At 58.3% G+C, this 56,922-nt stretch carries 54 protein-coding genes (1 of these 54 only partly in view); 9 read left to right on the top strand and 45 right to left on the bottom strand.

Annotated elements, in window-relative coordinates; genetic code table 11:
* On the bottom strand, positions 1-821 hold the 5' portion of the coding sequence (locus tag HMPREF2625_RS03840) for an RNase H family protein (RefSeq protein ID WP_070521970.1). The gene continues 502 nt to the left of window position 1, outside the view; 821 of the gene's 1,323 nt are visible here — the first part of the coding sequence; the start codon lies at positions 819-821; the stop codon falls past the left edge of the window.
* A 114-nt stretch (positions 822-935) separates the two neighbouring features.
* Between HMPREF2625_RS03840 and HMPREF2625_RS03835 the strand changes: the two genes are divergently transcribed.
* Positions 936-1,994, top strand: coding sequence for a 4'-phosphopantetheinyl transferase family protein (locus HMPREF2625_RS03835; RefSeq protein WP_070521967.1), 1,059 nt, complete (start codon positions 936-938; stop codon positions 1,992-1,994).
* Here HMPREF2625_RS03835 and HMPREF2625_RS03830 read toward each other — a convergent pair.
* The 5 genes from HMPREF2625_RS03830 to HMPREF2625_RS03810 form a co-directional block, all read right to left on the bottom strand.
* Positions 1,957-3,087, bottom strand: a complete 1,131-nt coding sequence (locus HMPREF2625_RS03830; RefSeq protein WP_070521965.1) for an isochorismate synthase — start codon at positions 3,085-3,087, stop codon at positions 1,957-1,959. The genes HMPREF2625_RS03835 and HMPREF2625_RS03830 overlap by 38 nt on opposite strands.
* Positions 3,088-3,108: 21 nt before the next feature.
* A complete protein-coding gene (locus HMPREF2625_RS03825; RefSeq protein ID WP_070521962.1) occupies positions 3,109-3,876 on the bottom strand; it encodes an SDR family oxidoreductase in 768 nt (255 codons plus the stop codon).
* A complete protein-coding gene (locus tag HMPREF2625_RS03820) occupies positions 3,873-4,571 on the bottom strand; it encodes an isochorismatase family protein (RefSeq protein WP_070521959.1) in 699 nt (232 codons plus the stop codon). Before HMPREF2625_RS03820 ends, HMPREF2625_RS03825 begins: the two co-directional genes overlap by 4 nt.
* A gap of 211 nt (positions 4,572-4,782) precedes the next feature.
* Entirely contained in the window at positions 4,783-6,189 is a 1,407-nt protein-coding gene (locus HMPREF2625_RS03815; RefSeq protein WP_070521956.1) for an FAD-dependent oxidoreductase, read from the bottom strand.
* 246 nt (positions 6,190-6,435) lie between these two features.
* Complete coding sequence (locus HMPREF2625_RS03810; RefSeq protein ID WP_070521953.1) at positions 6,436-7,065, bottom strand: NAD(P)-dependent oxidoreductase; 630 nt, start codon at positions 7,063-7,065, stop codon at positions 6,436-6,438.
* Between the two features lie 112 nt (positions 7,066-7,177).
* On the opposite strand from HMPREF2625_RS03810, the gene HMPREF2625_RS03805 reads away from it, so the two are divergent.
* Positions 7,178-7,525 (top strand): winged helix-turn-helix transcriptional regulator, encoded by a 348-nt coding sequence (locus HMPREF2625_RS03805; RefSeq protein ID WP_006887022.1) that lies wholly within the window; start codon positions 7,178-7,180, stop codon positions 7,523-7,525.
* Between the two features lie 85 nt (positions 7,526-7,610).
* On the opposite strand, the gene HMPREF2625_RS03800 is transcribed toward HMPREF2625_RS03805, so the two are convergent.
* Positions 7,611-7,913, bottom strand: a complete 303-nt coding sequence (locus HMPREF2625_RS03800) for a HigA family addiction module antitoxin (protein ID WP_070521950.1) — start codon at positions 7,911-7,913, stop codon at positions 7,611-7,613.
* Positions 7,914-8,141: 228 nt separating this feature from the next.
* Between HMPREF2625_RS03800 and HMPREF2625_RS03795 the strand changes: the two genes are divergently transcribed.
* The gene (locus tag HMPREF2625_RS03795) at positions 8,142-8,657 is read left to right on the top strand and encodes a mycothiol transferase (protein ID WP_070521947.1); all 516 of its coding nucleotides are present in this window, start codon (positions 8,142-8,144) and stop codon (positions 8,655-8,657) included.
* Between the two features lie 202 nt (positions 8,658-8,859).
* Here the strand turns inward: HMPREF2625_RS03795 and HMPREF2625_RS03790 are convergent, their stop codons facing one another.
* Together HMPREF2625_RS03790 and HMPREF2625_RS03785 are read right to left on the bottom strand one after the other, a co-directional pair.
* Positions 8,860-9,753, bottom strand: coding sequence for a hypothetical protein (locus HMPREF2625_RS03790; RefSeq protein ID WP_070521944.1), 894 nt, complete (start codon positions 9,751-9,753; stop codon positions 8,860-8,862).
* A gap of 184 nt (positions 9,754-9,937) precedes the next feature.
* A complete protein-coding gene (locus HMPREF2625_RS03785) occupies positions 9,938-11,428 on the bottom strand; it encodes a hypothetical protein (RefSeq protein WP_070521941.1) in 1,491 nt (496 codons plus the stop codon).
* A 470-nt stretch (positions 11,429-11,898) separates the two neighbouring features.
* Here HMPREF2625_RS03785 and HMPREF2625_RS03780 point away from each other — a divergent pair, with 470 nt between their 5' ends.
* Complete coding sequence (locus HMPREF2625_RS03780; RefSeq protein ID WP_246826633.1) at positions 11,899-13,281, top strand: MFS transporter; 1,383 nt, start codon at positions 11,899-11,901, stop codon at positions 13,279-13,281.
* A gap of 171 nt (positions 13,282-13,452) precedes the next feature.
* On the opposite strand, the gene rlmC is transcribed toward HMPREF2625_RS03780, so the two are convergent.
* The 5 genes from rlmC to HMPREF2625_RS03755 all read right to left on the bottom strand — a co-directional run bounded on the left by rlmC (position 13,453) and on the right by HMPREF2625_RS03755 (position 18,362).
* Positions 13,453-14,583 carry a 23S rRNA (uracil(747)-C(5))-methyltransferase RlmC gene (rlmC, locus tag HMPREF2625_RS03775; RefSeq protein ID WP_070521935.1) on the bottom strand — a complete coding sequence of 377 codons (1,131 nt, stop codon included), beginning with the start codon at positions 14,581-14,583 and terminating at the stop codon, positions 13,453-13,455.
* Between the two features lie 107 nt (positions 14,584-14,690).
* Complete coding sequence (locus HMPREF2625_RS10910; protein ID WP_168162327.1) at positions 14,691-15,023, bottom strand: hypothetical protein; 333 nt, start codon at positions 15,021-15,023, stop codon at positions 14,691-14,693.
* Positions 15,024-15,282: 259 nt separating this feature from the next.
* Positions 15,283-16,905, bottom strand: coding sequence for a chaperonin GroEL (gene groL / locus HMPREF2625_RS03765; protein ID WP_070521932.1), 1,623 nt, complete (start codon positions 16,903-16,905; stop codon positions 15,283-15,285).
* A 371-nt stretch (positions 16,906-17,276) separates the two neighbouring features.
* Complete coding sequence (locus tag HMPREF2625_RS03760; protein ID WP_070521929.1) at positions 17,277-17,828, bottom strand: LytR C-terminal domain-containing protein; 552 nt, start codon at positions 17,826-17,828, stop codon at positions 17,277-17,279.
* Positions 17,829-17,969: 141 nt separating this feature from the next.
* A complete protein-coding gene (locus tag HMPREF2625_RS03755) occupies positions 17,970-18,362 on the bottom strand; it encodes a DUF3263 domain-containing protein (protein WP_048751753.1) in 393 nt (130 codons plus the stop codon).
* Between the two features lie 101 nt (positions 18,363-18,463).
* On the opposite strand from HMPREF2625_RS03755, the gene HMPREF2625_RS03750 reads away from it, so the two are divergent.
* Positions 18,464-19,138: a uracil-DNA glycosylase gene (locus HMPREF2625_RS03750; RefSeq protein ID WP_004005592.1), complete on the top strand. Its 675-nt coding sequence runs from the start codon at positions 18,464-18,466 to the stop codon at positions 19,136-19,138.
* A 106-nt stretch (positions 19,139-19,244) separates the two neighbouring features.
* Here HMPREF2625_RS03750 and HMPREF2625_RS03745 read toward each other — a convergent pair whose 3' ends face one another.
* The 9 genes from HMPREF2625_RS03745 to HMPREF2625_RS03705 form a co-directional block, all read right to left on the bottom strand.
* On the bottom strand, positions 19,245-21,329 hold the full coding sequence (locus HMPREF2625_RS03745) for a threonine/serine exporter family protein (protein WP_070521926.1): 2,085 nt from the start codon (positions 21,327-21,329) through the stop codon (positions 19,245-19,247).
* 71 nt (positions 21,330-21,400) lie between these two features.
* A complete protein-coding gene (locus tag HMPREF2625_RS03740) occupies positions 21,401-22,501 on the bottom strand; it encodes a lipid II:glycine glycyltransferase FemX (protein WP_070448847.1) in 1,101 nt (366 codons plus the stop codon).
* A gap of 357 nt (positions 22,502-22,858) precedes the next feature.
* The gene (locus tag HMPREF2625_RS03735) at positions 22,859-23,137 is read right to left on the bottom strand and encodes an HPr family phosphocarrier protein (RefSeq protein WP_013397859.1); all 279 of its coding nucleotides are present in this window, start codon (positions 23,135-23,137) and stop codon (positions 22,859-22,861) included.
* Positions 23,138-23,326: 189 nt separating this feature from the next.
* Positions 23,327-25,021 carry a phosphoenolpyruvate--protein phosphotransferase gene (gene ptsP / locus HMPREF2625_RS03730; protein WP_004005598.1) on the bottom strand — a complete coding sequence of 565 codons (1,695 nt, stop codon included), beginning with the start codon at positions 25,019-25,021 and terminating at the stop codon, positions 23,327-23,329.
* Positions 25,022-25,062: 41 nt separating this feature from the next.
* Positions 25,063-27,141 (bottom strand): PTS fructose transporter subunit IIABC, encoded by a 2,079-nt coding sequence (locus tag HMPREF2625_RS03725; RefSeq protein WP_070521923.1) that lies wholly within the window; start codon positions 27,139-27,141, stop codon positions 25,063-25,065.
* 139 nt (positions 27,142-27,280) lie between these two features.
* Complete coding sequence (locus HMPREF2625_RS03720) at positions 27,281-28,231, bottom strand: 1-phosphofructokinase family hexose kinase (RefSeq protein ID WP_070521921.1); 951 nt, start codon at positions 28,229-28,231, stop codon at positions 27,281-27,283.
* Positions 28,228-29,019: a DeoR/GlpR family DNA-binding transcription regulator gene (locus HMPREF2625_RS03715; protein ID WP_013397862.1), complete on the bottom strand. Its 792-nt coding sequence runs from the start codon at positions 29,017-29,019 to the stop codon at positions 28,228-28,230. The genes HMPREF2625_RS03720 and HMPREF2625_RS03715 overlap by 4 nt, the downstream gene beginning before the upstream one ends.
* A gap of 434 nt (positions 29,020-29,453) precedes the next feature.
* A complete protein-coding gene (locus HMPREF2625_RS03710) occupies positions 29,454-29,915 on the bottom strand; it encodes a VanZ family protein (RefSeq protein WP_371440641.1) in 462 nt (153 codons plus the stop codon).
* Positions 29,905-31,170 carry a histidine phosphatase family protein gene (locus HMPREF2625_RS03705; RefSeq protein ID WP_070522618.1) on the bottom strand — a complete coding sequence of 422 codons (1,266 nt, stop codon included), beginning with the start codon at positions 31,168-31,170 and terminating at the stop codon, positions 29,905-29,907. The genes HMPREF2625_RS03710 and HMPREF2625_RS03705 overlap by 11 nt, the downstream gene beginning before the upstream one ends.
* Before the next feature lie 163 nt (positions 31,171-31,333).
* Between HMPREF2625_RS03705 and HMPREF2625_RS03700 the strand changes: the two genes are divergently transcribed.
* Both HMPREF2625_RS03700 and HMPREF2625_RS03695 read left to right on the top strand, forming a co-directional pair.
* Entirely contained in the window at positions 31,334-32,380 is a 1,047-nt protein-coding gene (locus HMPREF2625_RS03700) for an ABC transporter ATP-binding protein (RefSeq protein WP_246826632.1), read from the top strand.
* 2 nt (positions 32,381-32,382) lie between these two features.
* The gene (locus HMPREF2625_RS03695) at positions 32,383-33,810 is read left to right on the top strand and encodes an FtsX-like permease family protein (RefSeq protein WP_070521912.1); all 1,428 of its coding nucleotides are present in this window, start codon (positions 32,383-32,385) and stop codon (positions 33,808-33,810) included.
* A 65-nt stretch (positions 33,811-33,875) separates the two neighbouring features.
* On the opposite strand, the gene HMPREF2625_RS03690 is transcribed toward HMPREF2625_RS03695, so the two are convergent.
* Entirely contained in the window at positions 33,876-34,295 is a 420-nt protein-coding gene (locus HMPREF2625_RS03690) for a type II toxin-antitoxin system VapC family toxin (protein ID WP_070521909.1), read from the bottom strand.
* Positions 34,296-34,298: 3 nt separating this feature from the next.
* Positions 34,299-34,604 carry a type II toxin-antitoxin system Phd/YefM family antitoxin gene (locus HMPREF2625_RS03685; RefSeq protein ID WP_070521906.1) on the bottom strand — a complete coding sequence of 102 codons (306 nt, stop codon included), beginning with the start codon at positions 34,602-34,604 and terminating at the stop codon, positions 34,299-34,301.
* A 168-nt stretch (positions 34,605-34,772) separates the two neighbouring features.
* On the opposite strand from HMPREF2625_RS03685, the gene HMPREF2625_RS03680 reads away from it, so the two are divergent.
* Complete coding sequence (locus HMPREF2625_RS03680) at positions 34,773-35,531, top strand: HAD family hydrolase (RefSeq protein WP_070521903.1); 759 nt, start codon at positions 34,773-34,775, stop codon at positions 35,529-35,531.
* A gap of 1 nt (position 35,532) precedes the next feature.
* Positions 35,533-36,360, top strand: a complete 828-nt coding sequence (locus HMPREF2625_RS03675; protein ID WP_070521900.1) for a DUF1109 domain-containing protein — start codon at positions 35,533-35,535, stop codon at positions 36,358-36,360.
* A gap of 391 nt (positions 36,361-36,751) precedes the next feature.
* Here HMPREF2625_RS03675 and HMPREF2625_RS03670 read toward each other — a convergent pair whose 3' ends face one another.
* From HMPREF2625_RS03670 to HMPREF2625_RS03575, 20 genes are all read right to left on the bottom strand, one after another.
* Positions 36,752-37,459, bottom strand: a complete 708-nt coding sequence (locus tag HMPREF2625_RS03670) for a methionine ABC transporter permease (protein WP_013397874.1) — start codon at positions 37,457-37,459, stop codon at positions 36,752-36,754.
* Positions 37,459-38,583, bottom strand: a complete 1,125-nt coding sequence (locus tag HMPREF2625_RS03665) for a methionine ABC transporter ATP-binding protein (RefSeq protein WP_070521897.1) — start codon at positions 38,581-38,583, stop codon at positions 37,459-37,461. Before HMPREF2625_RS03665 ends, HMPREF2625_RS03670 begins: the two co-directional genes overlap by 1 nt.
* A gap of 189 nt (positions 38,584-38,772) precedes the next feature.
* Positions 38,773-39,636 carry a MetQ/NlpA family ABC transporter substrate-binding protein gene (locus tag HMPREF2625_RS03660; protein WP_004005611.1) on the bottom strand — a complete coding sequence of 288 codons (864 nt, stop codon included), beginning with the start codon at positions 39,634-39,636 and terminating at the stop codon, positions 38,773-38,775.
* A gap of 313 nt (positions 39,637-39,949) precedes the next feature.
* On the bottom strand, positions 39,950-40,741 hold the full coding sequence (locus HMPREF2625_RS03655) for a 4'-phosphopantetheinyl transferase family protein (protein ID WP_141745410.1): 792 nt from the start codon (positions 40,739-40,741) through the stop codon (positions 39,950-39,952).
* 45 nt (positions 40,742-40,786) lie between these two features.
* The gene (locus HMPREF2625_RS03650; protein WP_070521894.1) at positions 40,787-41,596 is read right to left on the bottom strand and encodes an enoyl-CoA hydratase/isomerase family protein; all 810 of its coding nucleotides are present in this window, start codon (positions 41,594-41,596) and stop codon (positions 40,787-40,789) included.
* Entirely contained in the window at positions 41,589-42,038 is a 450-nt protein-coding gene (locus HMPREF2625_RS03645; RefSeq protein WP_070521891.1) for a MaoC/PaaZ C-terminal domain-containing protein, read from the bottom strand. The genes HMPREF2625_RS03650 and HMPREF2625_RS03645 overlap by 8 nt, the downstream gene beginning before the upstream one ends.
* Positions 42,035-42,688 carry a biotin/lipoyl-containing protein gene (locus HMPREF2625_RS03640; RefSeq protein WP_070521887.1) on the bottom strand — a complete coding sequence of 218 codons (654 nt, stop codon included), beginning with the start codon at positions 42,686-42,688 and terminating at the stop codon, positions 42,035-42,037. The genes HMPREF2625_RS03645 and HMPREF2625_RS03640 overlap by 4 nt, the downstream gene beginning before the upstream one ends.
* A gap of 11 nt (positions 42,689-42,699) precedes the next feature.
* On the bottom strand, positions 42,700-43,779 hold the full coding sequence (locus HMPREF2625_RS03635; protein ID WP_083295604.1) for an alpha-ketoacid dehydrogenase subunit beta: 1,080 nt from the start codon (positions 43,777-43,779) through the stop codon (positions 42,700-42,702).
* On the bottom strand, positions 43,776-44,825 hold the full coding sequence (locus HMPREF2625_RS03630) for a thiamine pyrophosphate-dependent enzyme (RefSeq protein WP_070521884.1): 1,050 nt from the start codon (positions 44,823-44,825) through the stop codon (positions 43,776-43,778). The genes HMPREF2625_RS03635 and HMPREF2625_RS03630 overlap by 4 nt, the downstream gene beginning before the upstream one ends.
* Positions 44,826-44,950: 125 nt before the next feature.
* Positions 44,951-45,904, bottom strand: coding sequence for a 3-oxoacyl-ACP synthase III family protein (locus HMPREF2625_RS03625; RefSeq protein WP_070521881.1), 954 nt, complete (start codon positions 45,902-45,904; stop codon positions 44,951-44,953).
* A gap of 18 nt (positions 45,905-45,922) precedes the next feature.
* Positions 45,923-47,104 (bottom strand): AfsA-related hotdog domain-containing protein, encoded by a 1,182-nt coding sequence (locus tag HMPREF2625_RS03620; RefSeq protein WP_070521878.1) that lies wholly within the window; start codon positions 47,102-47,104, stop codon positions 45,923-45,925.
* On the bottom strand, positions 47,101-48,342 hold the full coding sequence (locus tag HMPREF2625_RS03615) for a beta-ketoacyl-[acyl-carrier-protein] synthase family protein (protein WP_070521875.1): 1,242 nt from the start codon (positions 48,340-48,342) through the stop codon (positions 47,101-47,103). The genes HMPREF2625_RS03620 and HMPREF2625_RS03615 overlap by 4 nt, the downstream gene beginning before the upstream one ends.
* On the bottom strand, positions 48,339-48,596 hold the full coding sequence (locus HMPREF2625_RS03610; RefSeq protein WP_048754942.1) for an acyl carrier protein: 258 nt from the start codon (positions 48,594-48,596) through the stop codon (positions 48,339-48,341). The genes HMPREF2625_RS03615 and HMPREF2625_RS03610 overlap by 4 nt, the downstream gene beginning before the upstream one ends.
* Positions 48,597-48,710: 114 nt before the next feature.
* Positions 48,711-49,475, bottom strand: a complete 765-nt coding sequence (locus HMPREF2625_RS03605; protein WP_070521872.1) for an SDR family oxidoreductase — start codon at positions 49,473-49,475, stop codon at positions 48,711-48,713.
* Between the two features lie 124 nt (positions 49,476-49,599).
* Positions 49,600-50,100, bottom strand: coding sequence for an ester cyclase (locus tag HMPREF2625_RS03600; protein ID WP_048751785.1), 501 nt, complete (start codon positions 50,098-50,100; stop codon positions 49,600-49,602).
* Between the two features lie 39 nt (positions 50,101-50,139).
* The gene (locus HMPREF2625_RS03595; protein WP_246826630.1) at positions 50,140-50,793 is read right to left on the bottom strand and encodes an HAD family hydrolase; all 654 of its coding nucleotides are present in this window, start codon (positions 50,791-50,793) and stop codon (positions 50,140-50,142) included.
* A gap of 15 nt (positions 50,794-50,808) precedes the next feature.
* Entirely contained in the window at positions 50,809-51,783 is a 975-nt protein-coding gene (locus tag HMPREF2625_RS03590; protein ID WP_070521866.1) for an AfsA-related hotdog domain-containing protein, read from the bottom strand.
* A gap of 541 nt (positions 51,784-52,324) precedes the next feature.
* Positions 52,325-53,740, bottom strand: coding sequence for an MFS transporter (locus HMPREF2625_RS03585; protein WP_070521863.1), 1,416 nt, complete (start codon positions 53,738-53,740; stop codon positions 52,325-52,327).
* 637 nt (positions 53,741-54,377) lie between these two features.
* Positions 54,378-54,845 (bottom strand): lysozyme, encoded by a 468-nt coding sequence (locus HMPREF2625_RS03580; RefSeq protein WP_070521860.1) that lies wholly within the window; start codon positions 54,843-54,845, stop codon positions 54,378-54,380.
* Between the two features lie 146 nt (positions 54,846-54,991).
* Positions 54,992-56,788 (bottom strand): long-chain-fatty-acid--CoA ligase, encoded by a 1,797-nt coding sequence (locus HMPREF2625_RS03575; protein WP_083295603.1) that lies wholly within the window; start codon positions 56,786-56,788, stop codon positions 54,992-54,994.
* Between the last annotated feature and the right edge of the window lie 134 nt (positions 56,789-56,922).

Here is a 56,922-nt window from a genome sequence, read left to right as displayed (position 1 = left end):
TCTTCGGCTTCTGATTCGGCAAGTTCCTGCTCGGCGAACGCCCGTTGCTGCGCCTGCGCCTCACGCTCTGCGGCACGTGCAGAGGCTTCGGCAAGTTTCGTTTTCCGCTCCTGCACCGCCTGCGGATCGGGTGCGGCAACGGCGGATGCGGGCTTGAGAATCCCGTTGAGTTTCAGGGAGTCGAACCCCTGGCGTGCGCGTTCCACCTCGGTTTCAGTGAAATCTTCGAGGCTCAGGTGCGCATCCGCAGCGAGAGTATCGGGGTCTTGGGCGTGGGCGTGGTTCTCGGTTTCACGATTTTGGTCGGCTTGGGTGCTCGGGTCGGTCTGTTCACCTGCTGTATGCGGCGAACCGGGAAATCCCGGGCCGGTTTCGGGTTCTCGCCCTTCTTTGAAGGCCTGCGCGGCTGCGTTCGCGCGGGAGTCTGCGGCCTCGTTCAGCTCGTGCCCGGCATGCCCTTTAACCCAGACCATCTCGTAGTCCCTGCCGGTGCTTGCGGCATCGAGCGCTTCGAGCAGGTCACGGTTCTGCACGGGTTTACCGTCGGCCTTTTTCCAGCCGCGTTTCTTCCACCCGGGCATCCACTGGGTGAGGGAGTTAATCACGTACTGGCTGTCGCAGTAGATCAGAAGTTTACTCTCGGCGCGGTGAGCGGTCGCCTCAAACAGGTCGAGAACCGCCTTGATCTCGCCCATATTGTTGGTGCCGTGCTCCCAGCCCCCTGCCGCCCAGTGGTTCTCGTCAATGTACCATGCCCATCCGGCAGGTCCGGGATTACCAAGCGCGGAGCCGTCAGCCGCCGCAATAATCTGATTCTGCATGCTCTCGACTTTACCTTACACACTCGTAAAGCGCAGAGTGTGGCGCCAGTTCATGAAGCTAGAGGTTTCGTCACGTCACGCAGGTTCCAGGCGGCAGGCAGGTAGACTTAGGGTATGACCATCCACTCTATATCTTCCGGGGATGCGGATGTTTCACGCACGCACATCAGTGTATTTACCCTGCCCACCCGTACCTTTACCGGCGGGTTAAGGTTCACGTGGCTTGACTATGTGGGCGAGGAAGCTCGGCGCAAGGCGGCGTCAATACACAGCCCGTCGGCCTCGGTGAGTTACCTGGCGACTGAAGCCCTCATGCGGGCGTTGGCTGCGCCTCGGCTGGGTATTTCGGGGCGGAGCGCACGCACGATCACGGTGGATCGGTCATGTCGGCTCTGCACGAGCGGTAAACCACACGGTAAGCCGCGCATTGCGGGCGTAAATTTCAATATGTCACAGGTTCCCTCGCTGGCGGCGGGTGGTTTTTGTGCGCAGCAGCAGGTGGTTCTCGGTATTGATCTTGAGGCGGTTCAGGCCTCACTTTTCCCGGGTTTCGCACGGGTTGCGCTCACCATCGACGAACGTACCGCCTATGAGTCCCTACCGCCGGGCCAGCAGCAGGCGGCGGGAGTTGCCATCTGGACCGCGAAGGAGGCGGTACTCAAGGCAACCGGGCACGGGCTAAGCGTTTCACCGCAGACGGTGCAGATTGAATGCGACGATGCGACCTTAGCGATGGTCAGCGCCCTGTGCGAACCGGCAAACCCGCTGGATGCGCCGGGTAGACAGGATCGCCCCTGCGAGCATGAGCTTTCGGTAAGTCCGCGAGTGAGTGTGCGTGCCACGCTCACTCTGCCCGAAGACTCAGATACGTCAACAGAGGAAACGTCGGCGGACGGTGAGAACACCGGCAAGCATCAACCCCCGAAAAACCGCGATATATCGGACGAAAACGCCTCTACAAATAGCGAGCGCTCGTTCTTTATTACCTGGTCGGTGCTGACGCTCAGCCCGGTAGCGCATCCAACGGCGGATACGGCGGGGCGGGCGGCGCATCCCGAACGGTTCCTGCTGGCGGTGGCAACCGAAGACACCGTTCCCGTGGTGGATGTGCACTCGGTCGCCACACCGCTGGATGTTAAGCGTCTGCTGGAACCGCCTGCGGCAGCGTATTAATGCCCAGCGCACGCCCGAAACTGCCCAGTTTCGTGCCGGTTTCGGTGTGTTCCAGCACCGGGTCTGACTCAGCCACAATGCCCGCGCCCGCGTAGAGGATGGCGGTTTGCGCATCAACCTCAGCACAGCGCAGCACGAGCGCCCACTGACCGCTTCCGTCCGCGTTCATATAGCCGATGAGCCCGCCGAAATAATCTCGGCTAAACGGCTCAAGTTCGGCGATCATACGCCGTGCAGCCTCGGTGGGGGCACCGCAAATCGCAGGGGTCGGGTGAATAGCGCGCGCACCATCCAAGCAGGTCATGCCCTGCTTGAGCACACCCGAGATGGGGGTACCCAGGTGCCACAGCTGCGGGGTCTGCAGAAGCGAAGGAGCCTCAGGAATAGTGAGCTGGCGGGTCATAGGTTCCAGCTGCGCCCGAATATCGGCGATAACGGTCGCATGCTCGCCACGGTCCTTACGCGAAGCCATAAGCCGCTGCCCAAGAGCCTCATCCTCGGCGCTTCCATGCTCGGCGATGCGCGGCGCACTGCCCGCCAACGGGTGCGTTTTGAAAGCACTGCCCTCCCCGGTGTCGGGTTCCGTACTGAAAATCAGTTCCGGCGAGGCACCCATCAGATACGGATGCTCCAACCCGCGGTGGCCCTGCGGCAGCTTAACGCTAAAAACAAAGGTGTTAGGCTGCTGAGCACGCAGATTGTTATACACCCCCGCGAGGTCGAGGGCACCCGGCGCATAATCGGCGCGCAACAGACGGGAAAGCACAACCTTATCCAGCTGATGCGCCTTCATACGCTCAACGGCGGTCGCCACCGCCTGCCGGTACCCGGGGTTTTCGCGGCCCTCAATCTGCGTTGGCTCGGCGAGCTTAACCTCGTGCTCGGGCACCGGAATGTCGTCGATCTGCAAGCGTTCGGGCACAAAAAGATGCGCGGGGGCGTTCGGGTCGAAAGGAATCAGACCGACCACGGCGGTACCGGCGGCTTCGGCGGCGGCGCGCGCATCCTCAAGGGTAACCTGGCGCAGGGAACCGGCGGTACGCATCACGCGGGTGCCGGTGGCAAACATAAAATCAGGAAGATTATTGCTCACTGATAACGCCTTTCGGGTCTGTTAGAAGGTTGCGCCGCCATCGGCAACAATATTTTGCATGGTGATATGCCGTGAGGCATCGCTGATGAGGAAGGCATTCACCGCCGCAATATCGGCGGGGTCGGCGATGCGCCCGAGCGGAATTCCCAGGCGGAAGGTCTCAGGGCTGCCTGCCACGGGTAGGGCGCTGAGGTCTTCGCCGTTCCAGGCGTCGGTCACCATGGGGGTGCGGGTGGTGCCGGGGCAAACCGTGTTCACGCGAATGCCGTGGCGCGCCAGCTGCAGCCCAAAGCTTGACGATACGCGCACCGCCGAGGCTTTCGAGGCCCCGTAAGCACCAAACTCGGCGCGGGGCACGCGGGCGGCGTTGGAGGCGACCGTTACCAGCGAACGCGTGTTCTCAGGCGATGTCTGTACCTGCTCAATCATAACGCGCGCAAACTCACGCAGGCACAGGAAAACACCGTCAGCATTGACCGCATGCAGCCGTTTCCAGTCTTCAAAAGAGGTGTCTAAGAGCGGTTTGCTGTGCACGATTCCCGCCACCAAGACGGCGCCTTGGATAGGTTCACCCACCTCAGCGGCGGCATGTGCGAGCGCCCGCACCGATTCTTCGTCGCTCACGTTGACAAAGCGGTAGCGGAAGATGGCGTCGCCGTAGGCGGCGAATGATTCGTGCGGTTTGTCTGCCAGATCGGCGGCATACACCGAATAGTTATTCTTGATGAGTTCGTGCACGGTTGCCGTGCCGATTCCGCCATTTGCGCCGGTCACGATAACCCAGCTCATGCGCATACCTTCCGGAGTTCCGGCTCGTCTGCCGTGACGAGGGCACCGGCGTTGAGGTGCTCCAGCACCTCGGTGGTGTTGAGTACGCGGGCGCATCGTCCTGAGGCGTATTCGCAGGCCATGCGGTGCTCTTCCGCGGTGAAGTCGGCGAGCGCATCCGCCACCATGAAGGGCTGAATATCGCGCATGAACGCTTCAAGGGCGGTGGTCAGGCAGCCGATATGTGCGTATATGCCGCCGATGATGAGCTGATCGCGCCCGAGGTCTTTGAGCTGCTCTTCGAGCGGGGAACGCGCGAAGGCAGAGTAGCGCCATTTGGTGAGCACGGTATCGGATTCGGTGGGGGCGAGTTCGTCGAGGATCCGGGCGTTTTCGTCGTCTTGCAGTCCGTCGCCCCAGAAATCAGTCAGCAAGCGCCTGTCGGCGGGGTGCTGGCGGGGTGGTTGGGCGGTGTAGTAGACCGGTATGTTCACCGCGCGTGCCGCATCCACTAGGCTGCGAATATTGGCAATGGCAATGTTGATTTGGGCGTCTGGGAGGTGTTGTCCGTCGCGTTCCAGCTCAAATGCGCGCACGAAATAGCCCTGCATATCGTGCACGAGAAGCGCGGCACGCGCGGGATCGACCCGCCAGTTTACACGGTTTTGATGCTCCTGTTCGCGGTACGAATAGGGGGCAATCTTGGGTAGCGCCATATGATCTCCTCCTGCCATTGAGTTACAACAGCTTAGGGGGTTCTTAATAGAACGTTTGTCTGTCTGCAAGTACTATATTAGGTCACCCTTAGCTAATAGATATAGACACCCCGTAACTAAACGAGCTTCCCAACCCGCCGCCGCATCACGACAGCACGGGTTGGGAAGCTCGCAGGCACCCCAAAGTCTCCTGTTATTTCAAGGATAAAGGTTAATTCACAGGCACCGCATTCGCCAAAACCTCATTCAGTCCTTCAGTAATCGAAGGGTGGGTGTAAATTTCATCACGTAGCTGCGATGCCGTAATATTGTGGCGCATTGCCAACGCCACAAGGTTGATAACCTCCATAGACTCAACCACCAACAACTGAGCACCAAGAATCTGGTCAGTCTCGGCATCAATCACAAATTTCATGATGCCGCGCGGGTTTTCCAGGGTCTTCGCACGCGGCATGGCGGCGATAGCGGCAACAGGTTTGGCGGCAACCTTGATGGTGTGACCGGCGGCGAGCGCATCACGCTCAGTCAGGCCGACGGACGAGAGCGGCGGGTTCATGTAGATGGTTGCGGCAACCGCCTGGCGGTCCTTCGTGGAGCGGGAACCGTCACCGAGCAGCTGCGAGAGCACCACGCGGTAGTCGTCCAGGGAAATGTAGGTGAACTGCGGACCGCCGTTAACGTCACCAAGCGCAAAAATATTCGGTGCCGTGGTGCGCAGATGCTCGTCGACAGCGATTGCGCCGTGCTCGGTGGTTTCGATGCTCGTGTTCTCAAGCCCCAGCCCCTCGGTGGCGGGTTTGCGCCCGGTTGCGACCATCACGTAATCCACCTCAAGGTGCTTGGACGCACCCTCGGAGTCCAGGTAGTTCACGGTCACGGAGTCGGCGTTATCGGTAACGGTCTCTACGCGAACGCCCGCGTGAGCGGTAATGCCTTGGTCGGCGATAATCTCGCGTGCCGCCTGGGCGACGTCGTCATCGTAACGCCCGAAAAGCGCGGGAGCGCCTTCAAGCAGGGTTACTTCGGTGCCGTAGGAGGAGAAAATACCGGCGAACTCGACACCAATAGGACCGCCGCCGATAATGCCCAGGCGCTTCGGGCGCGGGGTGATCTTCTGCAGTTCGGTAGAGGTGAGCACGCGCTTCGATTCGCGGGCGCCCGGGATGGGCGGGATAGTCGCCACGGCACCGGTGTTGATGATAAAGCAGTCGGCGGTGACGACCAGTTTGTCCTCGCCCGCGGTGACCTCGACCTCGGTGTCTGAGAGGAACCGTGCGTGACCGTCAATGAGTTTGGCGGTGGCGTTCGATTCGAGGATTTCGCGGTTCTTCGCGCGCATGGCACCGGTGAGTTTGTCGCGGAAAATCACGGCGCTCTCGTAGGCGGCGTTCGCAGCGTCGGCGTTGTGTTCGCCGCTGGCACGGAATTCGTCAGCCCGGTGCACAAGCGCCTTGGTGGGCACGCACCCGATATTGATGCAGGTGCCGCCGTACATGTTTGAGGACTGCTCGATTAGGGCGACGTTCTTGCCGGTTTTCGCGTAGGCGCCAGCAAGGGTTTTGCCGCCCTTGCCAAAGCCGATAACGACCATATCGAAGTGAAGGCGCGCGGTAGTCATAGTGTTCTCCCGGTGAAGTTTGAGGTGTTTATAATTCGCGTCTGGTGTTCCGTTGAACTTTAACGGGCGGCGTGTGGCATTTATTCCTGGTTTTTGCAAGAAAACATTAAGTTTTTTGACGCTGCGCTGACGGGCCGTCTACCTTATCTTATGCAGCCTAAAAAGAGCCTTTATGTGAATAAAGCGTTGAAAATCCCGCTTTATTCACATAAAGGCTCTTTTTACACCCAGCAGCGGGGGTGCAAGCTACCGCGACACCACACTCACGCGCTCGCGCTGATGCTCCCCTGACTCAATAAGGTCAAGCACGGCGACCGCGAAATCCGCATAGCTGATTTCGCTCTGCCCGGCGGCATTCATCGTCAGCACATCGCCTGCCAGCTGGTATTCACCCGTGCGCTCACCCTCGGGGTTAAACACCAGGGCCGGGCTCAGGTACGTCCAGGCAACATCGTCGCGAATGCGCAGCGCATCATACGCCTGCGCCATCGCGGTAGCCAGCGGTTTGAATTCTTCGGGCATGGCGGGCGAGTCTACAAGCCGCTGATTCGTGGTCGAGTCGGGGTATAGGCTGCCAGCGCTGCCGATAACGAGCAGGCGGGTTTGGGTGCCGCTGAGCGCATCCGCAAGATGGACTAGGTGATCCTTGTGCAGGTGCAGGCTCTCGGGAGTCCACGCGCCGAAGGCGTCTACCACCGTATCAAACCCAGACAGGTCGCTGCGAGTGAGCGCGAAAACGTCCTTGATGAGCGTGTGCTGCGCCTGGGTGGGGTGTTCGGACCGCATGATAGCGGTAACTTCATGCCCGCGTTCGACGGCCTCTCGCATGACGAGAGTACCGGATTTACCGTTTGCACCGATGACTGCGATTTTCATGTTTCCTCCGCGATAAACGTTGTATTCTTAGGACGTATTCAACGCTACCGACGCGATAAACACCTGTGAAGACGGCACTTTAACGTGCCCCAGTTACCCCAAGGAAACCATTGTGACGGACCAGTACCTTTACCAAAATGCCGAATTGCCGCAGTGCCCCGTCGAAACCACTCTGGAGGTTATTTCAACGCGCTGGGGCGCTCTGATTGTGCGTGATCTGCTCAACGGACCCCTGCGGTATAAGGAGCTTCAGCGCTCGCTTGGCGATATTTCGCAGAAGGTACTCACCGAGAACCTGCGCCAGCTTGAGGCTCGCGGAATCCTCACCCGCACCGTCTACGAGCAGGTGCCGCCGCGTGTGGAGTATAAGCTGACCGAGCTGGGGCAGAGCATGCGCACCCTGTTCGATGCACTGTGGGCGTGGGGCGAGCACTACCAGGAGGCCGTCGCGCAGAGTTAGTTGTGGAAGAACGGCGGCGACGGTGAGCGTTATTGCGCCGGTTGACCTTGGTGTGCCTCAAAATAGACAAGGGCAATACTGGCTGTTACGCTACCTCAAGCGGTTGGATTGCCGCTATCTGCTCGCCCTTGAGGTCTTCCACCATATCGAGCTCATACGTGGCTTGCAGGTTCAGCCAAAACTGCGGTGTCGTGCCGAAGTAGCGGGCAAGGCGCGCAGCTGTATCGGCTGTGATTCCTCGTTTACCGTGCACGATCTCATTGATGCGCCGGGGCGGCACACCGATTGCCACCGCCACCTTATTCTGGGTAATCCCGAGCCCTTCAATGAAGTCTTCTAACAGGACTTCTCCGGGGTGAATTGGTGCAATTTTGTCAGTGATAGTCAACGATCTCTACCTCCTCAGGTCCTAAATCGGTCCACCTAAAACATATTCTCCACTGATTATATTGTCTGCATATGACGTGTGGGGCGGCGCGGTAACTGGCAGAAGTACATCCCATCCTGCGGGTTGCTTTGCGTTTCGCAGCTTAAATAGCCTCAAAATAGATGTGTCTCTGCCCCTTTGAAATCTAGACTGGTGGTAGACGCTTTTACCCCGAATGAAGGAGCCGCAATGGATGCCCGCGATATTCTGCGTGAAGCCGCAAGCCGACCCGCAACTGAGGCGAAAGCCCTTGTAAACACCCTGCCCACAGGGGCATTGAACGCGCACGCGGGTGGGCATACGAATTCGATCGCCTGGCTGCTGTGGCATGCGGGGCGGCAGATGGATGCGCAGCTCGCGCAGCTGAATGGCGAGCCGCAGGTGTGGCATAGTCAGGGGTTCGATTCCCGCTTCAACTTGGGTAAGCTGGGCGACACGGTGGGCTACGGACATACCGCTGAGCAGGCGCGTGCCGTCGTGGTGGAGGATGCCGCGCTGCTGGTCGAATATTTGGGTGCGACCACCGCGGCGTTGAGCGAGTATATTGCGGGTTTGAGCGAGGCTGATTTGGATGACGTGATTGATACGTCGTGGACTCCGCATGTGACGCGCGGGGTGCGGCTGGTGAGTATGATCGATGATGCCGCCCAGCACGTGGGGCAGGCGGCGTATGCGGTGGGTATTCTCGCGGGCGGGGCGGCGTAGCGGCAGTTAGTGCGGGCGGAGCCGATTGGCGTGACGGCGCGAGTGTCGAGCGGGTCGCGGCGCTTAGGCGTCAAGAAAAAGGCTGAACTGATGGGTTTTACTCGGGATCACCCCCGCTCAGCTTAAGGATGCAGTTCCCGTGCGTTCCTATAAGCTCACTCCGCAGGGCGGGCGTTACTTGACGCCCACCCCGAGGTGGTGGCTAAGCACCCGAAGAAGGATTAGAGTTCTCGCCTCTTAGGGCTTTCCGGAGAAAGTTTTGAAATAGACTCTTACACCACAGGAATATAGACCGAATTTTAGAAGTCTTAATATCACAAGAAACCTCAGGCTTATTGTTACAACCAATATCTAACCCGTAGTTCCATGAGGTCCACTCGGGATACTCTTCTTTAATTTCCCAGTCCTTATAAATCCTAGTCTTTTCAAACCCTTCCCGCTCTTTAATCTCTCTAGGAGTCTCGACAAGGCTAATAGATTCCCTCGCTAAATAAACATCCCGAAGTGCATGATATCCATTACGGAAAATAATATTTTTCTGTGTTTTATTAAACTTCTCTGCACGAAAAGTCATGACCCCTGCAAATATAAAACTTGCAAAAAATATAATAAATAACCAGAAAGGCGTACGTCCTGTAGCGACACCAAATCCTAGAGTTATAAAGTTGATCAGAAAACCAATAATTAAAGTTATACTTATAGCCCAATTCTTTAATACCATTTTCTCCCATGAAGGTCTTGGATAATATCTTCCCCCTGAACTTAGTTTAATTGAAGTTAAATTTTCCCTAATTTCAGCTGATAAAATACCAAGTTTAATAACCTTATTTTCTAGAGTGGCTCGCTTAATAATATCATTATAGGTAGACTGAATAGCATTTATATCCAATTCATGTTTAATATTCTCAGGGTAATCGCTAGAATCCTTCAGAATCGTCGACCATTTCTCCAGACGTAACAGCTCTGGCGGAGTTGCCTCTTTCCTATTCTCAAACTCTTCCCTAGCGACCTTCGTACCACGACGAGAACCAAAATATGACATGAGCGCCGCAGCGAGAGGAACTATAATGCTGATAACAATATCTTTAATTTCCACAATTATTCTCCTAAACAATATTACATTCAATAAGTACTTCGATTTTTGTAGACTTCGTTACCACCTTCCAAAATTTCACTATTTGACGTGAATGCACAATCTCTCTCCCTCCTCAAAAAACGCAGTAAGAAATAATTTCTGGGAGGGGATGATATGGGATAAAATTATTAATAGAAACCTGCAATCATTTTATATTTTTCTTTGTAAGTTTATATGCTTTCTTTAGATCTTTATCTAGATTTTCAATATTTTTTCCCGAAGAACGCATATATTTCTTATAAGATTTACGAGATTTTAATTGAAGATGAACGGAAAGTGCGATTTTAAAAGTATTCAAACCACTGTCATTATCATCCAATTTCCTCACCCCTTTAATCTTTTTGACTCTACTAGTGTCCTTAATAAAAGCCTCAACACAACAGTTGATCATCTTAATCATACAATTATTTATGTCTAAAAATACTTTACTTAATGTCCTCACATAAAACCAAATTTCTACCAAAGGAGTAACAATTAGTAAAAATATTACAGCACTATCAAATAACCAATTAGCATGATAATCATTACGACTAAAAGTAAAAGAATTTATGAGAGCCAGAATTGTTAGAAAATGCTCATATAATAATAAAATATACAAAATGATGAATGACCAGAAGTAGGTTATTATTTTAAAACCACGTGGATATATCTTAGAAATAATACACCAATCAATGATACTATTATGTAATGCTAGAAAATAGTAAGCTAAAAATACTACTCCGTAAAGAATCATTACCGCCCAGTTGATAAATGATCTAACACTTAGGCTCAATTCAACACCATATATAAAGCCTCCGAGGCTCCAGAGAATGAGAGACTGAAAAATTCCGCCTACTATAACGATAATAATCATCGCAGCTGGATTCATAATCACTTTATTATTTTCTTCATTAATACTTGTTCCCCATGAACTATAATCTACTAGAGACGTTAACCTATCATCTTTTTTTGTTCCAGGTATTATATTTTTTAATATATAATCATACCATTTTAGATTTTTCTTATTTTTTAAGTGTAACCTATAAATATAATTAGAAACTTTATGTAGGTTTTTACTTCCTCCTTCTATCTTAATTACATCACGATACGATGACATAATCCGATCATGTAGTGAAAAATCATCAGCCTTTATATGATTTATGATAGACAGAACAAACCATGACAAAAATAAAAATATCCATGATGGTATTTCAGAATCTATTTCAAAATCTTTTTGTATAAAATTACCTTTTATATTTAAAACCTTACATAAAAATAGAATAAACCAAATGACCCCTAAAAAATGTATAATAACTACTACATATTTTTTGTAAGAAAATTTTCTGATAAATTCATCTGGAGATTTCCAACTACTCTCATTCTCATTTTTAAAATTCAAGAAAAGAGCCAGTATTAATGCAGCAAATGATGTAATTATAGACATTTTAAAATTAAATAAAAATGATATAATTGATATAATATTTTTAAATACTTCTGGATAATTATCAATCGTTGAATTTTCTGGATATGTAACAATCATATAAGAAACACCAGTCACAATAAGTACGGTTATAAGCCATATCCATATTGGATATATGATAGAATTACAAAATTTTTTCCAACCTTCTTTCTGGTCTTCTTTGCTTATCCAGTTCATGGCTCCCTTTCCTTTTAATTTCTATTATAGTATTAAAGTAATTTTTATATTTTAATTAGCAATCACATTTTTAATTCCTTCTCACAACAGGCTTAAAACATCGTACTGTGTTGGTGTAAATGTCTGCTGCTTTTTTGGTAATGTTTAATGCTTAGTAAACTATACCTCCGTTCTGTATTCAAACTTTATTTATGTATTAGTTTACTGTTATGGTTCTCTCAAGTGCTGGATTTTCGGAGAGAAACACCCAAAAATTTTGTTTGTGGCGCTTTATGACGCGAAACCCACAGCGACACACCAGCACGCCGCTACCGCCTCATCCATCTCCGCCAGGTTGCGGGCAACCCCGATAACACCGCGAACAGATAATATTTCGGCGAGAAGATAACGGACTGTTATCTGCTCGCGCGTCTTGTGTCTTGTTTCGCCTCGGTTACAGCGTTCTTACCCGTGATAGAATCCACAGTATTATGAGACGCACCACAGACCCTTCGCCTGAGCCCCCTGAACCATCTGAGCTGAGTACCCCAACAAACACACCAGACTCGCCCGCAAACCCCACATCCACAGCATCAAAACCCACATCAGCAACGCCGCTGAACGCACGCGGGCAGCTCACGCTCCTGACCGCGCAGGTTTCTGATGCTCTGGCCTCCAGCATCCAAGCTATCGCCATGCCCCTGCTAACCTACGGCACCACCGGCGACCTCGCCCACTCCGCTATCGTCATGGTCGTCGAAGCAATCCCCGTCATCCTCTTCGCACCCTTCGCAGGCACAATCGCCGACAAATTCAACCGCAAAACCCTCACCGTCAGCTTCAGACTCGCTAGCTCTGCCCTACTCATCGCGTCCCCAGCCCTCTACGCCGCCGCAGGACTACCCGCCTTCCTCACCATCGCATTCCTCGTCTCAACCTTCGGCACCTTCTCATCCCCCGCAGCCTCAGCCGCCATGCCCTCCCTACTCGGCGACGACTACCAAAAATACATGGCACGCCGCGGCAGCCTCATCTTCCTCGCCCAAACCCTCGGGCCCACCATCGCAGCTGCCGTCGCCTCCTTCACCACACCAGCCCTCGCCGTCGGATTCGCAGGAACCCTCAACCTGCTCGCCGCCCTCACCGTCGCTACCATACGCAACTACGACCTCACCCACGCCGAACGCACCGCCACCGTACAGGAGCACCACACCGGCAGACTCCTGCGCGAAGGCGCCGCCTACACCGCACACAACCCGGTCGTGCGCGGCATGCTCACCTTCTGGTTCCTCTCCATCGCCGCCGTACCCATCACCACCCTGCCCATGCTCGAATACCTCACCCGCGGCCTCGGGCACGACTACACCGCCTTCGGAATCGCAACTTCCGTCTACGCCGCCGGATGCGTGATCAGCTCCTGGCTCTCAGCCAAACTCGGCGTCGGCACAGGCACCGGGCGGGTACGCATAACCAAACGCGGATGGATGTGCATCTCCGGACTCGGCTACGGTGCCCTCTGCCTGAGTATGGGACTGCACCCGGCACTGTGGGCGGTACTCGTGCTCTGGTTCATCTGGGGCATGTTCTACGGACCCGAAGAAGTGCTCGGGCAAGTCCTCTTCGCAGACGCTATCGACGAGCACATGCGCGGGCGCGTCTACAGCTTCATGGGCGTAGTTTTCTCCCTAGCAGGTATGATCGGGTACCTCATCACAGGATGGGCGGTACCAGCATTCGGCGCGATCAACACCATCGTTGCCGGAGGGTCACTCTTCGTTATCGCCACCGTATTCACGTTCATTCTCGGCCCGACCGCGCGAGCTATTCGGGCGCAAGAGGCTCGGAATGAGGCAAAGGGCCGTGCGGGTGCATGATTTGCTCCGAGTATTGCCTCGGGGCATCATCGCCTCGCACCCACTACGCTGCGGACTGCCCCGACAGCCCCGCGAGCAGATAGGATTTCGACGAAAAGATAACGGATTGCTATCTGCTCGGCGAAATCCTATCTGCTCGCGGAATTGGGAATGAGCGCTCGACCGATAAGCTTACCCGCGCTTCAGCAACGTTATAACCTCGTAGTGGTTCGTGTGAGGGAACATATCGAGCACACGCGCGGCGACCGGCTTGTAGGAAGGCATACGCGCCAGGTCAGCGGCAAGGGTTTTCGCGTTGCAGCTCGAATAAATCACATGCTCAATTCCAGAGCCCTCAACCCAGGCGCACAGCCTCTCACCAATACCTCGCCGGGGCGGGTTCACCACCAGCATCTCGGGGGTTTCGCGGGCGTTCATGGCGAACTCAGTCGCATCCCCCGCCGCAAATTTCACGCCCTTAAGCCTCTGCTCGGCAACAGTACGCTGGGCGCTGCGAATCGCCTCCGCACTGATCTCGATCCCGGTGACCTCACCGTGCATCACCTGCGCCGCGTGCAGGGCAAAACCGCCCACGCCGCAATACAAATCCCAGAGCGTGCGCGGCTGAACCTGCCCCACCCACTCACGGCCCTGCGCGTACATCGCCTGCGCAATCTGCGTGTTCGTCTGAAAGAAACTCTGCGGGCGCAGGTGCAGGCTCATGCCGTTCACGCGCATCGGCAGGGTTTGCCGCTCGGTCAGAATAATCTCTTGATCGCCCTCAATCAGCGCCACATGCTCGCGCAGCAGATTCACCGACAGCACCGCCAACTTCGGCAGACGCTCCTGCAGCCACCCCAGCTGGCGGCGAATAGGCACCAGCAGCTTCTTCGAGCGGAGCACAAACCGCACCATCAGCTCACCCGTCTCGGATGCGGTCACCAGAATATTCTTGAGCTCACCACGCCGGGCCGGAATGTCATACGGGGTCAAATCGGCACGCTGAATAAGCTCGTGCAGCACCGGAATAGCGCGCTCAATCGGCTCAATATAGAGCGGGCATTCGCTTAAATCGGTGGCGTTCCCCGAACGATAATCAACGATGCCCAGGGACGGGTTCTGCGCCGAACCGCCCACCACCAGCTTCGCCTTATTCCGAAAATGCGCCTCGTCGCTGGCGACAGGTTCCAGCCAGGTCAGGTGAGGATAGGCCGCAAGAAGCCTGCGCGCATCGGCCTGTTTCGCCGCGAGCTGGGCGGGGTACGGGGTTTCGATGTTGGTGCAGGAGCGGCAAAGACTCTCACGGTAATAGGCGCATTCCATAGCCCCACCATTCTACCCTGTGGATGCGCAGGCGCGGGTAACCCGCCGGATGGCACTACCGCTATGCTGTTCTCCCCTGCACCATCGCAGGCAAGGCGGCGGAAAGGCTACGGTTTCTTTGCCTTCTTCTGCTGGCCCGCCTTAAGCACCGACCTGTATGACCGTGCCGAGAGCACAGATGATTCCGATAAAACCGATAACACGCTCATGTAGCTCAGGCACGAGGCAATGGACAGCGAAGAAAAAGCCGAGCCGATAGATCCGAACGAGAAAACCGAGCCGATCGAAAACGCCGAATTGACGGAGCCAATGCTGCACACCGAGTTCACCGACCCGATGCTCAGAAATGAATTTTGCGAGCCGATGCTCTTTGTGTTTTGGTCGGAACGGGCGGGGGCATCGGGGGCGTTTTCGGAAGATTTGGAGGTGGTGTTAGACATCATAAATCCAGCATACCGCGCGGCTCGCCCATACCGAACGAATCACGGCGCACGTCGCGAGCAATCGTGCATACGCACGAGCAGGCAGTATTGTGCCGAAAAGGTAGGATTTTCCTACCTGCTCGGGCCAAAAACCACCTGCTCGCGGTTCTGAAGAGCATAGACAAAAAGCTCCCCGGGGGTGGGTCCCGTACCCGGCATTGTGCCGGTCAGGAACCCACCCCGGAGAGCTTCAACATACTCCCTCAGTCGGGAAACGTTACATCATGCCGCCCATCGGGTCAGCAGCCGGTGCCGCAGCGGATGCGGGCTCAGGCTTGTTCGCCACCACAGCCTCGGTGGTCAGGAACAGACCGGCGATCGATGCTGCGTTCTGCAGAGCGGAACGGGTCACCTTCACGGGGTCGTTAATACCCGCAGCCATAAGGTCTTCGTACTCGCCGGTTGCAGCGTTCAGACCGGTGCCCTCGGGCAGAGAACGAACCTTATCGACCACCACGCCGGGCTCAAGGCCAGCGTTCGTTGCGATCTGCTTCAGCGGCGCATCAATAGCCACACGCACGATGTTCGCGCCGGTTGCCTCATCACCCTTCAGGTCGAGCTTGTCGAAGACCTTCGTACCCGCCTGAATCAGTGCCACGCCACCGCCGGGGACGATGCCCTCTTCAACGGCTGCCTTCGCGTTGCGCACAGCATCCTCGATGCGGTGCTTGCGTTCCTTCAGCTCAACCTCGGTTGCCGCACCAGCCTTGAGCACAGCCACACCACCGGCGAGCTTTGCCAGGCGCTCCTGCAGCTTCTCGCGGTCGTAGTCGGAATCGGAGTTTGCGATCTCGGCGCGAATCTGTGCCACGCGGCCCTCAAGTGCGGCGGCGTCGCCAGCGCCCTCAATAATGGTGGTCTCGTCCTTGGTGACAACAACCTTGCGTGCCTTACCCAGCATCTCAAGGGTTGCGGTATCCAGGGACAGGCCAACCTCTTCGGTAATAACCTGACCGCCGGTGAGGATCGCAATATCAGCCATCATAGCCTTGCGACGGTCACCGAAACCGGGTGCCTTCACGGCAACGGACTTGATGGAGCCGCGCATCTTGTTCAGCACGAGCAGCGCCAGAGCCTCGCCCTCAACATCCTCAGCAATAATCAGCAGCGGCTTGCCGGACTGCATGACCTTCTCAAGAACGGGAACCAGATCCTTCACGTTCGAGATCTTCTGGTTGACCACCAGGATGTAGGGGTCTTCCAGCACAGCTTCCTGACGCTCAGGGTCGGTCACGAAGTAGCCGGAGAGGAAGCCCTTATCGAAGCGCATACCCTCGGTGAGTTCCAGATGCAGGCCGAAGGTGTTGGATTCCTCAACGGTAATCACGCCTTCCTTGCCGACCTTCTCCATAGCCTGAGCGATCAGCTTACCGATCTCTTTATCGCCCGCAGAGATGGATGCGGTTGCCGCGATCTCTTCCTCAGTCTCAACCTCTTTCGCGGAGTCGAGCAGGGTCTTGGTGACCTCCTCAACAGCCTTCTCAATACCGCGCTTGAGGCTCAGCGGGTCAGCACCAGCAGCCACGTTGCGCAGGCCCTCACGCACGAGCGCTTGAGCGAGCACGGTTGCGGTGGTGGTACCGTCACCTGCGATATCGTCGGTCTTCTTGGCTACCTCTTTGACGAGTTCAGCGCCAATCTTTTCATAGGGGTCTTCAAGCTCGATCTCTTTGGCGATGGAAACACCGTCGTTGGTGATCGTGGGTGCGCCCCACGACTTCTCAAGCACGACGTTGCGGCCACGGGGGCCAAGAGTTACCTTAACGGCATCGGCTAGAGTGTTCAGTCCGCGCTCTAGACCGCGGCGAGCTTCTTCATCAAAAGCAATAAGTTTTGCCATGTGGCTATATCCCTCCTGGACGTTTCGAATGGAGCGCTCAGGTTTTCCGGTCTGCCGAAGCAGATTTTGATACCGGTTTTAGCACCTGAAGGCGCCGAGTGCTAAAAACAATTTTGGCACTTGGTGCGCCCGAGGGCAAACATTTTGAGCACCGAATTTAGCTTAATCGCCCTCAGCGCATTCTTGAGGCACGCGGAAAGCCGCAATGGGGTGAACGGGTACGGCTTCGAGGCGAATGCACGGAGCGGAAACACCAGTTTCGAGCGCCGGGTAATGTTATGTGCGAGCGCATAAGGCTCATAGAACGTTCCCGAAACTAGCGGGGATGATAAACGGTACCGCACACCGCGGTATCAAGCCGATTGATACCGTTAGCTGTAGTCGGTGGCGAGCACCACCACAATATCGTTCTCGCCCAGAATCGAGGTGTCTGAGCTCTCCTGAACCGTCGTAATGTTCAGGGTTTTCGCAATAGCTTCGGCCTGTGCCTTCTTGGCCTCGTCCTTGTAGTAGACCGTGCTGGACTGCGGCGGGGTGCCCGACCAGTTTGCGGTTTCGGTAATCGTGTAGCCCTCAAGCGCGGCGCTTGCCTTGGCCGCAGACCCGCCGGGCGCGGATGCGTTATAGACCGCCACGTTCGCATCCTTAGCCTGCTCGGATGCTGAGGCAGAGGGCGACGATGACTCCGAGGGCGAGGCGGGGGCGCTGTAGCTCTTGGCGCGCGCGGCGGCCTCGGGCGAGCTGCTGCGCGGGTGGTTAATGTACATAGCGCCGCCGATCACGAGCGATAAAATACCGGCGACGACAACGGGAATAATGCCTTTGGGGCTCTTGGAAGGGTCGTCAATCACACCGCGGTATGTTCCACGGCGGGCGGTATTCTCGTCGATGTCGTCGAATTCATCATGCGGGTATTGGCTCATGACTTCCCTAGGTTGAGTAATAGACGTACCGCTCTGCGCGGTGGAGCCCTGCCAAAGCTCTCTCTTACAGGGTACCGTATGGGGCTTTATCCGTCCTGTTCAGAACGGCGTGCGCTCATGCACACATCGGTGCGGCTGCCTCTAACTGCGGTCGCGAACCTCGCGCAGGCGGTGCATCAGGATAGGTTCGGCGGCGATCACACGCTGGCTATCGATCATCGTGTTAAGTTTCTGGTAGTAGGCGATCGGGGTGAGCCCGAGCGCGGTAATCGCTTTCTCTTTGGTGCCCTGGTACTTCCAGTGTCGTTTTTCCAGGGCGATCATGGCACGCTCTAAATCGGTGAGGGCGGATTTTCGCGTGTTCTCAGTTTCTCCGCCGGTTTCGCGGGTCTCGGAAGTGTCGGGGGCAGAAGAGGCAGGCTGTGTTGTAGGGCCGGGTTCAGAGTTATCGGCGGGGACTGCCGCTGCGGGTTCGGCGGCATCGGAGCCGCCAGCAGGCGAAGGTTCGGGGGTTTCCGAAGAAGGTATCGGCATCTGGATTCCTGACGAACATAGGTGGTCTACATGAACACTTTAGAGTATGTTGGTTGAAGTCACCGTGTTATTAGAGTCAAATTTTCTCAGGGAGTATTTTCATGACGAACCCGCCGCTGACCGACATTATGAGCGAAGACTGGGCGCAGGCCCTCGCGCCCGTCGAAGATAAAATCCACGCCATGGGCGAGTTTTTACGCACCGAACACGCGGCGGGACACCGAACTTTTCCCACAGGTCAGAATATTTTCCGCGCATTCTCACGCCCCATGAACGAGGTCAAGGTGCTGATCGTGGGGCAAGACCCCTACCCCACCCCCGGAAACGCGATGGGGCTTTCGTTCTCGGTGCAGCGGGATATGCCCCTACCGAAATCGCTCATCAATATTTACCGGGAATTGTCCGACGATTTGGGGATTGAGCCCGCGCAGCACGGCGATCTGAGTTCGTGGTCCGATGAGGGCATCATGCTCATGAACCGCGTGCTCAGTGTGCGTGAAGGGGCGCCGGGGTCGCATCGCAATAAAGGGTGGGAAGAGGTGACCGAGTGCGCTATTCGGGCGCTGGCGGCACGCAATAAACCCCTGGTCGGGCTACTGTGGGGTGCGGATGCGCGGCGCACCGCCCCGATGCTGGAACCGTATCCGTGTGTGGAGTCGGCGCATCCCTCGCCGCTGTCGGCGCATCGCGGGTTCTTCGGTTCGCGCCCGTTCTCGCGGGTGAATACGCTGCTGGTAGAGCAGGGTGCGGAGCCGGTGGACTGGACGGTCAAGTAGCGCGCATCCGCCCCCTCATACCTACATACAAAGGCTCTTTATTCCACTGTGGAATAAAGAGCCTTTGTAGCGTCTCACATCAGGGGAACGTGAGAACCGCGATGCGCTACTCGGCAGCCTCCGCGGGCACATTGCGCGGAACCGCGAAACGCTGCAGCAGGTACTGCATCAGGTAGTTGCCCAGCGTTACGCCCGCCGCCATCGCGATCACGATCGAAACCGCCGAAATCATGCTCTGAATGCCCCAAACCACGTTCGTCTCAACCGTCAGCAGGTACATGCCGCGGAAGAACGACAGACCAGGCAGCAGGAAGGTCAGCGCGGGAATCGAAAAAACCGCCTGCGGGGCATGCAGTCGGTATGCCACGTAGGTGCTCAGCATGCCAATTACGAGGGCGGCAAGCGCCGTATTCGCACGCCCCGAATCTACCCCCACCAGGTAGGTATACAGGTGATAGGTCACCAGGGCGCTACAGGTAATGAGCACCAGCCACCCCAGCTTCACAAGCTTCGTATGCAGGGTAATCGCAAACGTAACCGTCGCCGCCAGCATGAAAACCGAGAACGTGAGCGGCGAAGGAAGCTCAAACCGGCTCTGCTCAATATCCAGAATCGGACCGCCAAACAGGCTAATCGCATTCACCGCCGAGGCAATGCCGATCACCAGACCCAAAAAGCTCATGCCCGTCGAAACGAATCTTCCCGCCGCGGTCACCGGGAAACCGTTAATCGCATCCTGAACAGCGCCTACCAGACGCGAGGTCGGCAGGAACATGATCAGCCCGGCGGCAACCACCAGAGGCGCTGAAATCGACTCCCCCGGACGGCGAATCATGGAATGATCCCCGCCCAGCCAAATCGCCAGGAAGGTCAGCAGACCCGCGCTCGCCGCCATGCGGAAGAACGTGGGCATGCCAATCTTATTGAGCCACTGAATCAGCAAGTACACGGGAATGAACACGATCGCCGCAGCGGTTGCGGTAGACCAGCTCGCCCCCAGCGCCGCCGTCAGCGTGGTTGCGCAGCCAATATTCGCCAGCCAGGTAATCAGCGGAGGATACGGTTTAGGGTGGTTCGTAATCTCGCTCAGGCGAAGGTCGGCATCCTCCAGGGTCATGCCGCCCTCGGTAATATCGTGAATCAGTCCATAGGTAGAAGCGAGCGCCTCATAATTCTCGGTAGAGGTGCGCACCACGCGCACGAGCGTGTGGGTAAACCGGGAATCGGCACTCATGCTGCGCGAGCTGATGCGCGACTCCATGTAAATATCGGGATCGGAGGTGTAGTTGATGGTCACCGACTGGTTGGTGATATTAACATCCACCGAATCAAGCCCATACGCCGAAGACACCGCAATAATCGCCGAGTCTACGTCCATCGCATCCGCGCCATAGTAGAACATGGCTTCCGCCAGGCGCAGCGTGAAATTGAGGGTGTCGCGGGCGTATTCTTTCTCGCGGTACAGAGCCTCACGCCGGGCGCGTTCTTCGCGTTTGGCGCGCGGGGTGAACTGCCGTTGGGCGATGCGCGCAACACCGCGCGGCGCCGCGTGCGCCGCCGCCTGACTGCCTGCACGCACGAAGGACCGCAGGGTGGTTCGCACGCCCCACCGTCCGCCCGTGCCACGCCCGGCGGGCACGGTCGTAGTGGGTACGGATACCGGGGGTGCGCTCGCCGTGGGCTCTACACCGCCGAACCGCTGCGCCGCATGCGAATTGGGCACCTGCGGGATCATGCCCGTCATGGGGACGGGCTGGGACTGACGATATTTAGCGACCTCCGTGACGATATTGCTGGAAGTCTGCGCGGGCGGCTCCTGCGGATGCGGTATCTCAGGCGGCACGCTCTGCACCGCCTGGATTACGGGTTCTTCGGGGATTTCCTCGTAGGGTATTTCCGGCTCGTAGGACATCTGTGGAGCCTCGTCGAGAGGCATCCCCGATTCGTCGACGGGAAGAAGCTGGGTGTCGTCCGTATCGGTTTCCACGCCGTGCGCCGCCGCAACCTCGTAAAGCGCCTCACGCGCTTGCTCAGCCTGCTCGACCTCCTTGCCGCTGTGGGCAAGCGCCTCACGCAGCTTGGAGTCGTGCACTTCGGAGAGAGGCACGGCGAAGAAATATCCCGGACGGCGAATACTCCTCGCGTTCTCATCGGCTGGGTTGTAGCTGTGCTCCTCGGGGTTCTTCGCCATAGTATCCCTTGATCGTGTTGCGTGCTGGTGCGCTGTGTGTACCGGTGAGTGGCGTGGCGGTGCGGCGTTTCCTAGTAGAAGGAATAGTGGTGTTTCTTCACCCACAGGCGAAGCATCAGCCGCTCCACACCGGCGTTCCAGAGTTTATATTTGAGCTCTGAAATAGGCTGATCGTAAACGCCCACGAAGTCGGTCACGTTCTTCGTGAACGAGGTTTTGAACAGACCCAGACCGTAGTAAGGGTGTTCCTTATTCTTGAGTTCGGCGGCGGGCGGGGTGCCGCAGAAGTCATAGGTGCTGATCCCGTGCTCCTTCATGAGGTCGGTAATCGCAGTCCACTGTACCAGATGAGAGTCACCGTACTGTTTACGGCGCGGCTTAGAACCGCCGTCTTTATAGGTGCCCTTCGTGCCGTAGTTAATCACGTAGGCGCCCACGGAAGGTTTGCCGTCTTCATAGGTGAAGTAGAGCCTGCCCTGCCCGGCGTTCTCGAAGGCCTTCCAGAAGTCGCGGTAATACTCGTAGGGGCGCAGCAGAAGCGAAACTTTGCCCTGGCCCACGGTATCCATAAGGGCATACATGGCGCGCATATTTTCGTCGGTGAGCTCAACCCGTTTGACCTCGCAGCCTTCACGGGTGGCGCGGCGTACAGCGTTACGTCCGCGCGAAGACAACGACTTGAGCACCTCTTCCTCGGTGCCTTCGGTGGAGAGGATGGCGGTGTAGTCATTCGGCTGAATATCGGCGGTACGAACCAGCTCGGTGCCCGCAATAACCTGCTGGGCGTGCTCATCCGCCACGATTTCAGGTTCGATCTTAACGGCAAAAACACCCAATTTCTGCTCGGTAATCAGGCGGCGGTTCGCCTGCAGCAGGGCGGGCAGCTCATCGGCATCATGCACCGCCGGGCCTTTGATGAAGTACCAGAGTTTGCCCAGCAACGGAATATTCTTCTCGAACGCCAGGCTGTAGCTGGCGAAAGGCTGCTTCTCGCCGTCACGATCGACGGTGCCTTCGTACACGATATAGCGGGGTTTCCACCCGTAGTCGGCTTTGACTTTTGCGAATGATGCGGACTGCAGCAGATTTCCGCCGTCCGGGTTGGCGATCACGTGGGTATCCCACTCCTGAATTTCTGCTGGGGTTGCAAAACGTGCCGTAATTTCGTGCAAGGGTCTCTATCTCTCGTGGGGTGGTGGGTGTTCCGAACGTCTATCGCCCGCGAACCTTGTGCGGTCTTTTTGATGCGCTCGCGGCGCACGCACGCCTTAAGTCTAACAAGAGGCGCGGCGATTGGTGCATCGGCGGGGTTCGCCTCGCCTAAAAAGAACCTTGATGCGAATAAAGAGTTAAAAACGCCGCTTCATTCGCATCAAGAGCCTTTTTATGCCCCCCCCTTCCGACCTGATCGGGCTGGCTGAGGCATGAGGCGGAAAATAGACCGGATGCGCGCCCGAGCTTTAAAGCAGGTATCCCGCCGCACGTGAAGCGACGGGATACCGGTAAGCTGGCGAGAGTCGCCGGAAGGATTACTCTGCGTCGTGGTCGGTTTCGAGAATCTTCTTCAGGGTCTCTAGAGCTTCGTCTGCGCCTTCACCTTCTGCTCGGAGCACCACACGGTCACCGTGCTTAGCGCCCAAGGACATCAGGGATAGGATCGAAGCCGCATCCATTGCCTCGTCTGCGGGCTCGCCTTCGGCTGCAATGGTGACCTCAACGGGGAGGTCGCCAGCTGCCTCAGCAAAAATTGCTGCGGGACGTGCGTGCAGACCAACGCGGCTTGCAATGGTGGCAATAACCTCTGCCATGGTTTTTCTCCTTTGTGAAGGAATCGTCTGTTATCGACTCCATGTTTATCAAACAGGAGGATGCACCCCCTGTTTTCCTGCCTCAATTGTACAGTTTTACTCACCGTTTGGGGACCAATGCCTCACCCGATCTTGAAATAAACTTTCAACACCGGGTTAGCCTTTTCTCCACCGGGTTTGAGGCGTCTTCTAGAGGCCGAGCTCGTCCAGAATCGGCAGCTCAGCGCGGGCGGCAGCCTTCGCCTCGGCAGAGGAAATCTGTTCCAAAGCCTTGTTGGCGATATGACGTGCCTGCTCCAGGGTCACCGACTTGAGCACCGCCGCAACCGCGGGGATAGCACCGGCGTTCATCGAGAGGGTATCAACCCCCAGGCCGACCAACACCACGGCCAGCGCCGGATCGGCGGCGGCCTCACCGCAGACGCTCACATACTTCTTCTCGCCAGCATTCACCGAAGCTCGCTTAGCGCCCTTGACGGTCAGCTTAATCATCTTCAGCACCGCAGGCTGCCACGGGTTGTTCAAGTGAGCCAGATCGCCCAGCAAACGGTCTGCAGCCATCGTGTACTGGGTCAGGTCGTTGGTGCCGATCGACACGAAATCAACCTCACCCAAAATCGCTTCGGCGTTCACAGCGGCGGCGGGGGTTTCAACCATCACGCCGTGTACCGGCAGGCCGACCTCCTTGAGCATTTTCGCAAAGTTGCGAGCCTCGGAGGTGGTCGAAATCATCGGTGCCATCACCCAAATATCGGCGTCGGAATCCTCGGATGCCTGCTTGATAGCCTCCAGCTGGCGAGTCAGCACGCCCGGTACAGTCCAGTCGGTGCGGAACCCGCGCACACCCAGCGCCGGGTTTTCCTCGGGATTCACGTTCAGGAAGGGCAGCGGCTTATCGGCGCCCGCATCCAGGGTGCGAACCACGATGTGCTTGCCGGGGAAGGCATCAAACACAGACTTGTAAGTTGCTGCCTGGGCCTCAATAGACGGCTCGGCGTCGTGCCCCAGGAAGCCGAACTCGGTGCGCAGCAGACCCACGCCTTCGGCGTTCAGGCTGGCAGCCTTCTCGGCGGATTTGCCGTCGCCCACATTCGCGTAGAGTGGTACGCGGGTGCCATCGGCGAGCACGCCTTTACCGTCGAAGTCGGCGATAGGTTTGCGGTTAGCGTATTTTTCGGCGGCTTCGCGGTCTTCATCGGTCGGCTCAGTATTGACGATACCCGCATTTGAGTCAACATAGACCTCGGTGCCGTCTGGAATATCGGTAACGCCCTTCGCCGCCACAATAGCGGGAAGACCCAGACCACGCGCCAAAATCGCGGTATGCGCCTGCGGACCGCCGTCTGAAGTGATCAGGGCGATCACGTTCTTCGGGTCAAGGGTCGCGGTATCTGCGGGGGCAAGATCAACTGCGGCGAGCACGAAAGGCTCCTCCGCGAAAGGGATGCCCGGCGCCTGCTGACCGGTCAGTTCCGCCACAATACGGGCGCGCACATCGTGAATATCGGTGACGCGCTCAGCCATGTAACCGCCAAGGGCAGCCATCTGGTCGGCGAACGAGGTTGCTGCCTCCCAAATCGCGCGCTCAGGTGCCATCTGCTGGGTCTCAACCAGCTTCACGGCGCTCTTAATCAGGGCGCGGTCAGTCGCCATCTGCGAGGTCGATTTGAGCACGGCCTTGCCGTCACGGCCCGCGTTTTCGGCGCGTGCGAGCAGATCCTCTTTCACGCGAACCGACGCATCTTGAATACGTTGACCGGCCTCTTCGGGGCTTTCACCGTCTAGGCGCAGACCGGCTTTAGGCTCTTGAATAGGCTCGGGCATCTGTAGCACGGGACCAATAACGCGTCCGGCATAAACACCGACGCCTTTATATGTAGTCATGAAGATATATCCTTCGTGTTGGGTTCTCTACAGTGTAACGCTTATGCGGCGGTCTTCGCTGGGGTCTCGGTCGCAGTCTGCCGCGACTTCGCGCCAATCGACTTCAGCAGCACATAGATGATGGCGGATACGACGGTACCGGCGACAACAGCGAGCAGGAACATCGGAATATTGTTGCTCAAACCAATAATCCAGATACCGCCGTGCGGTGCCGGGGATGCCACATGCGCATTCATCGAAATAGCACCGGCAATCGCGCCGCCTACGATGGAGGACGGGATCACGCGCGCTGGGTCTGCCGAGGCGAACGGAATAGCGCCCTCAGAGATGAAGGATGCGCCCAGCAGCCACGCGGCCTTGCCGTTTTCACGCTCGGGCTCGGTGAAGAGCTTGGGGCGCAGGGTGGTGGCGAGCGCCATAGCCAGCGGCGGAACCATACCGGAGATAATTACGGCCGCCATGATTTCCTTGTTCACATCGGCACCCGAAGAAAGCCCGGCGGTTGCGAACAGGTAAGCCGCCTTGTTGATGGGGCCACCCAGATCGGATGCCATCATGGCGCCCAGAATCAGGCCGAGAACAAGAGCGGATGCGCCAGACATGGAGGTCAGCCAGTTCTGCAGGGATTCGAGAACCCACGCCAGCGGCGCGCCCAACAGCAAGTACATGATGCCGCCCGCAACGAGTGAGGTTATGAGCGGGGTAATGACCACGGGCATCATCGAACCGAGCCAGCGCGGCAGTTTGAGGGTGCCTAAACCGTAGGCAATTAGACCGGCGAGCAGACCGCCGACGATACCGCCGAGGAAGCCAGCCTTCACGGCGACCGCGACGGAACCGGCGATAAAGCCGGGCGCAATACCGGGGCGCTGCGCCAAACCATAAGCGATAAAGGCGGCGAGCGCGGGAACCATCAGGTCAAGACCGAACTTACCGATGGTTTGCAGAACCGCGCCCAGGTAGAGGGTCCAGTGGGTGTCTCCCAGGTTGTAGATTGTGGCGTTGGCGAGGATTTTTTCGGTATCGACATCGCCCAGGTTCGGCATGGTGATTGCTTCGAGGATGAAGCCCAGAGCCACGATAATACCGCCGGCGGCGACGAACGGGATCATGTACGAAACACCGGTCATCACGGCCTTGTAGATGCGCGAGCCCCACGAGCCTTCGGCGGCTGAGGATGTGTCTTCCCCGCTGGATGCGGCGGCGCTCACCCGCTTACCATTGGGGTTCTCAGCCTCGGCCAGGGCCTCGTTCAGCATGGCTTCGGGCTCGTCAATACCGCGTTTAACCGGGGACTCCACGTAGGGCTTACCGGCGAAGCGGCTGCGGTCACGCACGTTCACCGAGACCGCGAAAATAACAGCGTCGGCTTCATCAATATCGGCCTGGGTGAGGGTTTCATTCCCGGAGGACCCCTGAGTCTCAACCTTGAAGTCGTAGCCGAGGTCTTCCGCAGCGTATTTGAGGGCATCCGCCGCCATATAGGTGTGCGCGATGCCGGTGGGGCAGGCGGTGACCGCCACGATTTTCTTGGTGGCTGGCTTCTCGGATGCAGTCGCTTCTGCGGAGTCGGTCTGTGCCGCTGCAGCTTGAGCGGATGCGCCTGCACCCGCCTTTTGCGCGTTCGATGCTGCCGAGTCGGCGGAGGCGGGAGCCTTCTTCGGGGCGCCGGTGCCGAGCGCATCGTTCACGAGGTCTACGATTTCTTCGGGGGTTTGTGCCTCACGCAGGGATGCGGTGAAGCTCTTCTTCATGAGCGAACGCGCCAACGTGGAGAGCAGTTTCAGGTGTTCCTGGTCGGCACCATCGGGGGCGGCGATGAAGAAGATCAGATCGGCCGGACCGTCTTTCGCGCCGAAGCTCACACCGGGGTTGGGTCGTGCCATCGCGAGGGTGGGTTCGGTAACCGCCGCGCTTCGGCAGTGCGGAATAGCGATACCGCCCGGGATGCCGGTGTCGGTCTTGGACTCGCGGGCTTCAGCAGCGGCGTACAGCTGATCGTAGTCGGTGGCACGTGAGGCATCGACGACGGCATGCGCAAGCTTGCTGATGACGTCGAATTTAGTCTCTCCCAGATTCTGGTCTAGGAGCACCAGCTCTGGGGTAATAAGCTCAGACATAATACCCTCCTCGGGGCGTATGATGCGGTGCGCCATGATGCCTGTGTGGGCGTTTTCAGTACGCACTCAAGTGTCCGTAAATATGTTGTTTTTAGGGGTTGACCAGGCTATATGCTATATGCCTGATATGGAATATAAGCTAACTGGAAAGCTGCCTTAGGGTTACTTTCTCGGGGGTTGTCATGGCTGCCGAAGGCATTTGTGTTCCGGGTAAAGATGCTGCCGCCGAGCCATGCGCAACCGCCTGCACAAGGCATTGCTGCGGCGACTCCCCTCGCTCATAAGCATAGAGGAAACCGGAGAGCGACGAATCCCCTGCGCCCACCGTGCTGCGCACCTTCACGGGTTCATGCTGTGCATGCCAGGCACCTTCGGCGGTCACGAGAACCGCGCCGGACCCGCCAAGGGTTGCCAGCACATAGGGAATACCGTCGTTCACCAAGGTTCGTGCGGTACGTGCGGTCAGTTCGGGGCTTGATTCCAGCTCTTCCCAGTTCTCGGCACCGGTCAGCTGCGCCAGCTCCTCAGAATTCGGCTTAATCAGCGTAGGCTTTATCTGCCCCGCGACGGTGGCGATCAGCGGCGCCTCAGAGGTATCGACGGCGATCTTGCCCTCATATCCGCTGGCGCGCAGCTTCGCACACAGTTCGGCGTAATACGTTGCCTCCAGTCCGCCAGGCAGCGAACCGGCGAGCACCACCCAATCTGCGTTTTCTGATTGGGCGATCACGAGCGCATCCAGGGCGTCGCGCAGCTTAGGGGTGAACTCGGTGCCGGGGGCGTTAAGCTTAGTAGTCGTGCCGTCCGGATCAACCACGGTGATATTCGAGCGGATAGGCTCACCCGTGGGCAGATTCGCAAACTGCACGCCGCTCGCCGCAAGAGCGGTCAGCACGGGGTCGGTAGCCTCTCCCGGAACCACCGCAACAGTAGGCACCCGAGAAGTATGTAAGGCACGCGAAATATTGACCCCTTTACCGCCGGGGTCTTGAACCGCGCCTACCGCACGCTGAACGGCGCCGTGTGCTAGAGGCGAGCCCAGTTCGATCGTGCGATCCAAACTAGGGTTAGCGGTGAGAGTCAGAATCATGCGATGAGTACCTCCACATGAGCGGCTTCAAGAGCCTGAGCAAGCGCACCATCGGGGGCGCGGTCGGTGATCATGGTATCGATATTCTCGAAGTCAGCGAAGCGCACGAGTGATTCCTGCCCGAACTTCGCCGAATCGCACAGAAGCACCACGCGCCGCGCCGATTTGCAGATCGCGGTCTTCACGATGGCCTCATTCATGCCGGGGGTGGAAACACCAAATTCGGCGTCTATGCCGTTGGCGCCAAGAAACGCAATATCGGGGCGTACCGTGGCGAAATATTCGGCGGCACGAGCACCAATCGCCGCCCACGTCATCTTGCGCAGCTGACCGCCCACAAGTTCGAGGGTGACCCCCTCTGCCTCAGCGAGTTTGACCGCAATGTGCAGGGCATGGGTAATAATGATGCGGTCGCTGCCGGTCTTGAGACTAAAGTTTTCTGACCCAATATAGTCCGCCAAAATCTCAATGGTCGAGCCAGCGTCAAGAACAATTGAACCCACATCAGAGTCACGCAGATACTCATAAGCCTTCGCGGCAATGCGGCGCTTCTCGGGAGTATTCATGCCCTGACGTGAGGCAATAGAGGACTCTAGGGAGGTAGACTGCTCAACGGTAACGGCGCCGCCATGCACGCGGCGCAGCTTACCCGCTTCTTCGAGGGCGGCAAGGTCTCGTCGCACAGTCTCCATGGTGACGTCATAGCGTCGAGCAAGATCAGCACCGTTAACGCGGCGCGCAGAAGATACCAGCTTCGCAATTTCGGCACGACGTTCTTCAGCAAACATATGCGCACATCACTTTCAAGGTATGGGTGTGGAGCGAACGAACCGTTCCACGCGAATTCTTAGGTCTGTGTATCATGGCGGAACGGCGAATGCGTATCACCACTCAAGACAACAGTCTTGCCCTTGATTTTATGTGGGTTTATGTGGGTGCGTCAAGATAACCCACGGATAAATCATCGATTTTTTGTGAATTTACCCTCGAAACCACACTTAAGGTCAAATAATCCACAACAGACACACACTGTTCACCCCACAACGCATCTAAACCCACACCGGATGCGCGGCTTCTGAAGTTCGGGCGCGAGTAGTTTTGATCTGCCTTTGAACCATAAAGGTTTTCTAGTGCGTGGCGCTTTCAGGATGTGCAGGCTTACAGCGAGTACCTAGGGCTGTCTCTACCGTCGGAGCGAAGCGGAAGCATCCATATCCGTGAACTACCTCTTAACCCAGCGCATCAAGAAAGCACGTATACCCCAGGCGGTCAGGGAACCAACAAACGCACCCGTCCCGTTCATGAGCACGTCTATGGGGTCGCCGGTGCGTTCGGGCATCGCCGTTTGAATGAGCTCGATTCCGGCACTGACCGCCACCGCGCCCAGAGTGATTACCCCTACCCTTCGCCACGGGCGGGCACGGCAGAACAGCAACAGCATGAGCAAAAACCCGCCGGGGGCAAACATGATGACATTCGAGAGTTGTTCGATGCTCGCATAGGTGATAAACCCGGGCAGCCAGCCCTGGGCGTGACCGGCGTCAAGAAGCGAAGCCAGACGAGAGCCCGCCTCGTTATCGTCCACATGCTGCGGGGCGAACACGATCGTTGCAACGGCGGTACAATACAGCGCGAAAAGCGCCCATCCGATTACCCAGAACACTCTGCCAGATCTACCAGACAAGACGACCCCGCTCATCAAACACCGTGCTCTCATCAAAGGCAAAAAGCCCCTTAAGATCGACCTCTAAAGGCTCAGCGTTCGGCACAGTCTGCGTATGCTCGTACCCCTGCGCCGCCGAAATAGCGCGGCGAATCAGACTCCCGTGGCTCACTACGATGATGCGCTCCCCGGGATACTGGCGCACAATCTCACGCAGAACACGCACAGCACGCACATACACATCGCGTTCGGTCTCTACCTGCGGATAGTAGCGGTCGGGGGCGCGCCGCTCGGGAACGGGAATATTCACGCCCTCGGCGGCACCATAATCACGTTCCACCAAGTCAGGGTAGGTTTCACTGACCGGAAGCCCGAAATCCTCGCCCACAAGCTGCGCGGTTTCATAGGCCCGCGACAGCGGTGAAGAAATCACACGGTCATAGCTCAAACCCAGACTGCGCAGCTTCGCCCCGGTTTCACGCGCCTGTGCGCGACCGGTGTCGTTCAGCGGAATATCGCTGATACCTTGCATGAGCTGGTTCTTATTCCACTCGGTCTGTCCGTGGCGAATCAGCGTGAGCGAACCGCCCGCCAGATTCTTAGGGAAAGGTTCGGCGTGCAGCTTAGGCTGGCGGTTAACCAGTACGTGGGCATCAATCGCATCGTCAAGATAATCGGTGGGAAGCTCGGTGAGCGAAGCATTCGGAGGAATCGGGAACATGCCGTCAATCGTCTCGTAGCCCTCATGCTCGCGGCCTTCAAGAAGCACGGTCATCGTCACCGCAATCAGCATGCCGTGGGTAGCCACCACAATGTTCTTGCCCTCATGCTCGCGGCGCACCCGGTTCAGGGCGGTCAGGGCGCGGCTCACCAGGGCCTCGCGTTCCTCAACCCCGTATTTATGCCCATCCGTGCGGGATGCCGCCACCAGCTCAGGGGTTGCAGCCTCACCCTCCAAATCACCGAATGAGCGTTCTTCTAGCCCCGCGTATGCACCCAGATACGGCACCCCAAGCTCCCGAGCAACAATTTGCCCGCTCTCCGCCGCGCGCTCAAGCGGGGACGAAACCACACCGTCAATCTGCACGCCGCGCTGAGCCATCTCACGCAGCTGCGGCACGGCACCCCGAACCTGTTCACGCCCCGTATCGTTCAGTGGAATATCGGTTCTGCCCTGAAACCGGTGATTTATATTCCAGTCGGTCTGCCCGTGCCGAAGCAGAAAAATCTTACCGGGCGTTTCAGCGTGTTCATGGTGGGTCTGTGCGTCAGTCATGGTCTTAAGTATGGCATCATCCGCACGATTTAGAGCCGTATCCCAGAACACTCCCCGCTCATCCTTAGGGATGACAACCCGCACAAAACCCGGCGTTATCGCCGCATTTTTTCACTCCGCAGACGGATAAAAACGCCCCGTCACCCTTGGAAAAATGGATGCTATGAATACTTCTTACACCTCATACGCACCCGTTATCTCGGTGCGCAACCTTACCAAATCCTACGGACAGCACACAGTACTGCGCGATATTTCGCTCGATATTTACCCCGGCGAATCCGTGGCCGTTATGGGACCCTCCGGTTCCGGAAAAACCACGCTTCTGCACGCGCTCTCCGGCATTATTCGCATAGACTCGGGCACCGTTCAGGTGCTCGGCGGCGGACCCGAGATACCGGGCGGGCGCGTTGAACTCGGCGCCCTAAGCGAAAAACAGCGCACAAGCCTGCGCGCAAACTCCTTCGGATTCATCTTTCAGCAGGGACTTCTCATCCCCGAACTCACCGCAGAAGAAAACGTCTCGCTCGCCGCCATGATCTCCGGGATGTCGCGCGAGCAGGCACGCACCGCATCCGCAAACCTGCTCGCCCGGCTGGGGCTAGGCGACATGTGCGAGAAACGCATCGGCGAACTTTCCGGCGGGCAAGCACAGCGCGTGGCAATTGCGCGTTCACAGATTACCGGTGCGCCGATTACCTTTGCGGATGAACCCACCGGCGCACTCGACAGCGTGACCGCCCAAGAGGTCATGGATCTTCTGCTCACACTCGTTCCGCAGCAGGGTAAAACCCTCGTGATCGTCACCCACGATCCGCAGGTTGCGGCGCAATGCTCCCGCACAATTCATCTGCACGACGGACAGATTGTGCAGGATAACCGGCAGAGTCCCACCGCGCCCGGTCAGCAGGGCGGGGAATCGGTACAGTATCGGGTGCCCGCACCGCCGAGCCAGCCGGTACCGCCTCAGGATGCGGCACCCGCTCCCTCCGCGCAGCCGGGCGTCTTCCAACCGGGGAACCCCGCGGTAAACCCGCCCCAAACATACAACCGGGTTTCTGCACAAACCCAGCCGCCCGCGAACGTTCGCTACTCCCCCGCCCATGCTCCGGGCACGGCGCACACCGCGGCCTCACGCAACCATGCACCCGCGCCGTATAAACCCGCCCGGCGTCTTTTCTCGATGCGCGGCCTCCTGGGGAAAGGCGCCTAAGAATGCAGACCTTCAAACTTCTCGCGCGCCGCACCCTGCCCACATCCCAGGCGATCCTTCCTGTGCTTGCGTTTGCCGCATCCGCGGCGCTCTTTCTGCTGATCGCCGGAGGTATTCACGCCTTCTACACCTGGCTGGGCGGGGATGCCAGCACGGCCACCTCGGTCGAGGCGGGATCCGGCACCAAAAACACGGCACACACGATGCAGCCGCTATACCTGATGCTCGCCTGGATCAGCGGGTTCCTGCTGCTCACCCCGCTCTTCACGCTCGGCGCATCCGCGGCACGGCTCAGCGCACGCCGCCGCGACGACCGCCTGGCAACCCTGCGGCTGCTGGGCGCCTCCACCCGGCGGCTTACCCTCTACACCATGCTCGATTCCGTGATCTACGCTGCGGTTGGGTTCGTGCTCGGGTTTATCGTGTACCTGGTTCTGGTGCTGCCTTTCGGGATGCTGCGTTTCCAGAACATCCCGCTGGGTCCCGAAAATATGCTGCTGCCCCTGCCCATCGTGCTGGTCTGCGGGTTTGTGAGTCTGATCATCGCCGCAACCAGTTCGCTCTTTGGGCTCTCGAAGGTGACCATCAGCCCGCTGGGGGTACGCACCCGTTCGGATAAGCCGTCCCTGGGTAAACGCGCCCTCATTCTGGGCTGTGCGCTTCTAGTGGTGGGCTTCATCGGGGCGATTGCCTCCCACATTATGAATCTCGCCGCTGATTCGATGGGCTCGAACGGGTTCGTGTTGGTACTAGTAACCACCATCATGTTTGGGCTGCCGATCCTGCTCACGATGCTCGCCGTAGACCTGATTGGCGGGTTCGTGGTGGGCCTGTACGCCCGCATTCGGGTTCGCACCGCCCGCACCCCCGCAACCCTGCTGGCATATCGCTCCATTTTGGAATCGCCGCGCGCCGCCTGGCGGCAGGTCTCCGGGGTTGCCATGACCACGTTTATTGCCGCTTTCGTGGGGCCGATTCTGGGCATGGTCAATTCCGCGCCGGGTGTGGAAGAAGGCTCGGCGGAGTCCTATCTTATTGGGGATATACTGCAGGGTCTGGTGCTGGTGCTGTTCCTCTCCTACCTGCTGGTGGCGCTTTCGGCGCTACTGAACCAGTCCGCCGCCATTTACGAGCGCGGGTCGTTATATTCTTCTCTGCGGATGATGGGTACCGAAGCTACGGTGCTCAAACGTTCGAGGCGCATCGTGGTGTTTGGTCCGCTGCTGTTGGTGAGCTGTATGTCTGCGGTGGTGGCACTGCCGCTATTCGTGCTGCTGCTTGGTTCGGCACTCACCGAGACGGGGCTGCTGTACACCGCAGCACTGGTATTCGGCTCGATCGTGATGGGGCTGGGATTGGTGTTTGCGGCGCTGGCGGCAACCGGGCCCGTTATGGAACAGGTCAGCCGCAAACCGGTCTCGGCGGTGTAGCGTTTTCTTTTCCGCGAGCAGGTAGGATTTTCCTACCTGCTCGCGGCATACACTAAGCGTTAAGACTAAAACTCGAACGGGTTGAGAATATCGAGGTCCATGCCCTGAAAATCTGCAACGTTACGAGTCACCAACATCAGATGGTGTTCTCGGGCAGTGGCGCCGATCAGCGCATCGTATTCTGATTTCTTATGCGGCACGTGGAGTTCAGCGCAGGTAAGAGCAACCTCTAAAGAAACCGGCAGGATGCGCCCCGCAAACTCCGGCGCAAGCTCATGAGAAAACCACTGCTGCAGAATCTGAGCCTGGGCCGCATCTTTACGGGCATGCCGCAGGATTCCTGTGCGAATCTCCATCATGCTAATCACACTGATATACACGTCGTTCACGTCTACGTGTTCCACCCAATGGCGCACCGAAGGATGCATTCTGCCCGAGCGATATTTACGCAGTTCGGAGATCACATTTGTATCGGCAAGGTACACGGATTAGTTCTCCTCGCTGCCGAAAAGGTCGCCGTCTTCTGCGAAGTCTACCTCGCGGTGAGGATTTGGGATGCTCGGTTCGCGATCAATATCAAAATCAATCTCGCCCGCCTCTGCCGACATGGTGGAAAGCGCATCCGCCAAGGAACGCCGAGGTTGCGGTTGGGCCAGTCGTTGATAGTCTTCAATACTCAAAATAACGTTGGTCGGTGTGCCGCGTTTGGTAATAAAGACGGGTTCTTCCGCGGCAAGGCGCAGAGCGGCACTGGCATTCTGATTAAATTCGCGTGCTGATACTGTAGTCGTCATAGTTTTCTCTCCCCCCAAAGTCCGATTGTAGTAATGTTACTATATTTCAGAATACCGCGAGCAGGTAGGATTTTGCCGAAAAGGTAGGATTTTCCTACCTGCTCGGACCAAAAACCACCTGCTCGCGGAATAGGAGTAATAGGAGGGCGGGTGTGAGAAGATGGAGACATGTTTGAACACACCGTGCCCGCATCCTGGTTCCCCCGCTGCGCAATCTTCGACTGCGACGGGGTTCTTCTCGATTCCGAGACCGCCTGGAACCGCGTGCAGCGCGAACTCTTCAACCGTTGGAATATCCCCTTTAGCGACGACCTCGAAGAGCAGTTAACCGGGCTTTCCGCGTATCAGGTTGCAGAAACGCTCGCCCGTCTCTCATACACCGGCGACCCTAACAACACCCAGGAATACGCCCAGCATCAGCACAATACGCTCACTGAACTTGCGCGCATCGAAGCAGATATTATCAACGCCGGTGTGGACCTCGTACCCGGTGCCCAAGAATTCCTCAGCTACCTGGGCGAGCATATGCCCGTGGCCGTCGCATCCAACTCCACGGCAGGCATTCTCGACACCAAAATGCACACCTACGGGTACGCCCCGCTCGTGCGCACCTGGGTCAGCTGCGACGACGTTCCCCACGGCAAACCCGCACCCGACATCTACCGGGAGGCGGCACGTCGCCTAGGGTTCGCCGGGCCGGATGCGCTCACGATCGAAGACTCACCGGCGGGCGCGCAGGCGGCACGAGACGCCGGAACTAAGGTTCTTGTTTACGTGCCCCACGGTGACTTTGCGGGGGCACCGCGCGGGTTTGGGCACTTCGACACGTTTACCGACCCGCAGCTTTGGCGCACGGCGCGCGACTGGGTGGCACGGCTGGAGGATTCGGCGGTGAAAGCATCCACAACCCTGATGATGGAGAGCTAAAATGACACCTCAGAACTCGGGTAAAGATGCCCGCAACGAGCAGAATTTTGGCGACCAACCTGAGAAGAACTCAGCGCGAAATCGGGCTGAACAGGCTCGCCCGAATCAGCATGAACAAACCTCGCGCGGGCAGTATCAGAGCGGGCAGGGGCGCTACGGTTTGCGCTTTGAGAACATGAGCGCCGAAGAACTCGAATACTACCGCCCGTTCTGGGAAGAAAAACCTGACCCGGATGCGGTTCCCCCAGAACTCATCGACCACCTGAAGGTGCGGGCGCGCCGCCGCCTGGTGAACGCCCTCAGCCTGATTGCCGTGGCGGTCGGGGTAACCCTCACGCTCTCGGGCATGCTCTCAGGTGCCCTGTACCTTTCACTCCCCGGTGCTCTCGCCTTCGGAGCAGGCATCTTCGGCTGGGTCGCGGTGCGCCGTCGCCTCTTCGCCTGGCTGCGCCTGCCCGGGGAGAGCGCGCTCAAACGCGGCGAACGAAGCCGCTGGTGGATACTGCCGCATGTGCTTGCGGCGGCGGGAACCGCATCCATTCTGGGGTGTTTCTCGGTGGTGCCGATTATTTATGCGCATGTGGACGATACGCTTAGGCGCAATCACATCGTCATGTGGGGCGAGATCGGCACGACCCTGCTGATTTTCGCGGCGCTCATCTACGGCATGATGGCGCTCGGCGAATACACGCAGCAGGACGACGACGAACGAGTGCTGCGCCCCACCGACTACGCCCAGCAGAAGGGTACAACCGGCGATGCACCGCAGATTCCGCGGTACCGTCCGGGGATGCTCAACCCGCGTCATAAAGACGATTCCTCGTCGTAGCGGATGCGGTTACGGATGTTGTGATGGGCACGGGCGGGTGGTTTCCTGCCTCAGCCAGTGAGCGACCGGATGCTCGCGTGATTGGACGCCCGCATCACCACCATGCTCCAGCTCAAACATTGCGCGTTCGCTGACGCTCACGACGCAAAACTCGCAACTCGCATGGGATGATGCGGGATGCGCCAACAACATTCCACGGGCCGACAGTTCCCCGTTACCTCTGTGGCATTTTCGAGAAAAACCCGCTCACCCGGCACACGCGAGAAACACAAATAGGAACCAGGCTCGGGCTGCACTATTCATTCATAAGCCCAAACATAACTCAAGGGGTTTCCCACGAAACACGATTGCTTCATGGGAAACCCCTTGAGTGTGCCTAATCCGGCGAATCCTACCGGCGCAGAGCCTTCTTTGCCAGCATATTGCCGATGAGCTGCACGAGCTGCACCAGCACGATAATGACCGCAACCACAGCCCAGGTGATCTGATCCTGGAACCTCTGGTAGCCGTCAACGATAGCGACCTTACCCAGGCCGCCGCCGCCCACATACCCGGCCATGGCCGACATATCGACCACGCCGATCACGATGAAGGTGTAGCCCAGGATCAGCGGTCCGAGCGATTCGGGGATCATCACGGTGAAGAGAATCCGCAGCTTGGAAGCACCCATCGCGCGGGCAGCCTCAATCACGCCAGGGTCGATCGAGACCATGTTCTGCTCCACAATGCGCGCAATAGCGAAGGATGCGCCGAAGGTCATTGCGAAGATCGCCGCGTTTATGCCTAGACGGGTCTGTACTACCGCGCTGGTGAGCGGTCCTAAAGCCGCGATTAGAATAATGAACGGGATAGGCCGCACGATATTCACCAGAACGTTCAGCACCGTGTAAGCAAACCGGTTCTGGAAGATATTTCCGGTGCGCGTGGTGTACAGCAAGGCACCCATGATCAGACCGAGAAGACCGGCAATCACCATCGTTACAGAGACCATGTACAGGGTATCGAAGATGGCGGGAACCAGCTTATCGGGAATAAAGGTATCCCAATTCACCGACCGGGTTGATGCCGCTAACGGCAGAGTAGTCACAAGTGCAGACATTAGCGCACCTCCTGTACGCGGGTTACGGTCTTCAGCTCGGCAACCGCGGCATCAATACTCGTCACATCGCCAAGAAGTTCGAGGGTGAGGGTTCCGTAGGCTTTCCCCTGCAAGGTCTCAATGCCGCCGTGCACAATATTGAAGCGCACGTTCCGCGAGCCCAGGTACGCCAGGATTTTGCCGAGTTCCTGGTTGCCTTCCACGATCTCGACGTTCACCAGGTAGCCCTTGTGGTTATTGCGCAGCGCGGCAGCCGCATCGCCGGTGGGGCTCTGCTTGACGGTGGTCGCCACGAATCGTTGCGCAACCTCGGTCTGCGGATTCGAGAAAACCTCGTAAACGCTTCCGGTTTCGACCACGCGGCCTTCTTCCATGACCGCCACACGATCGGCGATCGAGGAAACAACATCCATTTCGTGGGTAATCACGATGACCGTAATCCCAAGCTCACGATTGACCTCTTTGAGCAGCTCAAGCACCTCATGCGTGGTTTCCGGGTCAAGAGCACTGGTTGCCTCATCCGCCAACAGCAGGGAAGGCTTCGTAGCGAGCGCACGGGCAATACCCACACGCTGTTTCTGCCCACCGGAAAGCTGGCTCGGATAGTATTTCGCGCGGTCTGCCAAGCCCACGAATTCGAGCATTTCCTGCACGCGTTTGGTGCGTTCTCCTTTGCTCCACCCGGCGACCTTGAGCGGGAACTCCACGTTTTGGGCTACGGTGCGCGAGTTCATGAGGTTGAACTGCTGGAAGATCATGCCGATATTGGTACGGACTTTTTGCAGCTCAAGGTCACGTTTACCGGAAATCTCGAAGCCGTCCACGGTCAGGGTGCCGCTGGTGGTGCTCTCCAGCCCGTTGATCAGGCGCACCAGGGTAGATTTACCTGCGCCCGAGTAGCCGATAATCGCGAAGATCTCGCCCTTCTTGACGGTGAGGGAAACGTTTTTGACGGCGGCAACTTCTTTCTTGCCCTTGCCGAAAATTTTGGAGACGTTATCGATCGTGACCATGGGCTCGGCGCCGGTGTCCGCTGCGCCGGGGCTGATGAGGGTGTTAGTACCCTTCGGTGTGGTGGCGCCGGGCTCTGGGTTCTTCGCCCACGGGGCTGCCTGTTCGCTCACTGTACGCTCTCTTTGCTCTCGTGTGTTTTAGGGCTGGGACGGAATACACCGGATGCGCTTGTGCTCGGCGGCGCGCATCCGCATGTATTCACCCCAGGGACGGCAAAGGCGGTAAGCCGGTTTTCGCCTGGTTTTCAGGGAAATTCCGGGTTACCGCATTTACCGTGTGCACTCATGCACGTGTCTGTTTTACTTGCGAAGCGCCGATTCTTCTTTCTGCAGCGCCTGCTTCAGTTCGTCCTGGGAGAGGTTCACCTCAACCGCAGTGTTCTTGGAGTCTTCCTTCACGGCATCCTGCACGGGTTGGGTGTGGAAGATTTCGACGACCTTCTTGTAGGTTTCGTCGTCTACCTTATCCTTCTGCGCCACGAACAGGTTCACGTAGCGGCGGGCGTCGGGGTTATTGGGGTCGTCCTGCGCGAGGGCGTCCGAGGGATTCAGTCCCGCATCCGCCAAGAAGGTGTTATTGATGACGGAGGCGTCCACGGAGTCCAGGGAGACCACGGTCTGCGATGCGTCCACGGGGGTAACCTTGACCTTGGACTTCTCGGTGTCAATATCGTCGTGGGTGGGGCTGTGTACGTCAGACTTGAGGGTTACCAGGTTCTGAGCCTTCAGCAGCAGAATGGCGCGCGCCTCGTTCACGGGGTCGTTCGGGACGGCAATGGTACCGTCCTGGGGAATTTCGTCTACCTTCTTGTGCTTCTGTGAGAAGAGAGCCATGGGGTAAATATTGGTTGAACCGACGATCTGCAGGTCTTTACCCGAGTTCACGTTGTAGCTCGCCAGGTATGCGATGTGCTGGAAGCGGTTCAGGTCGGTATCGCCCGATTCCACGGAGGGGTTGGGCTGGTTGTAGTCGGTAAATTCCTGGTATTCGATGTCGATACCCTGCTTGGCGGCTTCTTCTTTGAGCACGTCGTTAGCTTTCTCGGTGCCGACCACGCCGATGGTGACCTTCTTGTTGTTACCGTTACCGTTCGAGGAGGAACCGCAGGCGGCGAGGCTGAAGACGAGAGGTACAACTGCCAGTGCAGCAACAAATTTCTTCACGGCTATGAAACTTTCTGTTGTTTGGGTTTACGATGCGCCACCACGTGCACGGTTTAACTCCTGTGCGGGTGGTTCCCGGGTTTCCGGGGGTGTTTACCCATTAGAGCATGCCCCCGGCTGTGGGTGGTAGTTATTTGACCCCACCGTGACACACTCCGTCAAGCTCGTCATATTTCTTAACATTTCGGAACATGCGGGGTGTGAGTCAGGACTCGGGCGGGTTCTCAGGCTCGGGTTCCGTGCCCTTCCGGCTCCGCGAGCAGGTGGTTTTTGGTACGAGCAGGTAGGAAAATCCTACCTTGTCGGCAAAATCCTACCTGCTCGCGGGTAGGTTTGATGCCGACAGGGATGCGGCAGTCGCCACAAACCCGCCCCCGATAGCCCAGCCGCCGGGCAGAACCGGAGCATCCGGCATAGTCGGGATGCGCGCCGTGAAGGTGCCGCGCGCATCCTCTCTCCCACGCCCCGCCCCAGATTCGACGTCGCAGGCTACGGAAATATCGCTCACGTCAAATCCGCGAAAACCCAGGGGGTACCAGGTTTTGAGCGCCGCCTCTTTTGCAGAAAACAGCACCTTCGAGTAGACCCCGAAGGCAAACCGCTTTTCTTCGTCGCGCACAATAAGCTCGTGCACGGCGGCAGAGAGCGGCACCGCGGGTTCAACATCGATCCCGACGCCCGCATAGCGGTGTGCCGAGCCAACCGCCGCCGCACGATACCCGGCGCAATGGGTCATGCTCCCCACAACCCCCGCAGGCCAGGCGGGCGAACCATCGGCGCGCGGCACGAACACGGGCTCGGTCGGCGGTTCGGTGAGCTCAGGCTCCCGCAGGTACAACCGCTTGAGCGCCAGTCGGGCGCAGGAACGCGCCGTAGTCGCCTCGCGCACGCGCTTGGGCACGGCACTGGCGAAATACTCCCGTTCAGCATCACGAAGGTGCCCGAAATCGCCGGTGGTCTCTGCCACGCATATATCCGGCGGAAGCAGGCTTCGCATCAGCGATTCGCCCGCGTTCTCGACGGTGCTCATATGCTCAAGCCCCCGCGAATTTTCGGTGCCGCCCGTGTTGTCGGTGCCCTTCATATCGTCAAACGCTGCATTCACGCGGTTCACCGTACCATTACCGCCGCATCCGCTGAGGTATTGTGTCTAATCAAAGGACGGAATTTCGCCCCGCTGCATGGCGTGCACCGCATTGCGGAAATCCTCGGTGAGCACACCGCGGGCGAAGAATTCGTGCTCGGCGTGCATATGTTCCTCAAGCTCCACAACATAGCGCGCGGCCAGCATAGACTTAGCGGCGCACACCGTATGAGAGGCCGAACCGGCAATCTGCTCCGCGAGCTGTTCGGCGCATGCGTTCAACTCACCCGGCTCTGACACCCGATGCACCAGCGAAAGCTCCTGCGCACGCGCGGCACGCAGAACAGGCTGGGTGTATAACAGTTCGGTGGCGGCGCTGAACCCGGCGTAGCGCGGTAAGAACCAGCTCATCCCGCCGTCCGTGGAGGCCCCGATCATGCCGTAGGCAATATTGAGTTTGGTGCGCGGTTCGGCAACACGCAGATCGCATGCGAGCGCTAAGGACATGCCCGCCCCCGCCGCCTGCCCGTTAATGGCGGCGATAAAGGGGATAGGCGCGGCAACAATCCCAAGAATAATGTCTTCGAGCAGGCGCGCGAGGTCGCGGCTGTACGCTAAGGATTCTTCTTTTTCGCGCGACATGCCTTCGGCGAAGTCATCGTAGCTGCCGCCTAGACTAAAATCCTGCCCGGCCCCGGTGAGCACGGCGGCTTTGAGCGTGTCGTCCTCGTGCAGCCGGTTGAGCACCTCGCGCAGCTCGGTCGCCAGGTGGCGGCTGAGAGTGTTGCGGTTTTCGGGCTGATTCAGGGTCACATACGCGATGCTGCCGCGGCGTTCGAGGAGTACGGCGGGGTTATCTGCGGTGTTGTTAGTCATGAAGTACCATCCGAACTGTGGCTGTTGTGGCGGGTTTGCTCTGGCCTTTAACATGAACGGCAACACGAATTTCGGCGAGAGTGGCATCCCCAAAATCTTCGGCGCTCACGATTGATGCACTGCCGCATACCTGCGAGTCCACCGGCACGGCGCTGCGGAACCTGGCGGCACTCACCCCGGCGTTCACAAGCATAGAGGTACCCTCTGCGGGGAGCAGCTGCCCGGCGAAGGTGATGGCGAGGCTCAGCAGATACGCCCCGTGCACGATGGTGCCGCCGAAGGGGGTGTGCGCCGCGCGGTACGGGTCTGTGTGAATCCACTGGGTGTCGCCGGTGAGATCGCCGAAGCGGTTGATGTTCTGCTGGCTGATGCGCATCCAGGGGGTCTCGCCCAGGGGTTCGCCGATGCGCGCGCTCAGGTCGGCGGTGCGTTCCGCGGTCATGATGCGCCTCCGGCGGCGTGATCGGCGGCGGTTTGTACGTCTTCGGGGGTGATAGCGCCGCCTGCGCCGGTCCCGGTGACGGTTTTCAGATCGACCCCGAGGGAGCGGGCGAGCCTGCGCACGGCGGGTGAAACTTTGGCACCCGAACGGGCCTTGCCGCCTTGAGTTTTGGCGGATTTTGGCGGCAGCGCGGTACCGGTGCCGCCTGGTTTGATGGGCATTTTGCCCCTGCCTACCAGGTGTTTGCTCTCTCCTGCGCCGGGTTTGGCGGGGAGCTTATCGGCTGAATCCTTCGCGGGGGTTTCTGCACCAGCCGTGGGCGCCTGGGTCTGCGGGGTGGGGGTGCGCAGCTCAATGAGGGGCGCATCCACGTCGACAACCTGACCGACCGGTTCGAGCAGACGCACTACGACACCTTCAACCGGCGAGGGGATTTCGACCGTGGATTTAGCGGTTTCGACCACCACGAGCACCTGATCCAGCTCAACCTGCTGGCCTTCGCTGATGAGCCACTCGATAATCTCGCCCGAGCGAAGCCCCTCCCCCAAATCCGGCAGGTAAAAGGTGAAGGGGTAGCCGGAAGCGTCGGAACCCTCGGGCGGTAAGGGCTCGGGGCTCGGGGTGGATGAAGCGTGCGGTGTATCAGTCATGCGTGTTTCTCCTAGTCATTCTCGGCGTAGAGGGTTGCGATAGCGCCCAGAATCTTCTCTTCGTTCGGCAAATACAGGTGTTCCAGCCCGGGCGGCGGATAGGGCACGTCCAGACCGGTCACGCGCTCTACGGGGCGTTCTAAGTAGTCGAAACAGCGTGAGGTAATGCGTGCCACCACCTCGGCGCCGAATCCGCCGGTCTGCGGGGCCTCGTGCACCATGACGGCGCGGCCGGTGCGCATCACGCTTTCGCATACGGTGTGTTCGTCGAACGGGGTGAGGGTGCGCAAATCGATCACCTCAACGCTGTACCCGTATTCGGCGGCGGTTTCGGCGGCGGCAAGCGCCATCGGTACCGTCGGCCCGTAGCTGATGAGGGTTACGTCCTCGCCGGGGCGACAAATTCGTGCCTGCCCAATCGGCAGAGGGTTCGCCGAGGTATCAAGGTCACCCTCTTCCCAGTACAGACGCTTGGGTTCGTAGAAAATCACCGGGTCGTCACTGCGAATCGCTTGGCGCAGCATATGGTAGGCATCCGAAGGGTTCGAGGGGGTGTACACGTGCAGCCCGGGAGTATGCGCGGCGTACCCCTCCGAACTGTCGCTGTGATGCTCCACGGCACCCACCCCGCCGCCGTAGGGCATGCGCACCACCACGGGCATGGAGAGATCGCCGCGTGTACGGTTGCGCATTTTCGCCAGGTTGCTCACCATCTGCTCAAAGGCGGGGTACCCGAAGGCGTCAAACTGCATTTCGATCACGGGGCGGAACCCGTACATCGCCATGCCGATCGCGGCCCCCATAATCCCTGCCTCAGAGATGGGGGTGTCGAAGCAGCGTTCCTCGCCAAACCGTTCGGTCAGCCCGTCGGTCACACGGAAAACACCGCCGAGGGTGCCTACGTCCACGCCGAACATCACCACGCGGTCGTTATGCTGCATTTCGTGGCCCAAAGCCAGGTTGAGGGCGCCCACCATTGAGGTTCGCTGCACCGCATCCGAGCGGGATTGGGTCGATTCCGGCGCCTGAGGTGCGGTGTCAGATGCGGTCTTCGCGTCGCGTACCTGAGTATCTGCTGCCTGCTGGCTCATGCGTTTTCTCCATTCTGCGCGGCGTGCTGTTGTGCGTACTCTTCGGCGACGGCGCTCAGGGTTGCCGGCGGGTTCGCATACACGTGGGCGAAAAGGTCCTGCGGATCGGGCATCTGCAGCTGCATCATGCTGGTGCGGGCCTCGGAGGCGATCTTTTCTGCGGCCAGGATTGCGTTTTCGATATGGGTCTTTGCGTTCGGCAGGCGCTGGTACATCTGATGCTGAATGCGGGTGAGCGGGTCACGCCCGCGCCACTGCTCGACTTCTTCGCGGCTGCGGTACCGATCGGGGTTGTCGGAGGTCGTATGCGGTCCCATACGGTAGGTCATCGCCTCAATTAGGGTGGGACCGCCACCGGCACGGGCACGCTCCACGGCTTCGTGCAGCCGAGGATACACCTGCTCAAAATCATTGCCGTCAACCCGGTATGCGGGTATGCCGTACCCTTCTCCCTTCGCGGCGATACTTGCCGCGCGCATCTGCCGGGATACGGGGGTTGAGATAGCGTACCCGTTATTCTGCACGAGGAAGACGACGGGTGCCTCGAAGACGGCAGCGAGGTTAAGCGCCTCATGAAAGTCGCCTTCGCTTGTGGAACCGTCGCCGCACATCGCGAGAGCTACCGTGGAATCACCGGCGAACTTTGCCGCCATCGACAACCCGACCGCGTGGGCGGTATGCGTGGCGAGCGGCGTTGCCTCCGGGGCGGTATGCGTTTTCGTGGGGGCATACCCGCAGTGCGAGGATCCGTGGAAGGGCGAGAGGACTTCGGCAAGGTCGATACCCCGGCTCATGACGGCGACCGAATCGCGGTAGGTGGGGAAAAGCCAGTCGGCGGGTTCTAAGGCGAAGGCGGCGGCAACCTGGCACGCCTCCTGCCCCAGGGATGAGGGGTACGCCCCCATATATCCCTGTTTGGCGAGGTTGCTCGCCTGCTGATTAAAGTGCCTGCCCGCGAGCATGGCGGCGTGGGCGGTGATGAGCAGGTCATCGCTCACACCGTTCTGCACCTGCTGCGGCGGGGATTGTAGTGTGCTGTTGGGCATGTTAACGCCTATCTGTCAGTCCCCTCATAAAAGCTCTTTTTATGAGGGGTGTGGGTGGCATAAGAGTGAAATACGGTGACGGATTCTGGCTGCGCGCAACCGGGATGCGCCCTGACCGCCAGCGCTCAGGCGGTGGTTTTGAACCCGATCACGCCCGCGCCCCAGGTGAATCCCGCCCCGAAGGCGGTCAGCGCCAGCAAGTCTCCCGGTTTCACGTGCCCCTCCTGCTGCCCGACGGCTACGGTAATCGGGATGGAGGCGGCAGAGGTGTTCCCGTACCGGTCGATATATGAGAGCACTTTGGAAGAATCCCAGCGCAGCCGCCGTGCAACCGCCGCCATAATCCTTCCGTTGGCCTGGTGGCAGACCAGCTGGTCGATCCTCTCCGGGTCGATACCGCACGAGTCGAGTACATAGGTGATTTCATCGGACATCGCATCCACCGCCGCCATATAGACCTCGGCACCATCCATCACCACCTGCTGCGTGGAGTCAGAAATATACAGTGCCTGCGCCTGGCTGCCGTCGGAACCGAACGAACACATATAGGGGTATTCGTCCTCGCTCACCTCGGGGGCCGCCTGTACGATAGCGGCGCCGGCACCGTCGGCGAAGAGTACCGCCGTGCCCGCATCCTCGGGGTTAGTCAGGCGTGACATCGCATCGGCACCAATGACGAGCGCCCGGTCGATACTGCCCTGCTCGATTTTTGAGGCGGCGTAGTCGAGGGCGTACAGGAACCCGGAACATGCGGCGTTCAGATCGACCGCGCCCACCTGCGGGGCGCCTAAACCTGCGGCGACGACGGGCGCGAGCCCCGGCGAAACCTGGTCAGCGGTTGTGGTTGCGGCAAGCACAAAGTCGATTTCTTCGGCGCTTATACCGGCATCCGCAAGTGCCTTCTCGCTCGCTTCAAGCGCCAGCTCGGCGAGAGTCTGCTCCTGGCGCAGGTGGTGGCGCTGGCGCACTCCGGTGCGACTGGCAATCCATTCGTCGTCCACGCCGAGCGCGGCGAATTCGCTGTTTGGAATGGGGTCATTGGGCACGGCGGCGCCAACGCCCGAAATTGTCACACTCATGGTGCCTTTCTTGAATTTCTAGATAAAGGTGAATCGGCTGCGTGCCTTAACGGCACCGCCCTGATTCACGGTGATCTCTGTCTGATAGGTGTCGCGGTGTTTCTCGCACCGCAGCAGATTGAGGGTTGGAATCTCGGTGAGTTCCACGAACTCGAAAAATTCGTGGGTTTCTTCCGCCACGCGCAGGTTCGCGGGGTCTTCCCCGGTACGATGCGCGAGCGCCGCCACCGCGAACTGCCGGGCTGCGCTTGCCATCATGAGCCCCGGATAGTGGTCCAGCGGGCGGTCGAAATGCCGTGGCGGTGCTGTGGGCACGATGCGGCATTGGGCTAGTGCGGGGGTTCCCTGCGGGTTCTGAGAGAGCCGTTCCGAGGTTTTCTCCCGCGGCTCTTCCACCTGTTCTTGGGCGGTTTCGGTACCGTGGGTCGTATCGTCATGACGCACGTCTCCGATCAAAACCTGGGATGCGTCGCTCACCCCGCACAGACTCGCGGGGGCAGCCTGCACGTGCCCGTACGGCGTTCCCCACACGCGCACGGCCTTCGGAGGTTCGGCGGATGCGCCACCGGCGGAAGCCGCATCCTGGATTTCTGCGGTGTTCCCGAGTTCACCGCGCAGTTCCTCGAAGGTATCGGCAGTGAGGAAGAGCGCCGCGCCGTCGCTTTCGGCCAGGCAGGTATCGCCCGCCCAGAGGGTGATCGCCCCGCTGATCGCATAGCACGGCTGCCCGCGCCTGCGGCGGATGGTGCTTACGGGAACGTGCAGGCTCAGCTCGATCGGCTCGTCTGCGCCGGTTGTGTCGGGGCCGCGAACGTCGCCGCCCAGAACATGCGGGGTGAACCTCAGCCCGGCACCGCGAAGCACGAAATGGTCGGCGGATTTCACGCCGAGCGCCTCACGCCCGAGCGCCTCGATCCCCTGGCGGTGCAGGTCTTGCAGGTATTCCACATCGGTCACGCTCAGCGTGACCGGCTCCCTCATATCGGGGGCGATGCGCGTATCGTACCGCAGGAACACGCGGTATTCCCCGCCATTCGCCGGGTCTTCGGCGGAGGGTTTTTCCGCTTGCGTGAGATCCGCATCGGCTGCCGTGCTGGGGGCAGGATGGTAGGCGCATCCGAGATACGCCGCGTATCGCGGATCTGCGGATGCACATCCCGCCGTCGGCGGCGCATCCTCGGGAGGCTGCCGGGTACTCATGCGCGTATCGCCAGGGTCACGTTGTGCCCGCCGAACCCCAGGGAGTTTGAGAGCCCCAGCCTTTTGGGCGTGCCGTCGGCCGCGTTGAACGTGCCGGGTGCTAAATCCTGTGGTTCGCCGCTGATGCGCACCCGCCCCAGCCGCTTATCCAGGTTTTTCAGCCCCAGGGTGGGCGGTGCCTGCCCGTGCCGGAGAGCCTGAAGCATGGCGATGGTTTCGACGGCGCCCGCAGCGCCGAAGAGGTGCCCGATCGCCGATTTCGTGGAGGAAACCGGGATGTCCTCAAGAGCCGTGCCGAACACCTGCCGCAGCACGTTCACTTCGGTCGTATCGTTCAGCTCGGTTCCGGTGCCGTGGGCGTTCACATACGACACCTGCTCGGGGGTTGCCCCCGCGGTTTCAAGCGCACGGTTGAGGGCGTAGGCCGCATACTTGCCGTCCGGGTTCGGTGCCGTAATGTGGTGAGCGTCCGAGGAGAGCCCGTACCCTGCGATTTCGCCCAGTATCTCGGCGCCTCGGGCGCGGGCGTTCTCGGCTGATTCGAGCACGAGAATACCTGCCCCCTCCCCCAGGTTGAAGCCGTTGCGCTCCTCATCGAAGGGGGTCGAGTTCCCGTCGGGCGAGATCGCCCCGGCGGCGTTGAAGATAGCGCGGGTGAACCGGGTGGTTCCCGCCTCTGCGCCGCCTACGACGGCTGCATCCGCCTCGCCCAGCAGAATACTGCGCACACCGGCGATAATCGCCTGCGCCCCGGAGGAGCACGCCGTGACGATTGCGGTTGTTTCGCCGTGCAGCCCGTGGCGCATGGAAATATGCGCGGGCGCGGCGTTCGCCATCATCATGGGCACGGTCAGCGGCGAGACTTCTTCGGCGCCCTCGGTGTGCATCACCAAATGCTGCGTTTCGAGGGTGTCCAGCCCGCCGATAGCGGTACCGATATAGCAGGTGATGCGCCGCGCATCGCACGGCAGCCCGCCGCCCCAGCCCGCCTGGGCGATAGCCTCATCGGCCGCCGCCACGGCAAGCTGGGTGTACCGGTCCATGCGGCGCATCTCGCGGCGACTGAGCGGGTTCTTCACGTCAAAGTCGAGGCATCGCCCAACCTTGCCGCCCAGCCCGTTCTCGTTTTCGTCGTTCAGCCCGCTCAGGCCCGCCACGGCACGCGTATGCAGCGTCTCGGCACCAACACCCAGCGGGGTGACGGCACCGATTCCCGTGATGACTACTCTCGTACTCACTTCTCCTGTGCCTTTTCACGAATAACATCTACGGCATCCTGCAGGGTGGCGGCGTTTTCAAAATCCTTGGGCTTGACGGGAATCATCAGCTGCTTCTTGACCGCCTGGGTGAGCTCAACAACGTCTAGGGAGTCGAGCCCCATCGAATCGATTTTGGCGTCGAGCTTGACGGTGCTGGCGGGCACGCCCATGTCGATCACCTGCTGGGTCACGAACTCTTCCAGGGATGCGGTGTTAACGGGGGTCTCAGTCATGGTTCTCTCCTCATGGATTATCTGGTGTTTTCTGTGGTTGGTTATCTTGTGTTCACGGCGGGTACCCGTGAACTCATCCGGCAAACGGCGGGGTTACTTGGGGCGAGCGCGAACCTAGTTCAGCGAAAACGCCTGAGCGCTCAGCCCACCATCTACCGCAATGCTCTGCCCGGTAATGTAGTCGGCGCGGTCGCTGGCGAGGAACGCCACGCACTCGGCAATATCGCGTGCCTGCGCGGGGCGAGCCATCGGCACGGCGCGCTGCACCGACTGGGTGAAGGTTTCAACCTCTTCGGTCATGGAGGTTTCAACGAGTCCGGGGCATACCGCGTTCACGGTCACCCCGCGTCGCGCCACCTCGATAGCCATCGCGCGGGTTATTCCCAAAATTCCGCTTTTCGCGGCGGAATAGCTGCCGGTTCCGGCGATTGTCCTCCCGGCGAGAATCGAGGAAATATTGATGATTCGCCCAAAACGTGCGCGAATCATCGGCCCCAACGCCCGCCGAGAGGTACGAAAAACCGAGCTTAAGTTTGTCGAAATCGCCGCATCCCATTCGTGGTCGCTGAGCCCCGCAACCAGCCCGTCGGAACGAATTCCGGCGTTATTGACTAGCACGGTGACCTGCCCTAACGAGTCTTCGAGTGCATCAAAGGCGTCATCAACTGAGGTGGTGCTGGTGACGTCAATTTTGATGGGCATCGCTGACACGCCGCACTCGCGGATGCGCCCGGCAACCTCTTCGGCGCGCTCGATTCCGGTGGCGTAGCCGACGGCTATATTCCATCCGTCCTGCGCCAGTCTGAGCGCGATTTGTGCGCCAATATCTCCCGACGCTCCGGTGACGAGGGCGCATCCTGGGCGCTTCTGGTGTGTCATCTGACTCCTTAGGTTTGGTTCTTATGCGGCGGCGGGTTCACGGCGTATCATATGCCGTGGTACTTCGCCGCGCGGTGCTCAATAGCGTTACGTGGGATGCGTGAATGCGTGTTTCGCCCGTGTTTTAGGCGAAGGCGGCCTGCCCGGCGTCTGCGGGGGTGGGGTACTCGGAGTTGAGAACACCGATCTGGCGCAGCAGGCCGAGTTCATCGCGCCCGCCCCAGTGCTCGATTGCCTTGCCGTCTTCAACACGGAATAGGTGCAGGTGGTGAATCTCGAAGGGCTTACCGGTGGCGGGAATACCCATGAACTCGCCGGTATGAACGCCGCTGAACTTGATCACCATGGTGTAGTGCTGACCGTCCGCGCTTGCCACGATCTTCTGGGGCTTCCACGATGCATCGGAGAACGCCTGGTTCATGTATTTCGCGGTTGCCAGGTACCCTTCGGGGCCGCCGCCAACGCCTTCGCTCGCCTCATGATCGACGAAGTCGGGGTGAATGTACTTGCGGGCGGTTTCGATATCCATGTTCGTGAAAATCTCAGCCACGCCGAGGGCAACGGTGCGCAGGTCTTCGGGCATCTGCGCCATCATGTCTTCGATAATATTTCCCCACTTACCCATGGGTTTTCCTTTCGTTGGGTGACCTTCCGGTCACGGGGTTTAAACTGTTTCCTCTGCCGGTGAGAGCAGGGGGTGCAGCTGTTTCACGCACTCTTCGGTTGTGGTGAATTCGATGGCATCCCACCCGGCTGCACGGGCGCCTTCGCAGTTACGCGCAAGGTCGTCAATGAGGATGCACTGCGCCGGGTTCACCCCGGCAAGTTCTGCGGCGTACTCGTAGATACCGCGCTGTGGTTTGCGGTAACCGACCTCGAAGGAGAGCACAATATCGTCGAAAAGGTCGGGTTCGTTGAGCATGGCGCGCCAGTGGTTATCCCAGGCGGGCACCATATTTGAGATCAGCCCTACCTTCACACCGTGCGCCTTGATCTCGTGCAGGTACGCCACCCAGGATGCGTTGGGCTCGCGGTCGCGGAACCAGTCGTCGGCGAGGGTGTCGAGCTGGAATGCCCCGCCTACCTGTTCGGAAATTTCACTCAGCCACTCTTTTTCGCTCATCAGGGGCGTATCGACGAGTTCCAACGGGTCGGTGAGGTTGTGGTTGCGGGCGACCGCCTCAAATCCCGCGCGCAGCTGGGACTCGGTGAGCCCGTATTTCTGGCAGAAGACGCGCATCGTGTGGCTGACCGGCGGGGTGAGTACTCCGCCGAAGTCCGTCCACATATATTTCGTGGTGTTGTAGTCGGGCGACATAAAGGTCCTTGTCATCTAGCTTTTGAGCGCGAAATCCGCGATCTGCCGGTTATCTTGTTCAACCACGAATTCCCCGGGTGCTGTTGCACGGATCTGCACGGGTGAATCGAGTTCTGCGAACGCCAGGAAGTTCCCGCGTATTGAGGAAATTTCGGGAGCCTGCTCGCTATCCGGGCGGGTTGCCAGGTAGAGCTGCCGTGCCGCCTCGGTCAGAATCTGCATGGTGATGTGGTCGTAGGCGTGGTCAAAAAGTGCCTTATTCGCCACGTTCGGGGTCACCTGCGCACTCGGGGCTTCGGCAGTGTTCAGCTGCGAGATCACCACGTTGAGGGGGTTGCGCCTGCCCACACGCTCGGGGGCGATAGGATCCTGCACGTCTGTGAAGGTCAGCTCGTGCAGGTTCGCGGTCGTGGGCGGTGGGGTGCCGCGGTATTCGCTGCGCAGCGCCTGCAATTGGTTTTTGGTGAGGATGCGCCCGCCGCTGAAGTGCTCGGCGATCACCCGGTTGCCCATAATGAGCTGCTGGTAGCACCGACCGGAGCGCGGGGCGCCACGCCGAATGGAGGTCCAGTCGAAGTAGTTGCGAATCAGCAGGTTGGTATCTTCGGGGTTTAGCGCGGCGATTTCATGCGGATAAATCGTGAGCCCAAACTCGTTGGAGATCAGGGTGTTTCCGGCATCTACACCGACTTCGTGGGCACTGGCGATTGTCGCCTGCCGCGCAATTTCGAGCAGCAGGAGCGCATCGGGGGTTCCTTCGGCATCGTTGTAGATGCTGTCGTGAAAGAAGCTGTGCGATGAGGGCAGCTGCGCCGCCACGAGCACATGCTGCGCGCTCTGCTGGCGAATATCTGTGAGGAAAACTTCGGAAACCGCTGCACGGTGTACCTTATGGCGATCGACGGTACGGTCATAGTGCAGATTTTCTATATCCGGGTCTATCGTGATAGTTTCGTCGAGCTCTGGTGCCGACTCGTATATGAGGGTCATATGCCCTCCTCCTTTGGCTGTGGTTGGTGTATGTTGCACGTGGTTACGGGGTCCCGTGGGGCTTACCGCGTGCGGGTGAGTAAGCTCCTTGGGTGTGCGTTATCGGTGTTGTTATGCCCTGCCGCTGGATACGGGTAATATGGTGAAGATTCTCAATATCAAAAAGATATAAGTACGGTCACTGTGGTGCGAAGGTGTGATGATCCCTTGATATTCCTGCGGATTCACGATGGATGCGGGCTGCGAAAGACCGAAAGCGCAGCGTTTGTCTATCCCGGCATATACCTGAAGGTGCACCGCTGCCCGTGAGGTTGGGTCAGCGAGGATCTGAGTGTCGGAAGGCTTCGAGTGCTCAGGCAGCGCACCGCATCGTGCGTTATCTGGCGTCTGTTATGAATTCTGCTGATTTCGTCGGTGTTCATAGCGTTCATTCCTTTTTCATCCCTACCGTGTGGGTAGGAGATACCATCGGAACGTTTCGGAAGTTTGAGTTAGGTTCTGATGGTTGTCTGTGGTTGGTTGAAAAATATGTGCAGCTGGCCTAAGGCAGCTTAGCTACGGGTTCTGGTTCTGGCGCAGCCGCTCGTTCGCCGGCGGGTTCGCCAGTTTTGGGAAGCACGGTGAAGACGGTAACAGCGCCCAAAAGGCCGACTGCCGCACCTACCCAGCACGCAGCGGCTACGCCTCGGGGCGATTGTGCCGTTGCGGTGGCGATTCCGATACTTCCCATCAGTGCGATACCCAGGGCGCCGCCGAGCTGCATAGCAACATCGGCAACCGCCGAGCCCGCGCCGGTTTGTTTCTTGGGGGTCGATTCAATGATCGAGTTCACGGAGGCCGGGGCGCCAAAACCCACGCCCAGACCGAACGTGAAGAGCGCTACCACAACCTGCCCGCTCTTGGGCGAGGGGCTGATAGCCAGAAGCACCATGCCGAGGGCGACCATGAGAGGGCCGGTAGCCGAGACGGGACCCAGCCCAAACTTTTCGACGAGTTTGGGCGAGATCGGTGCCACGAGAACCGCCGAACACATGGCGAGCATATGCAGACCGGACGTAAAAGGGTCAAGCCCTAGGACGAACTGCAAATGCTGAGTCATGATGAACAGCCCGCCGAAGACCCCAAAAAATACCGAAGAGATCGTCAGCAGCGGCCCGCCGAACCGGCGGTTGCGAAAGACCTCATGGCTAAGCATAGGCGATGCGCTGCGGCGCTCCCATACGATGAAGATGAGGCTCAGCACCACACCCGCAATCAGCAGGGTCAGCGTCAAGCTTGAGGTCCAGCCTGCTTCCGGGGCGGCGATAATGCCGTACACCAGCAGGGCGGGTCCGAAAATCGAGAGGATCAACCCGAAGAAGTCCAGGCGGGAAGAGTGCTTTTTTGAGGATTCCGGGGCGAGCATCAGGCATGCCAGGAATGCCACGGCAATAATAGGCACGTTGACCAGGAAAATTGATCCCCACGAAAAACTTTTGAGCAGCAGTCCGCCCACAATGGGACCGAGCGGAATACCCAGCGAGGACATTCCTACCCAAATTCCGAGAGCTTTAGCACGTTCATGGTCTGGAAAAATATCACGAATAAGTGCTAGGGTCGAAGGCATAATAAATGCTGATCCGAGACCCATAATTACTCGTGAAAAAATAAGTACTTCTGCATTAATAGAGAAAGCCGCCAGTATTGAACCAAGCAGCAAAATAAACATACCGGCTAGAAAACTTAGTTTATGTCCGATTCTGTCGGCAAGACCGCCAAAGAAAAGCAGCGGTGCGGCAAATGCAAGTGAATAGGCTGCAACAACCCATTGCAATTGCTCACCCGTTGCATGCAGTCCAGTCTCCATAGACGGTATAGCGACCGCAACAATGAGCGAATCCAGCCCGGTCACAACCAGCGCTAGGCACATAAACCCGAGGATGGCCCAGCGCTTGGGGTGGGGTGTAGTCACGCTCATTTTTGGTCCTTGAAGTGGTTGGAAGACATAGCTATATGTAACAGTGATGTCTCAAGTATACAGTTCAAATTTGGTCTGTCAATCGTTTATTTTCTCTATTTACATGTCAATTATTTATATATATTTATTACCGCCCAAGAAACAAAATTAGTGTCGCTGTAAATTATTAAAAGAATTGAGAGAGTGAAGGTTTAGTTTTTATATTTTCCTTGTAAATACTTTCATCAAAATTCCCCGGTAATTATCGCATAAACCTACCGCGTTGTGTTGAGCGCATAGCATAATCCCATCTCGGTCATCACGGCATGACCGTCGTTTCGGGCGAAAGCTAGTGAATCTTGAGAAGCCCATTGTGTGGGATGCCTTACGCCCCAAAATTTTCGGTGTGTCCGTCTGCTATGCACTACGAAGCGGGGGAGAACCAGACCGAAGTCTGTTTCTCCCCCGCTAGAATCTATGGGCTCATAGTGAGTGTTTCTGGAACCTCGTAGTCTTGTAGAGCGTATCCGTTAGACCAGATCACGCACTACCTATTCTCTGAGTAGCCAGTCAGGGTCTCCACCGATTCGGAAGCTTTAGAGCTTTTCCTGAAGAACCCGTCATGGTAGAAAACCCCGACATCGTACCGCACTGAATCTTATGCTTGGGGAAGCGAAGAAAGATACATAGCCCTTTCCTCCTCCCTGCGCTTGTACAGCCCCTGGATGAATTCTCCGCCAGCGTGCGAGTATTGCAGCATAGCATCCGCGGCAGCCTGATAATTTCCCTGGTTCGTGAGTTCGAGAACATCACTCGACTTAAAGGTACCCGCGCCCAGGTTGAAGGTGAATGACACGAGCGCATCGTATTGCTTCTGAGTAATTTCACGAGTAACAGCAGAATTCACAACGGCTTCGGTAGGCTTCAAATCTGCACGAAGGATCTTTTCCCCTTCTTCTTCGGTGATATGCTGCCCCTCATGAATGGGGTATTCCTCAATACTGGGCGCATAGATCGAATGCCCGTAACCAATCGTGAGAACACCCGCCACATCGTAGTAGGCGTCGCTCCTGAACCCTTCCTTCTCTTTCAAGAAGGCAATTCCGTCAGGTGATATCTGATGCATTGGTATCAACTCCTCTGAAGAATAATTACGATTTCATTAAGAGGTTCCGGTCCCCACCGTAACTAAGGATTCAGAGCCATGCAAGAGGTATGACAGACGGCTTTCTGCCGTGACGCTCGAACTCGCAGTTGTGCCAGAGTGTGTTTTTAATCAAACTCCCCGCTGGCGATTAACTGTTCACGTACCTTACGGCGCAGAATCTTGCCGAGCATCGACCGGGGCAGATCGTCCACCGCCACAATCTTGCGCGGCACCTTATAACGGGTCACGCGCGCATAGCAGTGCTCGCGCAGCGCATGTTCATCAACCGCGTGCCCTTCGGCGGGAATCACGGCGGCGACCACCATCTCTCCCCCGCTGGCCTGCGGGATGCCCACGACCGCCGCATCCGCCACGGAATCGTGCTGTTTCAGGGCGGTTTCCACTTCGGTGGGTGAGACGTTGAACCCGCCGGTGATGATGACTTCCTTAATACGGTCCACGATTTGAATGAAGTAGTCTTCGTCCAGGCGCACAATATCGCCGGTGCGCAGCCAGCCGTCAGCCGTAATGGTTTTCTGCGTGTCTTCCTCACGTTTCCAGTACCCGGCGAAACACTGCGGGCCGTGAACCCACAGCTCGCCCTCTTCGCCAAGCGGCACATCTTGAAGAGTTTCGGGGTCTACCACGCGAATATCGGTTGAGGGGAAGGGAATGCCGATTGACCCGGCGCGGCGCGTATCGTTGAGCGGATTGCATGAGACGAGCGGCGCGCACTCGGTCAGCCCGTACCCCTCAACCATGTACCCGCCGGATGCGTCCTCCCACTCTGCCACCAGCTCGGGCGGCAGGTTCATGGCGCCCGAAACCGCATAGCGAACGCCCTGCAGCGAGATACCCTGCTCTTTGGCGACGTCCATCAGGCGGCGGTAGACCGGCGGTACTGCGGGCAGAATCGTGGGGCGGGTCTTCTTCATCGCCTTAGTAATCAGACCCATATCGACGGTTGGGAAGAGCACCAGCCGGGCGCGGCACAGCGCCGCAATCGTTACGCCCAAGGTCATGCCGTAGGCGTGGAAGAGCGGCAGCACCGAGTAGATACTTTCGTCGTTGCCGGGCTGAATCCAGGCTTCGCCCATGCGCCCGTTCGATTCGAGGTTGCGGTGGGTGAGCATCACGCCCTTGGGCAGTCCGGTGGTGCCGGAGGTGTACTGCAAGAGCGCTACATCGTGAGCGGTGGGCCGTTTAAAGTCGGGGTCGATCGGCGGGCTCTTGAGCAGATGCGCCCAGCTTGTGGTTCCGGGAGCGGCTCCTTCGAGTTTTTCTCGTGAACTGCGTGCCTTTTTGACCGGCAGTTTGAGTGCTGCACGGGTGAGAGCGGGCATCGCTTTGATAAGGTTCACGGCGTAAATATGCGCCGGTCTGATGTCTGCGGGCAGACCCGTAATATGCCCGGAAATTTTATCCCACACGATGGCGGCCTTCGCACCGTGGTCCTCGAACATGTGCCGCAGTTCGGCGCCGGTGTAGAGGGGGTTGTGTTCCACGACGATCGCGCCCAGGCGCAGAATCGCATAGAAGGCAATAATATGCTGCGGGCAGTTGGGCAGAATCAGGGCGACCCGATCCCCCGCCTGCACCCCGGCCAGGCGCAGCCCTTCGGCGGCGCGGTCGATCTGACTGCCAAGTTCGGCGTAGGTGGTGGTTGCCCCAAAGAATTCGAGGGCAATCTTGTGGGGAACGTCGCGGACAGCATCGTCAATCAGGTGGCTTAGCGAGGTTTCGGGCAGGTGAACGTCTACGGCGACGCCGGGTGAATAATTTTTGAGCCAGGGGCGATGCGCCAGCGGGTTCTGCCCGGAAGCGGCATCAGGCGTAGTTTGAGCGGGTGCAGGTCTTTGAGATTCCTGCGCGGGGGCTTGGGCATCGTGCGGATGCGAGTCGTGATATTGCGGGTCAGTCATGCTTCGATTGTGCCTGCTGAGGCTGTTTCGCTCAACCCGCGACGCGCTGTGCGCTCCCATTTCACGAGCAGATAGGATTTCGACGAGCAGATAACAATCCGCTATCTTTTCGTCGAAATCCTATCTGCTCGCGG

Source organism: Rothia sp. HMSC064D08 (assembly GCF_001809525.1).
Classification (GTDB): Bacteria; Actinomycetota; Actinomycetes; order Actinomycetales; family Micrococcaceae; genus Rothia; species Rothia dentocariosa.
This window is presented reverse-complemented; position numbering and strand designations above follow the sequence as displayed.

Excerpts from the sequence above, each read along its gene's own strand:
- rlmC (WP_070521935.1), bottom strand. The coding sequence starts at position 14,583 with ATGGAATGCGCCTATTACCGTGAGAGTCTTTGCCGCTCCTGCACCAAC.
- HMPREF2625_RS03825 (WP_070521962.1), bottom strand. The coding sequence starts at position 3,876 with ATGAGCTGGGTTATCGTGACCGGCGCAAATGGCGGAATCGGCACGGCA.
- HMPREF2625_RS03640 (WP_070521887.1), bottom strand. The coding sequence starts at position 42,688 with ATGACTGATACACCGCACGCTTCATCCACCCCGAGCCCCGAGCCCTTA.
- HMPREF2625_RS03670 (WP_013397874.1), bottom strand. The coding sequence starts at position 37,459 with ATGTCTGCACTTGTGACTACTCTGCCGTTAGCGGCATCAACCCGGTCG.
- HMPREF2625_RS03620 (WP_070521878.1), bottom strand. The coding sequence starts at position 47,104 with ATGAGTACCCGGCAGCCTCCCGAGGATGCGCCGCCGACGGCGGGATGT.
- HMPREF2625_RS03590 (WP_070521866.1), bottom strand. The coding sequence starts at position 51,783 with ATGACCCTCATATACGAGTCGGCACCAGAGCTCGACGAAACTATCACG.
- HMPREF2625_RS03645 (WP_070521891.1), bottom strand. The coding sequence starts at position 42,038 with ATGACCGCGGAACGCACCGCCGACCTGAGCGCGCGCATCGGCGAACCC.
- HMPREF2625_RS03760 (WP_070521929.1), bottom strand. The coding sequence starts at position 17,828 with ATGAGCCAATACCCGCATGATGAATTCGACGACATCGACGAGAATACC.
- HMPREF2625_RS03755 (WP_048751753.1), bottom strand. The coding sequence starts at position 18,362 with ATGCCGATACCTTCTTCGGAAACCCCCGAACCTTCGCCTGCTGGCGGC.
- HMPREF2625_RS03780 (WP_246826633.1), top strand. The coding sequence starts at position 11,899 with ATGAGACGCACCACAGACCCTTCGCCTGAGCCCCCTGAACCATCTGAG.
- HMPREF2625_RS10910 (WP_168162327.1), bottom strand. The coding sequence starts at position 15,023 with ATGTCTAACACCACCTCCAAATCTTCCGAAAACGCCCCCGATGCCCCC.
- HMPREF2625_RS03725 (WP_070521923.1), bottom strand. The coding sequence starts at position 27,141 with ATGTCTGAGCTTATTACCCCAGAGCTGGTGCTCCTAGACCAGAATCTG.
- HMPREF2625_RS03795 (WP_070521947.1), top strand. The coding sequence starts at position 8,142 with ATGGATGCCCGCGATATTCTGCGTGAAGCCGCAAGCCGACCCGCAACT.
- HMPREF2625_RS03595 (WP_246826630.1), bottom strand. The coding sequence starts at position 50,793 with ATGTCGCCCGACTACAACACCACGAAATATATGTGGACGGACTTCGGC.
- HMPREF2625_RS03785 (WP_070521941.1), bottom strand. The coding sequence starts at position 11,428 with ATGAACTGGATAAGCAAAGAAGACCAGAAAGAAGGTTGGAAAAAATTT.
- HMPREF2625_RS03680 (WP_070521903.1), top strand. The coding sequence starts at position 34,773 with ATGTTTGAACACACCGTGCCCGCATCCTGGTTCCCCCGCTGCGCAATC.
- HMPREF2625_RS03605 (WP_070521872.1), bottom strand. The coding sequence starts at position 49,475 with ATGACACACCAGAAGCGCCCAGGATGCGCCCTCGTCACCGGAGCGTCG.
- HMPREF2625_RS03735 (WP_013397859.1), bottom strand. The coding sequence starts at position 23,137 with ATGGCAGAGGTTATTGCCACCATTGCAAGCCGCGTTGGTCTGCACGCA.
- HMPREF2625_RS03585 (WP_070521863.1), bottom strand. The coding sequence starts at position 53,740 with ATGAGCGTGACTACACCCCACCCCAAGCGCTGGGCCATCCTCGGGTTT.
- HMPREF2625_RS03600 (WP_048751785.1), bottom strand. The coding sequence starts at position 50,100 with ATGGGTAAGTGGGGAAATATTATCGAAGACATGATGGCGCAGATGCCC.
- HMPREF2625_RS03685 (WP_070521906.1), bottom strand. The coding sequence starts at position 34,604 with ATGACGACTACAGTATCAGCACGCGAATTTAATCAGAATGCCAGTGCC.
- HMPREF2625_RS03630 (WP_070521884.1), bottom strand. The coding sequence starts at position 44,825 with ATGCCCAACAGCACACTACAATCCCCGCCGCAGCAGGTGCAGAACGGT.
- HMPREF2625_RS03745 (WP_070521926.1), bottom strand. The coding sequence starts at position 21,329 with ATGGCGAAGAACCCCGAGGAGCACAGCTACAACCCAGCCGATGAGAAC.
- HMPREF2625_RS03675 (WP_070521900.1), top strand. The coding sequence starts at position 35,533 with ATGACACCTCAGAACTCGGGTAAAGATGCCCGCAACGAGCAGAATTTT.
- ptsP (WP_004005598.1), bottom strand. The coding sequence starts at position 25,021 with ATGACTACATATAAAGGCGTCGGTGTTTATGCCGGACGCGTTATTGGT.
- HMPREF2625_RS03715 (WP_013397862.1), bottom strand. The coding sequence starts at position 29,019 with ATGTTTGCTGAAGAACGTCGTGCCGAAATTGCGAAGCTGGTATCTTCT.
- HMPREF2625_RS03720 (WP_070521921.1), bottom strand. The coding sequence starts at position 28,231 with ATGATTCTGACTCTCACCGCTAACCCTAGTTTGGATCGCACGATCGAA.
- HMPREF2625_RS03650 (WP_070521894.1), bottom strand. The coding sequence starts at position 41,596 with ATGACTAACAACACCGCAGATAACCCCGCCGTACTCCTCGAACGCCGC.
- HMPREF2625_RS03815 (WP_070521956.1), bottom strand. The coding sequence starts at position 6,189 with ATGACTACCGCGCGCCTTCACTTCGATATGGTCGTTATCGGCTTTGGC.
- HMPREF2625_RS03610 (WP_048754942.1), bottom strand. The coding sequence starts at position 48,596 with ATGACTGAGACCCCCGTTAACACCGCATCCCTGGAAGAGTTCGTGACC.
- HMPREF2625_RS03580 (WP_070521860.1), bottom strand. The coding sequence starts at position 54,845 with ATGCATCAGATATCACCTGACGGAATTGCCTTCTTGAAAGAGAAGGAA.
- HMPREF2625_RS03625 (WP_070521881.1), bottom strand. The coding sequence starts at position 45,904 with ATGAGTGTGACAATTTCGGGCGTTGGCGCCGCCGTGCCCAATGACCCC.
- HMPREF2625_RS03695 (WP_070521912.1), top strand. The coding sequence starts at position 32,383 with ATGCAGACCTTCAAACTTCTCGCGCGCCGCACCCTGCCCACATCCCAG.
- HMPREF2625_RS03810 (WP_070521953.1), bottom strand. The coding sequence starts at position 7,065 with ATGAAAATCGCAGTCATCGGTGCAAACGGTAAATCCGGTACTCTCGTC.
- HMPREF2625_RS03750 (WP_004005592.1), top strand. The coding sequence starts at position 18,464 with ATGACGAACCCGCCGCTGACCGACATTATGAGCGAAGACTGGGCGCAG.
- HMPREF2625_RS03575 (WP_083295603.1), bottom strand. The coding sequence starts at position 56,788 with ATGACTGACCCGCAATATCACGACTCGCATCCGCACGATGCCCAAGCC.
- HMPREF2625_RS03700 (WP_246826632.1), top strand. The coding sequence starts at position 31,334 with ATGAATACTTCTTACACCTCATACGCACCCGTTATCTCGGTGCGCAAC.
- HMPREF2625_RS03635 (WP_083295604.1), bottom strand. The coding sequence starts at position 43,779 with ATGAGCCAGCAGGCAGCAGATACTCAGGTACGCGACGCGAAGACCGCA.
- HMPREF2625_RS03705 (WP_070522618.1), bottom strand. The coding sequence starts at position 31,170 with ATGACTGACGCACAGACCCACCATGAACACGCTGAAACGCCCGGTAAG.
- HMPREF2625_RS03835 (WP_070521967.1), top strand. The coding sequence starts at position 936 with ATGACCATCCACTCTATATCTTCCGGGGATGCGGATGTTTCACGCACG.
- HMPREF2625_RS03820 (WP_070521959.1), bottom strand. The coding sequence starts at position 4,571 with ATGGCGCTACCCAAGATTGCCCCCTATTCGTACCGCGAACAGGAGCAT.
- groL (WP_070521932.1), bottom strand. The coding sequence starts at position 16,905 with ATGGCAAAACTTATTGCTTTTGATGAAGAAGCTCGCCGCGGTCTAGAG.